The 57,671-nt window shown below is 53.2% G+C and carries 52 protein-coding genes and 1 pseudogene (1 of these 53 running past the window's edge); 28 read left to right on the forward strand and 25 right to left on the reverse strand.

Translation table 11 applies throughout. The annotated features are described in order from the left end of the window. Positions 1-158 precede the first annotated feature (158 nt). From AFL22_RS02155 to AFL22_RS02205, 11 genes are all read right to left on the reverse strand, one after another. Entirely contained in the window at positions 159-953 is a 795-nt protein-coding gene (locus AFL22_RS02155) for an SIR2 family protein (protein ID WP_010247078.1), read from the reverse strand. Beyond that, a complete protein-coding gene (locus AFL22_RS02160) occupies positions 950-1,510 on the reverse strand; it encodes a non-canonical purine NTP pyrophosphatase (RefSeq protein WP_010247077.1) in 561 nt (186 codons plus the stop codon). Before AFL22_RS02160 ends, AFL22_RS02155 begins: the two co-directional genes overlap by 4 nt. Positions 1,511-1,666: 156 nt before the next feature. Then, entirely contained in the window at positions 1,667-2,566 is a 900-nt protein-coding gene (locus AFL22_RS02165) for an ABC transporter substrate-binding protein (protein WP_052270699.1), read from the reverse strand. Continuing rightward, positions 2,563-3,357, reverse strand: coding sequence for an amino acid ABC transporter ATP-binding protein (locus tag AFL22_RS02170; RefSeq protein ID WP_052270700.1), 795 nt, complete (start codon positions 3,355-3,357; stop codon positions 2,563-2,565). The genes AFL22_RS02165 and AFL22_RS02170 overlap by 4 nt, the downstream gene beginning before the upstream one ends. Then, a complete protein-coding gene (locus tag AFL22_RS02175; RefSeq protein ID WP_052270701.1) occupies positions 3,341-4,267 on the reverse strand; it encodes an amino acid ABC transporter permease in 927 nt (308 codons plus the stop codon). Before AFL22_RS02175 ends, AFL22_RS02170 begins: the two co-directional genes overlap by 17 nt. Before the next feature lie 9 nt (positions 4,268-4,276). After that, the gene (locus AFL22_RS02180; protein WP_010247073.1) at positions 4,277-4,795 is read right to left on the reverse strand and encodes a GNAT family N-acetyltransferase; all 519 of its coding nucleotides are present in this window, start codon (positions 4,793-4,795) and stop codon (positions 4,277-4,279) included. A 10-nt stretch (positions 4,796-4,805) separates the two neighbouring features. Continuing rightward, on the reverse strand, positions 4,806-5,747 hold the full coding sequence (locus AFL22_RS02185) for an ABC transporter substrate-binding protein (RefSeq protein WP_052270702.1): 942 nt from the start codon (positions 5,745-5,747) through the stop codon (positions 4,806-4,808). A gap of 11 nt (positions 5,748-5,758) precedes the next feature. Further along, positions 5,759-7,072, reverse strand: a complete 1,314-nt coding sequence (locus AFL22_RS02190; RefSeq protein WP_033760494.1) for an LLM class flavin-dependent oxidoreductase — start codon at positions 7,070-7,072, stop codon at positions 5,759-5,761. Between the two features lie 80 nt (positions 7,073-7,152). Next, positions 7,153-8,304, reverse strand: a complete 1,152-nt coding sequence (locus tag AFL22_RS02195; protein WP_052270703.1) for an amidohydrolase — start codon at positions 8,302-8,304, stop codon at positions 7,153-7,155. Positions 8,305-8,327: 23 nt separating this feature from the next. Further along, positions 8,328-9,326 carry an MsnO8 family LLM class oxidoreductase gene (locus AFL22_RS02200; RefSeq protein WP_033768955.1) on the reverse strand — a complete coding sequence of 333 codons (999 nt, stop codon included), beginning with the start codon at positions 9,324-9,326 and terminating at the stop codon, positions 8,328-8,330. Between the two features lie 553 nt (positions 9,327-9,879). Beyond that, positions 9,880-10,614, reverse strand: a complete 735-nt coding sequence (locus AFL22_RS02205; RefSeq protein WP_010247068.1) for a GntR family transcriptional regulator — start codon at positions 10,612-10,614, stop codon at positions 9,880-9,882. Positions 10,615-11,191: 577 nt separating this feature from the next. Here AFL22_RS02205 and AFL22_RS02210 point away from each other — a divergent pair. From AFL22_RS02210 to AFL22_RS02285, 16 genes are all read left to right on the forward strand, one after another. Next, the gene (locus tag AFL22_RS02210) at positions 11,192-11,641 is read left to right on the forward strand and encodes a PTS sugar transporter subunit IIA (protein WP_010247067.1); all 450 of its coding nucleotides are present in this window, start codon (positions 11,192-11,194) and stop codon (positions 11,639-11,641) included. Between the two features lie 48 nt (positions 11,642-11,689). Continuing rightward, a complete protein-coding gene (locus tag AFL22_RS02215) occupies positions 11,690-11,962 on the forward strand; it encodes a PTS sugar transporter subunit IIB (protein ID WP_010247066.1) in 273 nt (90 codons plus the stop codon). Between the two features lie 39 nt (positions 11,963-12,001). Further along, complete coding sequence (locus tag AFL22_RS02220) at positions 12,002-13,375, forward strand: PTS ascorbate transporter subunit IIC (RefSeq protein WP_022624351.1); 1,374 nt, start codon at positions 12,002-12,004, stop codon at positions 13,373-13,375. 552 nt (positions 13,376-13,927) lie between these two features. Continuing rightward, on the forward strand, positions 13,928-15,481 hold the full coding sequence (locus AFL22_RS02225; protein WP_010670382.1) for an aspartate aminotransferase family protein: 1,554 nt from the start codon (positions 13,928-13,930) through the stop codon (positions 15,479-15,481). A gap of 10 nt (positions 15,482-15,491) precedes the next feature. After that, positions 15,492-16,784 carry a lysine N(6)-hydroxylase/L-ornithine N(5)-oxygenase family protein gene (locus tag AFL22_RS02230; protein ID WP_010247061.1) on the forward strand — a complete coding sequence of 431 codons (1,293 nt, stop codon included), beginning with the start codon at positions 15,492-15,494 and terminating at the stop codon, positions 16,782-16,784. A gap of 1 nt (position 16,785) precedes the next feature. Next, a complete protein-coding gene (locus AFL22_RS02235) occupies positions 16,786-19,140 on the forward strand; it encodes a GNAT family N-acetyltransferase (RefSeq protein ID WP_052270704.1) in 2,355 nt (784 codons plus the stop codon). Between the two features lie 77 nt (positions 19,141-19,217). Beyond that, entirely contained in the window at positions 19,218-20,444 is a 1,227-nt protein-coding gene (locus tag AFL22_RS02240) for an MFS transporter (protein WP_052270705.1), read from the forward strand. A gap of 318 nt (positions 20,445-20,762) precedes the next feature. Next, entirely contained in the window at positions 20,763-21,188 is a 426-nt protein-coding gene (nudI, locus tag AFL22_RS02245; protein WP_022624355.1) for a nucleoside triphosphatase NudI, read from the forward strand. 347 nt (positions 21,189-21,535) lie between these two features. Further along, positions 21,536-23,170 (forward strand): TIGR04028 family ABC transporter substrate-binding protein, encoded by a 1,635-nt coding sequence (locus tag AFL22_RS02250; RefSeq protein WP_052270706.1) that lies wholly within the window; start codon positions 21,536-21,538, stop codon positions 23,168-23,170. A 12-nt stretch (positions 23,171-23,182) separates the two neighbouring features. Then, entirely contained in the window at positions 23,183-24,124 is a 942-nt protein-coding gene (locus AFL22_RS02255; RefSeq protein WP_052270707.1) for an ABC transporter permease, read from the forward strand. Continuing rightward, on the forward strand, positions 24,121-24,972 hold the full coding sequence (locus AFL22_RS02260) for an ABC transporter permease (RefSeq protein WP_052270708.1): 852 nt from the start codon (positions 24,121-24,123) through the stop codon (positions 24,970-24,972). The genes AFL22_RS02255 and AFL22_RS02260 overlap by 4 nt, the downstream gene beginning before the upstream one ends. Beyond that, on the forward strand, positions 24,969-26,588 hold the full coding sequence (locus tag AFL22_RS02265; RefSeq protein WP_052270709.1) for an ABC transporter ATP-binding protein: 1,620 nt from the start codon (positions 24,969-24,971) through the stop codon (positions 26,586-26,588). The genes AFL22_RS02260 and AFL22_RS02265 overlap by 4 nt, the downstream gene beginning before the upstream one ends. After that, positions 26,585-27,592 (forward strand): putative FMN-dependent luciferase-like monooxygenase, encoded by a 1,008-nt coding sequence (locus AFL22_RS02270; RefSeq protein ID WP_052270710.1) that lies wholly within the window; start codon positions 26,585-26,587, stop codon positions 27,590-27,592. Before AFL22_RS02265 ends, AFL22_RS02270 begins: the two co-directional genes overlap by 4 nt. Then, the gene (locus AFL22_RS02275; RefSeq protein WP_052270711.1) at positions 27,589-28,689 is read left to right on the forward strand and encodes an alkylhydroperoxidase domain protein; all 1,101 of its coding nucleotides are present in this window, start codon (positions 27,589-27,591) and stop codon (positions 28,687-28,689) included. Before AFL22_RS02270 ends, AFL22_RS02275 begins: the two co-directional genes overlap by 4 nt. A gap of 2 nt (positions 28,690-28,691) precedes the next feature. After that, positions 28,692-29,831: an amidohydrolase gene (locus AFL22_RS02280; RefSeq protein WP_022624362.1), complete on the forward strand. Its 1,140-nt coding sequence runs from the start codon at positions 28,692-28,694 to the stop codon at positions 29,829-29,831. Positions 29,832-29,851: 20 nt separating this feature from the next. Beyond that, positions 29,852-30,697 (forward strand): VOC family protein, encoded by an 846-nt coding sequence (locus tag AFL22_RS02285; protein WP_052270712.1) that lies wholly within the window; start codon positions 29,852-29,854, stop codon positions 30,695-30,697. 114 nt (positions 30,698-30,811) lie between these two features. Here AFL22_RS02285 and AFL22_RS02290 read toward each other — a convergent pair whose 3' ends face one another. Together AFL22_RS02290 and fhuE are read right to left on the reverse strand one after the other, a co-directional pair. After that, complete coding sequence (locus tag AFL22_RS02290; protein WP_052270713.1) at positions 30,812-31,222, reverse strand: helix-turn-helix domain-containing protein; 411 nt, start codon at positions 31,220-31,222, stop codon at positions 30,812-30,814. Positions 31,223-31,392: 170 nt separating this feature from the next. Continuing rightward, on the reverse strand, positions 31,393-33,615 hold the full coding sequence (gene fhuE, locus AFL22_RS02295; RefSeq protein ID WP_052270714.1) for a ferric-rhodotorulic acid/ferric-coprogen receptor FhuE: 2,223 nt from the start codon (positions 33,613-33,615) through the stop codon (positions 31,393-31,395). 459 nt (positions 33,616-34,074) lie between these two features. Here fhuE and pagP point away from each other — a divergent pair, with 459 nt between their 5' ends. Further along, entirely contained in the window at positions 34,075-34,629 is a 555-nt protein-coding gene (gene pagP / locus AFL22_RS02300; protein WP_072123798.1) for a lipid IV(A) palmitoyltransferase PagP, read from the forward strand. An 18-nt stretch (positions 34,630-34,647) separates the two neighbouring features. Here the strand turns inward: pagP and AFL22_RS02305 are convergent, their stop codons facing one another. Next, entirely contained in the window at positions 34,648-35,754 is a 1,107-nt protein-coding gene (locus AFL22_RS02305) for a site-specific integrase (protein WP_052270716.1), read from the reverse strand. A gap of 307 nt (positions 35,755-36,061) precedes the next feature. On the opposite strand from AFL22_RS02305, the gene AFL22_RS02310 reads away from it, so the two are divergent. Both AFL22_RS02310 and AFL22_RS02315 read left to right on the forward strand, forming a co-directional pair. Next, a complete protein-coding gene (locus tag AFL22_RS02310) occupies positions 36,062-38,236 on the forward strand; it encodes a TonB-dependent siderophore receptor (protein WP_156311572.1) in 2,175 nt (724 codons plus the stop codon). Between the two features lie 294 nt (positions 38,237-38,530). After that, positions 38,531-38,752: a hypothetical protein gene (locus AFL22_RS02315; protein ID WP_010247042.1), complete on the forward strand. Its 222-nt coding sequence runs from the start codon at positions 38,531-38,533 to the stop codon at positions 38,750-38,752. A gap of 189 nt (positions 38,753-38,941) precedes the next feature. Here the strand turns inward: AFL22_RS02315 and AFL22_RS02320 are convergent, their stop codons facing one another. The 4 genes from AFL22_RS02320 to AFL22_RS02335 all read right to left on the reverse strand — a co-directional run bounded on the left by AFL22_RS02320 (position 38,942) and on the right by AFL22_RS02335 (position 41,220). Next, on the reverse strand, positions 38,942-39,124 hold the full coding sequence (locus tag AFL22_RS02320) for a hypothetical protein (protein WP_033768919.1): 183 nt from the start codon (positions 39,122-39,124) through the stop codon (positions 38,942-38,944). Continuing rightward, the gene (locus tag AFL22_RS02325) at positions 39,121-39,759 is read right to left on the reverse strand and encodes a TetR/AcrR family transcriptional regulator (RefSeq protein ID WP_052270718.1); all 639 of its coding nucleotides are present in this window, start codon (positions 39,757-39,759) and stop codon (positions 39,121-39,123) included. The genes AFL22_RS02320 and AFL22_RS02325 overlap by 4 nt, the downstream gene beginning before the upstream one ends. Positions 39,760-39,930: 171 nt before the next feature. Next, positions 39,931-40,242 (reverse strand): antibiotic biosynthesis monooxygenase, encoded by a 312-nt coding sequence (locus AFL22_RS02330; protein WP_052270719.1) that lies wholly within the window; start codon positions 40,240-40,242, stop codon positions 39,931-39,933. A 111-nt stretch (positions 40,243-40,353) separates the two neighbouring features. Continuing rightward, complete coding sequence (locus tag AFL22_RS02335; RefSeq protein ID WP_052270720.1) at positions 40,354-41,220, reverse strand: alpha/beta hydrolase; 867 nt, start codon at positions 41,218-41,220, stop codon at positions 40,354-40,356. 175 nt (positions 41,221-41,395) lie between these two features. On the opposite strand from AFL22_RS02335, the gene AFL22_RS02340 reads away from it, so the two are divergent. Further along, on the forward strand, positions 41,396-41,797 hold the full coding sequence (locus tag AFL22_RS02340; RefSeq protein ID WP_033773415.1) for a VOC family protein: 402 nt from the start codon (positions 41,396-41,398) through the stop codon (positions 41,795-41,797). Positions 41,798-42,002: 205 nt separating this feature from the next. Here AFL22_RS02340 and fetB read toward each other — a convergent pair whose 3' ends face one another. The 5 genes from fetB to AFL22_RS24625 all read right to left on the reverse strand — a co-directional run bounded on the left by fetB (position 42,003) and on the right by AFL22_RS24625 (position 47,687). Further along, complete coding sequence (gene fetB, locus AFL22_RS02345; RefSeq protein WP_033787077.1) at positions 42,003-42,782, reverse strand: iron export ABC transporter permease subunit FetB; 780 nt, start codon at positions 42,780-42,782, stop codon at positions 42,003-42,005. Continuing rightward, on the reverse strand, positions 42,769-43,437 hold the full coding sequence (gene fetA / locus AFL22_RS02350) for an iron ABC transporter ATP-binding protein FetA (protein ID WP_033768911.1): 669 nt from the start codon (positions 43,435-43,437) through the stop codon (positions 42,769-42,771). The genes fetB and fetA overlap by 14 nt, the downstream gene beginning before the upstream one ends. Before the next feature lie 303 nt (positions 43,438-43,740). Continuing rightward, positions 43,741-44,229 (reverse strand): hypothetical protein, encoded by a 489-nt coding sequence (locus AFL22_RS02355; protein WP_033787078.1) that lies wholly within the window; start codon positions 44,227-44,229, stop codon positions 43,741-43,743. Between the two features lie 429 nt (positions 44,230-44,658). Further along, a complete protein-coding gene (locus AFL22_RS02360; RefSeq protein ID WP_052270721.1) occupies positions 44,659-46,017 on the reverse strand; it encodes an esterase-like activity of phytase family protein in 1,359 nt (452 codons plus the stop codon). A gap of 491 nt (positions 46,018-46,508) precedes the next feature. Further along, positions 46,509-47,687 carry a PAS domain-containing protein gene (locus tag AFL22_RS24625; RefSeq protein ID WP_010247031.1) on the reverse strand — a complete coding sequence of 393 codons (1,179 nt, stop codon included), beginning with the start codon at positions 47,685-47,687 and terminating at the stop codon, positions 46,509-46,511. 817 nt (positions 47,688-48,504) lie between these two features. Here AFL22_RS24625 and AFL22_RS02370 point away from each other — a divergent pair. Continuing rightward, positions 48,505-49,677: an EAL domain-containing protein gene (locus tag AFL22_RS02370; RefSeq protein ID WP_052270722.1), complete on the forward strand. Its 1,173-nt coding sequence runs from the start codon at positions 48,505-48,507 to the stop codon at positions 49,675-49,677. A 242-nt stretch (positions 49,678-49,919) separates the two neighbouring features. On the opposite strand, the gene norR is transcribed toward AFL22_RS02370, so the two are convergent. Next, a complete protein-coding gene (gene norR, locus AFL22_RS02375) occupies positions 49,920-51,440 on the reverse strand; it encodes a nitric oxide reductase transcriptional regulator NorR (RefSeq protein WP_052270723.1) in 1,521 nt (506 codons plus the stop codon). 151 nt (positions 51,441-51,591) lie between these two features. On the opposite strand from norR, the gene AFL22_RS02380 reads away from it, so the two are divergent. From AFL22_RS02380 to AFL22_RS02405, 6 genes and pseudogenes are all read left to right on the forward strand, one after another. Further along, the gene (locus AFL22_RS02380; RefSeq protein ID WP_052270724.1) at positions 51,592-51,852 is read left to right on the forward strand and encodes a hypothetical protein; all 261 of its coding nucleotides are present in this window, start codon (positions 51,592-51,594) and stop codon (positions 51,850-51,852) included. Between the two features lie 4 nt (positions 51,853-51,856). Continuing rightward, positions 51,857-52,090: a DUF2526 family protein gene (locus AFL22_RS23040; RefSeq protein WP_072123799.1), complete on the forward strand. Its 234-nt coding sequence runs from the start codon at positions 51,857-51,859 to the stop codon at positions 52,088-52,090. Positions 52,091-52,103: 13 nt separating this feature from the next. Then, positions 52,104-52,466: pseudogene (locus tag AFL22_RS02390) on the forward strand (DUF1971 domain-containing protein). A gap of 199 nt (positions 52,467-52,665) precedes the next feature. Then, positions 52,666-54,135: an anaerobic nitric oxide reductase flavorubredoxin gene (gene norV, locus AFL22_RS02395; protein ID WP_052270726.1), complete on the forward strand. Its 1,470-nt coding sequence runs from the start codon at positions 52,666-52,668 to the stop codon at positions 54,133-54,135. A 4-nt stretch (positions 54,136-54,139) separates the two neighbouring features. Next, a complete protein-coding gene (gene norW / locus AFL22_RS02400; RefSeq protein WP_052270727.1) occupies positions 54,140-55,285 on the forward strand; it encodes an NADH:flavorubredoxin reductase NorW in 1,146 nt (381 codons plus the stop codon). A 127-nt stretch (positions 55,286-55,412) separates the two neighbouring features. Continuing rightward, on the forward strand, positions 55,413-55,697 hold the full coding sequence (locus AFL22_RS02405) for a hypothetical protein (RefSeq protein WP_052270728.1): 285 nt from the start codon (positions 55,413-55,415) through the stop codon (positions 55,695-55,697). A 625-nt stretch (positions 55,698-56,322) separates the two neighbouring features. Here AFL22_RS02405 and AFL22_RS02410 read toward each other — a convergent pair. After that, positions 56,323-57,279: a DMT family transporter gene (locus tag AFL22_RS02410; protein WP_052270729.1), complete on the reverse strand. Its 957-nt coding sequence runs from the start codon at positions 57,277-57,279 to the stop codon at positions 56,323-56,325. Positions 57,280-57,394: 115 nt separating this feature from the next. Between AFL22_RS02410 and AFL22_RS02415 the strand changes: the two genes are divergently transcribed. Then, positions 57,395-57,671 carry the start of a helix-turn-helix transcriptional regulator gene (locus tag AFL22_RS02415; RefSeq protein ID WP_052270730.1) on the forward strand. Its footprint extends 512 nt past the window's final position, so the window shows 277 of its 789 coding nt (coding positions 1-277); it begins with the start codon at positions 57,395-57,397; the stop codon falls past the right edge of the window.

Genomic DNA, 57,671 nt, shown 5'->3' on the forward strand with positions numbered 1-57,671 from the left:
CACTACAACAGGGGAAGACCCGTATACATACAGTATATCATGCCGATCCTGCTTTGCCAGCAGAGAATAGAGTTTATCGGTTGTGCACGGGCTAACCTTAACCTGGCACAGGCTTTTTTCATTTTTCCTGACGCATTCTCCGCCGCGAGGGCCGGCGGCTACACCAGCAGCTCTTCAAGAAACATCGCCAATGCCTTACGGGGATCGTCCTCTTCCGAGACGATCACCTCGATCCCCCACTGCCCCAGCACCTCTTTAGCCACCGGGTTGTTCCGGTTAGTGAACAGGTACGATTTTGGCCGGGCGGTTGCCAGCCCGGTGCGGCCCCACATCTTGGTCAGACGGTAAAACAGCAGGCGAATATTGAAATCACTGATGCTGTAGCCGACAAACAGCACTGAGTTGCCCATCACATCGTGAGTCAGTTTGATGTCGAGCGGCGAATCAAAATAGAGGCGTTCAAAATAGCTGCTCTCATCGAGCACGATTGAGGTGTCATCATCAAAATCACCGTGCAGCTTGATGATGTGACGCTTATCTTCGGTGAGAGAGACCAGGTCCGCGGCGTTGGCCACTTTATAATAGGGTACGCCGTGCGCTTCATGCGCCGCTTCCAGCCAGCGATCGTAATTGGTGGTGTAGATACGCGAGAAGTTACCCTGCGTAATCATGGTATGAATTTCAGAAGAGCGGACATCAATATCGGGGCGATGCCATTCGCGATCCATCCAGCTGCGCAGCGGGCCAAGCGAACCTTTTTTCTGTTTGTAATACTCCGCCAGCGACAGGTGCGTGCCATAGGTATTGAAGATTTTTGGATCGTAACCCAGCTCATTAGCAAGATGCGCAATCAGTTCATGCCACTCGGGCAGGCCAAAATTGCGCGAAATACCGGCACCGGCAAACAGAATCAGTTTGCCGGAATCATAGGCGCGTTTGAGTTCAGGTTTCATGCCATGCCCCGCGAGGTTTTTAAAAAGGTGGCGAAGCGATCCAGCGCGATGCGCCGCATCGAGATCTCATTCTTGAGTTCGCCCATTTCAGCAAACGTCTGCTCATAGCCTTCGGGAATAAAGACGCAGTCCCACTGAAAGCCACGCGTTCCGGCAGGTTTCGCGGCGATGGTGCCGCGTAGTTCACCCGAAAACTGGTACATTTTGCGGCCATCGCAGTAGCCCAGCACCGTTTTGGCCGTCACGGCCTGGCTGTCGAGCCCCTGCACCAGCGCGGTAAAGCGCTCAGCGTCCAGGCGGTTCCAGAAGATTCGGGTCAGGCCGGCGGGCAGACCATTGAGGCCATCCAGATAGAGGCCGGTATGCTCCACAAACAGCGGTCGCCCAATCAGCGAAAAGGCTTTGGTCAGTTTGTCGCGCACCAGGTCGAGTTCGTTTTCAGTCTGAATTTCTTCGATGCGACGGGCGATGGGCAGAACTTCGACCCCGACAGGTTCGAGTATTTTGCGCACCTCCGCCAGCTTTTGCTCATTGGCAGAAAGGAATCTGATCTTCATGGGGCTTCCAGGTCAATTAATCCGCCACGCAGTGAGGATTTTACGGAAACAGGCGGGCAGGATAAATCACTAACGCTGGAGAGTGTAGTTCAATTCTGTGCTCATCAGGTTGAAGTGCGCAGAACCGGCCGCAGCAGGCGAGCCGGTTCTGCAGACTCAGTAAACAATGCCGGGTGGATTCACCGTGGATTGAGTGATGGCCTCATCCTGTTCGCCCCAGCGTGCCAGCACCTGCTGATACTGCCCGCCTGCGATGGTGCCATCCAGCGCAGCCTGCAACGCGGGTGCCAGGCCATTGCCCTTTTTGGTGGTCACGGCGACCCAGGCGCGAAACGGTCCGCTGCCAACCAGCTTTGTCTGTCCGCGTGACGCCACTTTCCAGGCCGCCATCGAGTGAGGGCCAAACATCGCATCTGCCCGTCCCGACAGCAACGTCAGCGTCGCGGAGGCATCATCAGTCAGGTAAATCGGCGTTACCGCAGGCAAACCTTTAGCCCGGTTCTGCTCATCCCAGCTCAGTAAAATACGCTCCTGATTGGTGCCCGAGGCGACGATAATTCGCTTACCGGCAATATCCGCCGGACTGTTAATCTTGCTGATATGACTGCTGCTTTTCACCGCAAAAGCGTGGTTATCGGCGCGATACGTCGCAAAATCGAACTTCTTCTTGCGCTCTTCGGTCACGGCAATATTGAACATCGCGACATCATAGCGTCCGGCGCTGATGCCCAGCGGCCAGTCCTCCCAGGAAGCCGGAACCAGCCTGAGCTTCAGCCCCAGGCTATCAGCAAGGAGTCGGGCGATATCGGGATCACTGCCGATCCGCGTGACGTTATCAGACGCCAGCAGCGACAGCGGCGGCGAGTTGGTCGCTGAGGTAGCGACCGTCAGGGTGCCCGGTTCGATAAAACGGTAATTGGCCGGAATTTGAGCAATAGCCTGCGGATTGGCCGGGGCATGAATCGGCGTCTCGTTTTGCAGGACATCGAGCTTCTCAGCCGCAGAACAGGCCAGCGCCGGAAGCAGCGTCAGAATCGTTAACGTTAATGCCCTCATAACACGCGCGCCAGAAAGCGTCGGGTGCGCTCATGACGCGGATTATTGAGCACCTGGGAGGTGCTGCCCTGCTCCACAATCCGGCCATCCACCATAAAGACCACGTTGTCCGCCACTTCACGGGCAAAGCCAATCTCATGCGTCACAATCACCAGCGTAGTGCCGGAACGCGCCAGCTTTTTAATTACATCCAGCACTTCGCCCACCAGTTCAGGATCCAGCGCCGAGGTCGGCTCATCGAACAACATGACCCGTGGATTGAGCATCAGCGCACGCGCAATCGCGATGCGCTGTTGCTGCCCGCCCGACAGGTGACGCGGCCACGCATCGGCTTTATGCCGCAGGCCCACAATATCCAGCAGTTCACCTGCACGCTGTATCGCTTCCGGTTTCGTTAACTGACGATGGGCAATCGGCGCTTCAATCAGGTTATCCAGCACGCTGAGGTGTGGGAACAGATTGAAGTTCTGGAATACGTAGCCGACGTTGATGCGCTGGCGCAGAATCGCCTTCTCTTTCAGTTCATACAGCTTATTGCCGCGCTGCTGATAGCCGATGTAGTCGCCATCAATCTGAATAAATCCTTCGTCGACCCGTTCCAGATGATTGATGGTGCGCAGCAGCGTGGATTTACCGGAGCCGGACGGCCCGAGGATCACCGTGACGGACCCCGGTGCCAGTGACAGCGATACATCATCCAGCGCTTTATGTTTACCAAATCGTTTACTGACGCCGGTGATGCTGATGGCACCGGTAGTGTGTGAGGTGCGGTAATCAATGGCTTCGGACATGGCTGATCTCCTCGGTCGGATGAAGTGGCGTGACGCGGTTGCGCCATTGTCGCCAGCGCGACGGTTGCGGTTCACGGGTGACGCTGCGGGCCATCCAGCGTTCGGCGTTGTACTGAATCACGGACAACACGGTGGTGATAATCAGATACCAGGCAGCACCGACCATCAGCAGTGGGATCACTTCCTGATTGCGGTTGTAGATCATCTGGATGGTGTAGAACAGCTCCGGCATCGCCAGCACATAAACCACGGATGTGCCTTTCGCCAGACTGATGATCTCGTTGAACGCGGTGGGGATAATGGCGCGCAGCGCCTGCGGCAGAATGATGCGGAAAGTGCGGCGTGTGGCAGAGAGACCCAGCGCGGACGCGGCCTCTACCTGACCGTGATCGACGCCGAGGATCCCGCCGCGAATAATTTCCGCGCTGTAGGCCGCCTGCACCAGCGTCAGACCGATAACGGCTGCCTGAAACTGCCCCAGCACGTTAATCGTCTGATACGCCCCCCAGGAGAGGCCGGTAAACGGAATGCCGACAGACAGGGTGTCGTAGAGATAGGAGAAGTTATAAAGAATGATCAGCACCACAATCAGTGGCAGTGACCTGAACAGCCAGATATAACCCCATGCCAGCGTGCTCAGCAGCCAGGATGAGGAGAGACGTGCCAGCGCCAGCAGACCACCCAGAAACAGACTGAATATCGTACCCATCAGCGTCAGCAGCAGCGTCTGACCCAGACCGTGCAGGATCACCGGGTCAAAGAACCAGCGGGCAAACACGCTCCATTCCCAGCGCGGATTAAAGGCCACTGACTGCACCACGCCTGCCAGAATAAACAGCGCAACGATAGCCCCTGCCGTGCGTGCCGGGTAGCGTGCCGGCACCACCTGCAGATGTTGATGTTTGCTCATGGTCACCTCTTAACTTGCCGCGGCGACGTTATAAACGCCGATCACTTTGATAAAACGCAGTCGTCCGTCGTGCGGCGGCTGGCCATAACGCTCCAGATCCCCGCTGAGATCGAACTGTGGCTGATAACCGTGACCGGTATAGAGCCGCACCGCCTCCGGCTGACGGAAGCCGGTGGTGAGAAACAGCCGCTGATAGCCCGCCTGTAAAGCGCGACGCTCCAGCTCCTGTAACACCACCAGCGCCAGCCCCTGACGACGCAGATCGCTGCGGGTCCAGATGCGCTTCAGCTCGGCGGTCTGCGGGTCATAGGGTTTATAAGCGCCCATCGCGATGATCTCGCCGTCACGCTCCAGCACGATAAACAGCCCCTGCGGCGGCAGATACCATTCGGTCAGCTCCTGTTCCAGCTCGTTACGACGGGAAAAGTAGTCGCCATAGCGTGCGGAATATTCGCCAAACAGGCCGCCCAGGATCGGTTGCAACTCCGGCGCGTCGGGTGAAACTTCGCGAAAAGTGGATTCACTCATGGTCAGCTCCTTAGTCGCCCAGCCCGGCGGGATTGATTTCAGAACGATCGATCTTCTCAACACCTTCACCCCAGCGGTTCAGCACCTTCTGATAGTCACCGTTGCCGATCACACCGTTCAGCGCGGTGCTGATCGGTTCCGCCAGACCGCTGCCTTTCTTCACGGTAACGGCAATGTGCGCCGCTTTGGGCCAGCCGCCATCGACGCTGCCGACCAGACGGGTTTTACCGGTCAGTGCCGCTTTCCAGGCACCAATCACATTGGGACCAAAGTAGGCATCAGCCCGGCCAGCCTGCAGCGCCAGCGTCTGAGCGGCATCATCTTTGGTATAAACCGGCGTAAAAGCTTTCAGTCCCTTTGCCTGATTCTCTTTATCCCACGCCAGCAGAATCGCCTCCTGATTGGTGCCGGATCCCACAATGATCCTCAGCCCGGCAATATCTTCTGCTTTGGTCAGTGACTTTATCGGGCTGCTGGTTTTGACATAAAAACCCAGTGAATCTTTGCGGTAGGTGGCGAAGTCGAACTTCTCTTTACGATCTTTGGTCACGGTAATGTTGGAGATCGCCGCGTCATACTTGCCCGAGGCCACACCCAGCGGCCAGTCTTCCCAGGACGCTGGTACCACGTTGAGTTTTAATCCCAGGCTGTCAGCCACCAGCCGGGCAATATCCACTTCGCTGCCAAGCAGGGTTTTATTGTCATCGGAAAACACCGTCAACGGCGGGGAATTCAGCGCGGCGACCGCCACGGTAAAGGAACCCGGCACCACAAAACGATGACCCGCAGGCAGTTGCGCGATCGCCTCCGGATTCTTCACGGTATTGATCGGCGCTTTGTTAGCTTCAAGGCTGACGCGCTGGCCGTTAAAGGAGACGCTGGTATCTTCAGCCAGCGCATGGCTACTGGCCGCCAGAATAAGCAGGGCGATAAGACGCGATGTTTTGTTCATGGCTTGTGCTCTTATTGTGAGGTGAACTGATTAACAGGTTGTTTCAGGGCGAAGCTGTCACGAAGCGTGCTGCCCGGATAGTCGCGGCGCGTCAGGCCGCGAGCCTGCAAAATCGGCACCACGCGGTCAACAAAACGTTCAAAGGTATCGGGCGTGCCGCCGTTAATGATGAAGCCGTCAGTGGCGTGGGTTTCAAACCAGAGCTGCAGGCCATCCGCCACCTCTTCCGGCGTGCCGTGAAACAGCGGGCGTGGCGTTGCCGCTTCCAGTGCGGCCTGGCGCAGGGTATGCCCATGCTGCTGTGCTTTGCGTTTGATCTCGTCGGTGGTGCTGCGGAAGCTGTTCTGACCGATGTCACCGATATCCGGGAACGGCTGATCCAGCGGGTACTGAGAGAAGTCGTGATGGTCGAAGAAACGCCCGAGGTAGTTAAGTGCATCGGTAATCGACACCAGCGCCGCCGTGGTCTGATACTGGCGTTCCACGTCCTCGGCATCATCGCCAACAATTACACTGACACCCTGGAAGATGTGCAAATCGTCTGGCTGACGGCCATTCGCCACCAGTTGCTGTTTCACATCCTGGTAAAATGCCTGCGCCTCTTCACGCGTCGGCTGATGGGTGAAGATGGCGTCAGCATGACGCGCCGCCAGTTTTTTACCGTCATCGGACGCGCCAGCCTGGAAGATAATCGGACGACCCTGCGGCGTGCGGGCGATGTTCAGCGGCCCCTGCACCTGGAAGAAATCACCGTGATGATCGAGCGTGTGCAGCTTCGCCGGATCGAAAAATTGCCCGCTGGCCTTATCACGTACAAAAGCATCCTGCTCCCACGAATCCCACAATCCTTTCACCACCTGCAGATACTCATCGGCAATGCGGTAACGCAATGCGTGCTCCGGGTGTTGCTGGCGTGAGAAGTTTTTGGCCGATCCTTCCAGCGGTGACGTCACCACGTTCCAGCCCGCACGCCCGCCGCTGAGATGATCAAGGCTGGCAAACTGACGCGCCACGGTGAACGGCTCGCTGTAAGAGGTCGATACCGTGCCGACCAGCCCCAGATGTTCAGTGACGCCCGCCAGCGCCGAGAGCAGCGTCAGCGGCTCAAAGCGATTCAGAAAGTGCGGGATCGACTTTTCGTTAATAAACAACCCGTCGGCGACAAACAGAAAATCGAGTTTGCCCTGCTCCGCCTTGCGGGCAATTTTTTTGGCGTAATCCAGATTAATACTGGCATCGGCCTGCGCCGCCGGATGGCGCCAGGCAGACATGTTTCCCGATGCGCCATGCAGAATGGTGCCCAGCCGAAGTTGTCTTGTGGTCATGATGCTCTCTCTTTTTTAGTCGTAGCGATGCCCGACGACGGTGGTCAGAACCGTCGTGCTTTAGCGGGTTGCAGATGAATTCAGTTCAGAATGGCTTCCCGACATCGCGCGTTAAGATGTTGCAGCGCCTGGCGGGCCAGTCGGGCGAAGTAGTCGGCGGCGGGCGCAATCAGCGCCTCATCCGGGGTAAAGCTGGCATGGTGCAGACCAAAGTCACTGGCGCTGCCGATGCTGACAAACGCCCCCGGCACCTGTTGCAGATAAAAGGCAAAATCCTCCCCCAGCAGATGGAGATCGGCGGTCTGCACCCGATAGCCCGCCTGCTGCGCCACTTCGCTGCTGAAGGTCGCCCAGTGCGCATCGTTGATCAGCACTGGCGGGCCAGGATGCCAGCTCAGGGTTGCCTGCGCGCCATTGGCGTCGGCGAAGTGCTCAACCAGCGTGCGCACCCGCTGTTCCAGTTCGGCGCGCACCTGTAAATCGTGGGTTCGGGCCGTGCCGCCAAACTCAACGCCGCCGGGTAATACATTCCAGCTTTTGCCGCCGTCGATGCGGGTAATGCTCAGTACCAGACTGTCCAGGGCACTGAAGCTGCGGCTGGTGAGTCCCTGTAACGCCTGGATAATCTGGCTGGCCGTCACAATGCTGTCGACACCCTGCTCCGGATACGCGGCATGTGCGCCTTTGCCGGTGACGCGAATAATAAATTTGTCAGCATTCGCGTAGAACGCCCCGCTGCGGGTGGCAAAGGTGCCGACGGGCAGCGAAGGCTCGTTGTGCATCCCGAAGATAGCCTGCACCTCATCCAGTACGCCTGCCTCAATGAACTGACGCGCGCCGCGCGCTATCTCTTCAGCGGGCTGGAACAGGATGCGCACCCGGCCAGCTAACCGATCGGCTTGTGAATTGAGCTTTAAGGCCGCACCCAGCATCACCGCGCTGTGCAGGTCATGACCGCAGGCGTGCATCACGCCAGGATGGCGGGAGTGAAAACGCACCCCGCTCGCCTCATGGATCGGCAGCGCATCGATGTCGGCGCGCAGCGCGATCACCGTCTCTCCGCTGCCAATTTCTGCCACCACGCCGGTTTCCAGTGGATAGTCCAGCAGCCGGATACCCGCCGCCTGCAGCCAGCCCCGCAGTCGCGCGGTGGTGGCGAACTCCTGACCTGACAGCTCCGGCCAGGTGTGCAGTTCGCGTCGCCATTCAATCAGTTGTGACTCAGGGTTCATGATGACTCTCCACTGACGGGGATTCAGGCTGCGACCAGATGATGCGTGGCCAGCAGTTCAAGTGACTGCAGACGTGCAACCGGCTCAGTAATCGGCGTGTCGATAACAAACTCATCAATGTCAAAATTATGATGCAGCGCGTCCAGCTGGGCATGAACCTGCGCCGCCGTGCCTTTCAGAAGTGACGGCGTGCGCGGCTCAATCTGATAATCGCGGTATCCACCCTGACGCACATAGCGCTCCGCCTGTTCCAGACTGGCGACGTTGACGCTCGGGCCATCTTTCACCGCTACATGGTAGTGACGAAGATTGGCTACCAGCAGGTCAGCCCCGGCGGGTGAGTCGGCTACCACCACCTGCACGGCCACCAGGGCGCGCTGACCCTGGCTCAGGCGGGAGTAAGTACTCAGTGCGTGCTCCAGCAACTGGCGGTCGCCATTGAGGTGAGCGGCAAAGACAAACTGCCAGCCCAGACTGGCGGCCAGCAGTGCGCTCTCTTCACTGGCACCCAGCAGAAAACGGTTCGCCGGACGTGGCGGCAGTGGCGTGGCGGCTAAACCCTCATCGTCAGGATCAGCCTGACCGGGCTTCAGCCAGCTATCCAGCAGCTGAAGCTGTTCGGCAAAGCTCCCTTTTTTAGCGGCATCAACACCCTGTTGCAGCGCATGGGTGGAGAGTGGAAGTCCGCCCGGCGCTTTGCCCACGCCGAGGTCAATGCGGCCCGGCGCCAGCGAAGCGAGCAGATTAAAGTTCTCTGCCACTTTATAAGGGCTGTAGTGCTGCAACATCACGCCGCCCGATCCGACGCGAATATGTCGTGTCTGGGCAATGATCCAGGCAATCAATACCTCAGGTGAAGGACTGGCCAGCTGCGCGGTGTTGTGATGTTCCGCCAGCCAGAAGCGGTGATAACCCCACTCCTCTGCCCGCTGCGCCATCTGCAGCGTGCGCTGCAGCGCCGCGGTGGGTGATTCACCCTGCAGCACGGGCGCTTTATCTAACAGACTTAATCGATATGCCATTCACCTGGTCCTTGTTTATTCCGGTTGCAGACCAGTGTGCTGCGCAGTCGATCATTGGTAAAACATCATATTGTTTTATGCATTATTGATTTCGTCATAATGGAGAACAGTGAGAAGTGAAAGAGGGAAAACGGGCTCTGAAACAGGTAATCAGGCAGATATTTTGCGTATAACGCTATTTGTTGCCTGATATTCAGGTGAGTAAAATCGGCGAACTGGCAAAGGTTTGCAGAAAATCGTCTTACGTATGGAGAGATGACAGCTGTTGTTAGCCGCGACTGCAGAAATTCAGACAGCCTGAATTCATGGCATTGAAATACATTCTTCACAGGATGTTGAAGCACGGGTCGCCAGATAGATAAATAAGCAAATGAAGAATGCAATTGAGTCAGAGATAACTCATTGCAACTGCCAGATGATTTACAGGACCTTATACATTATCCGGAATTAAGATCCTCTACTGTAATGAGAGGTGTAAACCGGGCATGAATCTGTCTGATAGGGTCATATCTGGGCACAGCAAAGCATTGAGCCCAGAAACAAGATTATTTTTCTAAGGCCGTTGCGAATTTTGTTTCAACGGGAAAAATCGGGTGTTGATAAGCGCCACATTGACTTCACATGGAACGCCGTCGTCGAGATAAACAGTTTCATTAAGCTGAATGACAGCATCCCCTTCCGCTAAATTAAGCAGTGTAAGCGACTGTGTATCCGTAAGATTGACGGCCGTTAAATGCTGGTCCCTTAGCTGCACTTTCTTACCGGTAACTTCTTCAATGTAGGCATATTTTGACAGTTCCAGCTTGCTGAACTCCATGCTGCTAAACATATTAACCGGCAGGTGAATATGTTCCAGAGCCACCGGGATGTCATCGAAACACATCAGGCGTAAAATTTTATAGATCTGATCGCTGTTTTTAATACGCAGCGCCTGAGCGATATCAGCAGAAGGAACCTTGATTATGCTGACCGATATGATTTTCCTTACACCTTTATGACCATTTCTTTGCGCCTGATAATCAAAGGGTGAAAGCACATGATATCGGTTCGCCTGGCTACTCATCTCCGTGGAACCGACAAAAATTCCCGAACCTTTAACCCGGTAAATTCTCTGCTGCTCCACCAGAATGCGTGTGGCTTCACGCACCGTTGCGCGAGTAATGCCGATGCTTTTAGCAATTGATATTTCGGTATCCAGTTTCTCTCCGGGTCGAAGGCCATCATCCTTAATTTTATTGAGGATGTAATCAACAACCTCTTTTTGTTTTTCAGTAATGCCATCAACCATTGGCTTTCTTCCCGTTTGAGTGAAGGACAGACTCCCTCTAATCCGTGTCAGTACAGTTCTGCCTGACATTGCCGGATGAGTACCACTTCCGCTAGCTGAATATGTGATCAACTTATCAAATTGGCACTGATGTTAAGCCTGATAAGCAATATTTTAACTTTACAGGTTGTGTCCGTACACGTCGAAGGACATCATCAGGATGACTAGACACCTTTAACATGTACAGATGTGATGACCGTTGTGAAATATAACCCCATCTGAACAATGAGAAAATATTTTTTTAATAACTCCATGAAAATCATGACTTTTAAGGATGTCACCTCCTTTTACTACATTCGATTTTTGTGTCGCTCTGCTGACAAAAAGTTTATCTAAAAAAGTGATAACGGGGTTTTTGAGGGAAACTGACTGTACATACTCAGGAATTTATGAAAAATCGGAATGCATAACAGGCCCTGTTCCGGTTGAGAAAATTTTATATGAGATGGGTTAATGCGCAACCGGGAGCAGGCAAACGCCACACGGTTTATGCGTTTAGTTAAATTTTATTGCGCATTTAAACAGGAGGAGTAAGACGATGTCACACCTGGCTAAGTGGTTAAATAACGAGAAAATCCAGTACGTCGAAAGCGTGACTGACTGGCAGGAAGCGTTAGTTATTGCGGGACGTCCTCTGCTCAGTGAGGGCGCAATATCGCAGGATTATATTGATGCGATTATTCAGCAAAAAGAGGAGATCGGCCCCTTTTTTGTCATCGCGCCCCAGATTGCCATGCCCCACGCACGCCCGGAACAGGGCGCACACAAACTGGGGTTGTCGATTGTGCTGCTGGGTACAGCAGTGAAATTTGACTCCGAAGAAAACGATCCGGTGAAGGCTATTTTCATGTTTGCCGCACCGGACAGTAATAGCCATATCGAAATGATCTCCCAGCTGGCGGAAGTGCTGTCCGATGAAGAGATCATGGCGCAGATATTCAATGCGAGCAGCAAAGAAGCGCTCATGACGATTTTATCAGGCGTTTAGTCTGCCCGTTGAAACGCGACTTTTAATCATTAGTTAATGAGGTTTGATATGAAAATTATGGCGGTGTGTGGTTCAGGTTTAGGCAGCAGCTTCATGATGGAAATGAACATCAAGAAAGTGCTTAAAACGATCGGTGTTGAAGCTGAAGTGGAACATTCGGATCTCGGCTCTGTCACCCCCGATGTGGCAGATGTTTTTGTTATGGCCAAAGACATTGCTTATAGCGCAAACCTTCCTGAACAGAAGGTCATCATCATTAATAACATCATTGACCTGAAAGAAGTGGAGCAGAAAATACGTGAGTATTTTGAGAAAAAGTGACGCTAATAATTAGATAAACACCTTACCCTCGAGGTTAATATGTTTACTCAAAATCTTTTGCAGTTCGTCGTCGACGTGCTGAAAGTGCCCTCTATATTAGTCGGACTGGTGGCATTTTTCGGACTGATTGCGCAGAAGAAGCCGTTTCCTGATGTTATCAAGGGCACGGTAAAAACTATTCTGGGCTTCCTGGTGCTGGCAGGCGGTGCGACCGTTCTGGTCGGTTCACTGACGCCACTGGGCGACATTTTCAAACATGCGTTTGATGTTCAGGGCATCATTCCTAATAACGAAGCAATGGTCTCTATCGCTCTGGCAAAATATGGTGCGCCTACCACGATGATCATGGCCTTCGGCATGGTCGCCAACATCGTTGTCGCTCGCTTCACCCGACTGAAATATATCTACCTCTCAGGGCATGTGACGTTCTATATGGCCTGTATGATCGCGATTATTTTATCGGTTGCTGGTTTTGAAGGTATTCAGCTTATTTACACCGGGTCACTGCTGTTGGGCATTCTGATGGCCACCTTCCCGGCGATCGCCCAGCCCTATATGCGTAAGATCATTGGTGGCGACCATGTCGCGCTGGCGCATACCGGGACAATTGGCTATGTCTTATCAGGCTGGATCGGCTCTTTGGTAGGCAAAGGATCTAAATCCACCGAAGAGATGAACATGCCAAAAAACCTCAGTTTTTTGCGTGACAGTACCATCTCGATCTCTCTGACGATGATGATTATCTACTTAATCCTGTCGGTGTCTGCCGGTAAAGACTATGTAGAGGCTAATTTCAGCAATGGTCAGAACTACCTTGTTTACTCCTTTATCCAGGCCATTACCTTCGCGGCGGGTGTCTTTATCATTCTGCAGGGTGTGCGCTTAATCCTGGCTGAAATTGTCCCTGCCTTTACCGGCTTTTCAGAAAAACTGGTTCCGGAAGCCAGACCGGCGCTGGATTGCCCGATTGTTTTCCCCTACGCCCCGAATGCGGTGCTGGTTGGCTTTATCTCCAGCTTTGTCGGTGGCCTGGTGGGGCTGTTTGTTCTCGGTCAGCTGCATTGGGTATTGATTCTGCCGGGTGTGGTTCCTCACTTCTTCTGTGGCGCTACGGCTGGCGTGTTTGGTAATGCGACCGGCGGCAAGCGTGGGGCGATTTGCGGTGCCTTTGCTCATGGCCTGTTAATTACCTTCCTGCCTGTCGCCCTGCTGCCGGTACTCGGACAGATAGGGCTGACCAACACCACCTTCTCGGATACCGACTTCGGCGTCACCGGCATCCTGCTGGGTAATATGGCTCACTTTATGGATAAGGGAACCATCACCATGATTATCACCGGCATTTTTGGCTTGTTAGTGATTTATAACTTTACGGCTAAAAAGAAGACACCTGTAGAAACAAATGCAGGATAATCAGAACGCTTAATGGCAACCAGAAAGGGCAATGAGCGCTTTCTGGTTGTTTGTGTGTAACCTGCTTTACAGCTCCGCTTATGCCCCGCCTGAATACCAATCAGAATGAGCCTCATTTAGCGCCAACTAAAATTATTATTACCACTCGTTTTCGCCCACCCCTGACCAATAGCCACTAATCGCAATCCCAATTACCTGACATCTGATGGCGCTAAACCGCGTAAAAAAAGGATTATTCCGATCCAGAAAAGTGATCAACATCACATTTTCAACATTAGACATACTAATAAATAAAATTTAACAACAAAACATTTGAATGATAATGATTAACATTTACACTCTCATCCGCATATAACAAAGCGTTTAACGCTGCCAAATCCACAAATAATATGCGGTATTTACTCTTTTTAAGGTGAAAACACTAATCCATTTAATGGTCAGGGTTTTTATCTGGTTAGTTAGTTTTATGTTTACTGGAGTTGTTGAGCGGACATCCAACGCTGCTGACCTTACGTCGGCAGGGTCACTGGTATTAACGCACAGGAACTGAACATGCTTTTACGCTCATCCACTCAGGCGGCACAGGATCTCGCGCCAGCATCCAATGCCAGCGGTGCCGAAACGGCTATTTTTAACGATCAGCAACTGGCGGCCTGGTCGCAGCAGACTCAGGAGGTGCTGGCGCTGATGACCCGTACCGTTACCGGCGTTGAGAAGCCTTTCAGCGGTATCCTGCCCCATGAACTGGCGGCGGAATTCAGTGAGGTCGATCTCGATCGTCCGCTGGGTAACAACGATGACGCCCTGACAGAGCTGAGTCAGCTCTATCTGCGTGACGCCGTCTGGTTTCACCACCCTAAATATCTGGCGCACCTGAACTGCCCGGTCGTGCTGCCCTCTCTGATGGCTGAGCAGATTATGGCGGCGGTGAATAGCTCGGTCGACACCTGGGATCAGAGCGCAGGCGGTACGCTGATTGAGCAGAAGGTGATCGACTGGACGCTTGGCCGCATCGGCCTGCCTGCCGGATCTGATGGGATTTTCACCAGCGGCGGCACCCAATCCAACCTGATGGCAATGCTTCTGGCGCGTGATAGCTGGTGCGCGGCACATCATCCGGGGCATCTGATTAAGCATCGCGGCCTGCCTGAGACCGCGTCGAAATGGCGAGTGTTTACCTCCAAACTCAGCCACTTCAGCATCCAGAAATCGATGGCGATTTTAGGGCTGGGCTATGACGCAGTTATCGCCGTTGATCACGACGCCCACTACCGTATGGACGCAGCGTGCCTGGCTAAGGAGATCGAGAAATGTCGCAGTGAAGGGCTGATCCCGATTGCTGTGGTTGCCACCAGCGGCACCACGGACTTTGGCAGCATCGATCCGCTGCCGGAGATTGCCCGTCTCTGTGACAATTATGGTTTGTGGATGCACGTTGACGCCGCTTACGGCTGTGGGCTGCTGGTCTCAGAGAATCATCGCTCACGCCTGAATGGCATTGAACGGGCTGATTCGGTCACCGTCGATTATCACAAATCTTTCTTCCAGACCGTCAGCTGCGGTGCGTTCTTTGTGCGGGACAGCCACAATCTGAAGCATGTCACGCACCATGCAGATTACCTGAATCCGCTCAGCGCCCAGCAGGAAGGCACGCCGAATCTGGTCAACAAAAGCATTCAGACCACCCGCCGATTTGATGCGCTAAAAATGTGGCTGACCCTTCGCGTGATGGGTCCGGCGGCGCTGGGTGACGCTTTCGATACGCTGATAGAGCTGACACAGGCGGCTCATGAGCGGTTAACTGCGCATCCTGCTATCGAAGTGCTGCACGCGCCTGAGCTGACCACCCAGATTTTCCGCTACGTGCCCGGCAAAAACGCCAGCGACGCACAGATCGACGAAATCAACGCCGCTATCCGTAAAGCGCTCTTCCGCTCCGGCAACGCAGTGATTGCCGGAACCAAAGTCGATGGGCGTCAGTACCTGAAATTCACCCTGTTAAATCCCACCACGACCATCGCCGACATCGAAGATGTGCTGAGCCTGATCGCGCACTATGGCCGCGAGCAGGTACGTGCGTCTGCGCTGAACGCGGCGAAACAGTGAGAGCTCTGAAATGAATAATTCCGTTTACGATTTTATTGGTATCGGTATCGGCCCTTTCAACCTGAGTCTGGCCTGTCTGAGTGAGCCGGTTGAGGGACTGAACGGTCTTTTCCTGGATGAGAACCCGGGCTTTGACTGGCACACCGGCATGATGCTGGAAAATGCCCATCTGCAGACGCCGTTTATGGCCGATCTGGTGACACTCGCCGATCCGACCAGCCCTTACAGCCTGCTTAACTACATGAAGGAAAAGGGGAAATTATACTCTTTTTATATCCGTGAAGACTTCTTCCTGATGCGCAAAGAGTATAATCAGTACTGCCAGTGGGCCAGTTCACGGCTCTCTAATCTGCGCTGGAACAGCCACGTTGAGTATGTCAGCTACGATGAGGCGGCTGGCGTCTATCAACTCCAGGTGACCGACACCCGGAATGGTCAGAAACAGAACTATCTGGCACGACATCTGATCCTCGGCACCGGGCCTAAAGCCTGGATGCCGGAGTGCAGCCAGCCGCACCGCCAGCGCCTGACGCACTCAAGCCACTATCTGGTCAACAAAGCGGAACTGCAGCAGAAGCGTTCCATCACCGTGCTGGGCAGCGGCCAGAGCGCGGCAGAAATCTACTACGACCTGCTGACCGATATCGACCGCTTTGGCTATCAGCTCAACTGGATCACCCGCGCGCCGCGCTTCTATCCGCTGGAGTACACCAAGCTCACGCTGGAGATGACCTCGCCGGAGTGGGTAGACTATTTCCACGCGCTGCCCGCCAGCACCCGGGACGAACTGAATGCGCGCCACAAGAATCTCTACAAAGGCATCAACAGCAGCCTGATTAACGACATTTATGACCTGATGTATGTAAAACAGCTCGATGGCGATCTGAACGTTAACCTGTTTACTCACTCGGCGCTGACCGCTATGCGCTGGCTGCCACAGGGAGAGTTCGAGCTGACGCTGCATCAGGAGGAGCAGGATTGCACCTTCACCCGTCGCACCGAAGGACTGGTGATGGCGACCGGCTATCACTACCAGCCACCGATGTTTTTAGAGGGCATCAACGCCCGCCTGCGCTGGGATGACAAAGGCCGCTACGACGTGCAGCGCAACTACAGCATCGATTATCACAATCAGATCTTCGTGCAGAACGCCGAACTGCACACACACGGTTTTGTTACGCCGGATCTCGGCATGGCCTGCTACCGCAACTCGGTGCTGCTGCGCGAACTGACAGGACGCGAGGTCTACCCGATCGAGCGTCAGATTGCCTTCCAGACCTTCCCGGCTAAATCGGAGCACTGAGATGAGTTCACAAACACTGTTCAGCGCCGCCCGCCCCGCAGGCCAGTTCACCCTGAGGCCCATGCTCGCCAGCGATGCGCCGCTGATTCATCGCTGGGTCACCCGCGATTACGCCCGCTTCTGGGGTATGCAGCAGCAGAGCCTGAATCAGGTCGCTGAGTTCTATGAGACGCTGACTGCAGCCGATCCCCATGCTGCGCTGATTGGTTGCTGCAACGACCAGCCGGTCTGCCTGATTGAGTGCTATCGCGCCAGCGACGATGAGGTCGGCAAATTTTATCCTGCCGCACCCGATGATTACGGCATGCATATCCTGATTGCCCCCGCCAGCCAGCCGATCAGAGCCTTCAGCTGGCAGGTCTTCACGCTGGTGATGGACTACATGTTCAGCCGCCCCGAGGTGCGCCGCGTGGTGGTAGAGCCAGATGTGCGCAATGAGAAGATTCACGTGCTGAATAAGCGTGCCGGGTTCCGCTATCAGCACACCATCGACATGGGTCATAAAACCGCCTGGCTGGCCTTTTGCCAGCGGGAAGATTATCAACACGCGTTACTGCAGGAGTCGCAGACTATGAACACCCCCTCTTCGCTGATGAACGGTACACATCTGACGGGCGACCACTGGGCGCAGGCAAACCGCATGCTAATCCGTAAAGCGATTGCCGAGTTCGCGCATGAGAAAATCATTACGCCACAGGAGTCGGGCAACGGCAGCTATCAGCTTGCGGTGCCAGGCGGTGAAGCGAGCTACCATTTCCGGGCGTCGCGGCTGGCGCTGGATCACTGGGAAATCGACGCCGGCTCACTGCGCAAGCAGGAGAACGGTCGTGATCTGCCGCTGGATGCGCTGAAATTTATCGTGGAGTTTAACGGGGAGATCGGTATTACACAGGCACTGCTGGCGACCTACATGGAAGAGATCAGCAGCACGCTGTGCAGCAGCGTTTATAAGCTGCAGAAGAATAATCCTGACAGCCAGGCGCTGGTCTCAGCCGATTTCCAGACGGTGGAAGCGGCGATGACCGAAGGCCATCCCTGCTTTGTTGCCAACAACGGGCGTATTGGCTTCGATGCCCATGATTATCTGGCGTATGCGCCCGAGGCCGCCGCGCCCGTTCACCTCATCTGGGTCGCGGTTCATCGCCGCAACGCCCATTTCTCCAGCCTCAGCGAGCTGAGCTATGAGCAGTTGATGCGTGATGAACTGGGCGACACCACCCTGGAGCAGTTTACTGCGCAGCTGGTGAATAAAGGGCTGGCGGTTGAGGAGTATATCCTGATGCCGGTGCATCCGTGGCAGTGGCAGAACAAACTGCTGACCGTATTTGCGGCGGACATCGCCAGTCACGATATTGTTTATCTCGGCACCGGAGACGATGCTTACCAGGCGCAGCAGTCGATCCGCACCTTCTTTAACCGCAGCCAGCCCACGAAGCGCTACGTGAAAACCGCCCTGTCGGTGCTGAACATGGGCTTTATGCGCGGACTGTCCCCCTACTATATGGCGACAACGCCCGCGATAAACGGCTGGCTGGAACAACTGGTTGCTGGCGATGCGTGGCTGAATCGCTGTGATTTCCGCATCCTGCGCGAAGTCGCGGCGGTCGGCTATCACAACCGCTACTATGAGCAGGCGATCAAAGGCGACTCCGCCTATAAAAAGATGTTTGCAGCGCTGTGGCGGGATAATCCTGCGGCCAGCCTGCAGTCCGGCCAGCGTCTGATGACCATGGCCTCTTTCCTGCACGTCGATCACCATCAGCAGGCACTGCTGCCAGCGCTGATAGCGGATTCTGGTTTGCCCGCGAAGCAGTGGATAGAACGCTACCTGACCTGCTATCTCAGCCCGCTGCTGCACTGCTTCTATCAGCATGACCTGGTGTTTATGCCGCACGGTGAAAACCTCATCATGCTGCTGGAGAACAACGTGCCGGTCAGTGCATACATGAAGGATATCGGCGAAGAGATCGCCGTGATGAATCCGGATGCGGTGCTGCCGGAAGGCGTGCAGCGTCTGGCGGTCGATGTGCCGGAGAACCTGAAGCTGCTCTCGATCTTCACCGATGTGTTTGACTGCATCTTCCGCTTTATCAGCGCGATTCTGCATCAGTCAGGAACGCTGCCGGAGGAAGAGTTCTGGCAGGCGGTGGCGCAGTGCGTGAAGGATTACCAGCAGGCGCACCCGGAGCATGCCACTAAGTTCGCGCGCTATGATATGTTCGCGCCGGAGTTTACCCGCTCCTGTCTGAACCGCCTGCAGCTGGCGAATAACCAGCAGATGATAAACCTCGCCGATCCCGCTGAGAACCTCAAGTTCGCCGGAACGCTGAACAACCCGATTGCCCGCTGGCGATAAGCGTTACACCGTCACGCTGAAATTATGCGGTCACCCTGGTGGCCGCTTTTTTAATGGCTTTATCGCAGGTATTTGTAATGGTTTCTTTCGAACCGGTCGCGCAACTGACCCGACGACATCTGATTTTTCCGCTGTCGCTGGTGTTGTTTGAGTTCGCTACCTATATCGCTCACGACATGATCCAGCCCGGCATGCTGCTGGTGACTCAGGAATTTAAGGTCGGGCCGGAGTGGGTCTCTACTTCGCTCACCGCCTATCTGGCCGGTGGCATTATGCTGCAATGGCTGCTTGGCCCCCTCTCTGACCGTATCGGGCGGCGTCCGGTGCTGCTCAGCGGCGTGGCCTTTTTTATGCTCTCGTGTGTGGCGACGCACTGGGTGCAAAGCATTGAGCAGTTCGTCCTGCTGCGTTTTCTGCAGGGCGTCAGCCTCTGTTTTATTGGCGCGGTAGGCTACGCGGCGGTGCAGGAGGCGTTTACGGAATCGCTCAGCATCAAAATGATGGCGCTGATGGCCAACGTCGCCCTGCTGGCCCCGCTGGCCGGTCCGCTGGCGGGCGCGGCTTTTCTTACCGTGGGTGAATGGCGCACCCTGTTCTGGCTGATTGGCGCTATTGCGGCGCTGGCGCTGGCAGGTCTGTGGTATGCGATGCCCGAAACCGCAGGTGACCGGCAGAAACCGCTGTCGCTGCGATCGATTATCAGCGGTTACGCGGCATTGCTGAAGGATCGTCAGGTGATGCGCGGCTCGCTGGCCATCGGGCTGGTCACCGTGCCCTGCATCGCATGGGTCGCATTGTCGCCGGTGATATTAATCCACGATGCGGGACTCAGCCGCATCGGCTATGCGTTGTTACAGCTGCCGGTCTTCGCCGCCATGATTGCGGGCAACCTGACGCTGGGACGCTTATCCAGCCGTCTGCCCATTGAACAGCCGTTACGGCTCGGTGCCTGGCCGGTGGTCTGCGGGCTGGCAATCGCAGTAACCGCTACCGTGCTAAATCCGCAAAGCTATCTGTGGCTGACTGCCGGAATTAGCCTCTACGGCTTCGGTGCCGGGCTGGTCAGTGCCGGACTTTATCGCATGACGCTTTTTTCCAGCAGCGCCGGAAAAGGCAGCGTGGCAGCGATGCTCGGCATGGTGAGTATTCTGATCATCGCGCTGGGCATTGAACCAGCCAAAACCGCGTATTTTAGTTACGGCACCGGCGGCTTCAGTGTGGTGAACCTGATCTGCGGTCTGCTGTGGCTGGTTCTGGTCAGCGCTTTTCTACGAGCAGACCAGCGGAAATTGTGCACGGAATAATCGAATATATTTAGCAGTGCGATATAGTACTTGCCCGCACTGCTAACCATAAAGAATCCGATTACGGCATCATTAAAGCGTGATCGCCGCACCATACCCTTACAATATCCATGGTTATAATCTTTCTGATTTGAGGATTCTTAAGAGTGCTTCCTGGTTTTTATAACAGGAATGCCACTTTTGTGACATCGGTGTCAGAAGCATTGTCTCGCTAAGCTGTTGAGCGGTAAGTATGACCAGAAAAATGACAAAACAACTATCGGCCTTCTGAACCGCCCATTTCAGATCTGGAATTTTTAACATCAATAAGGAGAAGTAATGCGACAGAGAGTCATTGTGTGCCCGGTCATTCAAAATGAGGGTAAATATTTGCTATGTAAAATGGCATCTGACAGGGGTGTTTTTCCTGGACAGTGGGCTTTGCCAGGCGGCGGAATGGAGCCAGGTGAAACAATCGAAGAAGCATTAAAGCGGGAAATCAGGGAAGAATTAGGCGAGGCGCTCAAGATAACAAATATCACACCCTGGACGTTTCGGGATGATGTCAGAATCAAAACCTATTCTGATGGAATGACTGAAGAAATTTATATGATCTATCTTATCTTTGATTGTCTGAGCGCAAACCGAACAATAACCTTCAATGAAGAGTTTCAGGAGATTATCTGGGTAGAACCTGAGGCTTTAAAAAACATTGATCTGAATGAAGCCACCCGGATTACGTTTAGCCAAAAAGGACTTATCTGAATATGCATTGCAGGATCTCCTTAAAAGTCTATCGATAACTTAAGTACGATTTTAGCTAAACGGGGCAGTGCTTATGCAACGGAAAACTTCAGCGTTTTCTGGCATGTCCAGTGTTTCAACACTGCCTCATCTTACACTCTATTCATGGGCTCCCTGCTCTGGCAATGGATGCCGATTTACACTTTGAACGTTTATCTTAGGTCATCCCATTCAGACTAATATCAACCACCCAATCCCGCATTTATTTTTTTCAGATAAGCTTTGACCAAATCGTTACTTTATCTGTGTGTTGCGTCATTCGATGATGATTCCGCCTGCTGAGGCAATTGATAACAAAGGAATTCACCATGAAGACGTTATTTCCCCTTAAACCACGCGCACAAACGCTGGTTTTTACTTTACTTGCCGGGACTCTGACCTTTAACGCGGTGGCTGCACCGGTCAAAGGCGGTACGCTGATTTATCTTGAACAGCAGGCACATACCAACCTCTATCCGCCTGCCGGCGGCTTTTACCCAAATGGCGGCATTCTCAATCAGATCACCGATAAATTAACCTGGCAGAATCCCGAAACGCTGCAGGTTGAACCCTGGATTGCAGAAAGCTGGACTACCAACGCCGACAAAACCGAATACACCTTTAAATTACGGCCAGGCGTGACTTTTTCCGATGGCACACCATTAGATGCGAACGCGGTGGCGAAAAACTTTGATACCTACGGGCTGGGAAATAAAGCGCTGCGCCTGCCGGTATCGGAAGTGATTAATAACTATGAACGCAGCGAGGTGATCGACCCGCTGACGGTGAAATTCTATTTTAAAAAGCCCTCACCCGGATTTTTGCAGGGCACCGCCACCATTGGCTCTGGCCTGGTCTCGCTGAGTACCCTGGCGCGCAGTTTCGATCAGCTGGGCGATGCCCGTCACATCATCGGCTCCGGCCCGTTTGTGGTCAGTGATGAGAAGCTCGGTCGGGAGGTGGATCTGGTAGCGCGTAAAGATTATCAGTGGGGACCGAAAAACATTCAGCAGCAAGGTCCGGCCAATCTGGATGCGATAAAAGTGATCGTGACGCCAGAAGACAGCGTGCGCATCGGTGCACTGCTGGCGGGCCAGGCAGGCCTGATCCGTCAGGTGCAGGCCTACGACGAGAAGCAGGCTAAAGATCAGAACTTCCCGGTTTATGCCGCGCCGACCCGTGGCGTAAACGACAGCCTCAGCTTCCGTCCGGATAATCCGCTGGTCAGCGATATCCGGGTGCGTCAGGCGCTGCTGCACGCCACCAATGCCAAACAGGTGGTTGAGACGCTCTTCTCGCCGAACTATCCGCAGGCAACCTCGGTCGTGGCGACCACCGCCGCCGGCTACGTCAATCTGGCGGACAAACTCACTTTTGATCTGGCAAAAGCGAAGGCATTGCTGGACCAGGCGGGCTGGCAACCGGGTGCCGATGGCATCCGTGAAAAAGCTGGCCAGCGACTGGCGCTAACCGTCTATGAATCACTGCCGCAGCCGCAAAACAAAGAGGTGCTGCAACTGGTGGCACAGCAGTGGCGCCAGGCGGGCGTCGCCCTCAGCGTTAAAGCGGGCGATGCCGGCAGCAAAACGCTGGATAACCTCGACCCCCTTAAGACCCCGCTGAACGTCACTGAAGTCGGCCGCGCCGATCCCGACGTGATCAAAAGCAGTTTCTACCCGGCTAACCGCGATAACCTGCTGCAGAAAGGCGGCTCCAGCGACAAAGTGAAAAACTTCCGTGATGACAAGCTGAACCAGCTGCTGGTCGCCATCTCCGCTGAAGTTGACCCGGCAAAACGATTACAGCTGACCGGTGACGTTCAGCGGTATCTGCTGGACCAGGCCTATGTGATTCCGATTTTCGAAGAGCCGCAGGTCTATGCCGGTGCGCCCTGGCTGAAAGGGGTCAGTTTTGAAGCGGTGGGCCGTCCGGCACTCTATGGCGCCTGGCTGGAAAAACAGTAACCGGAGGTGAGGATGCGTCATTATCTGCTGCAACGCGCTGGCCTGGGTGTATTGGTCCTGTGGGCCGCGTTTACCCTGTCGTTTGTGCTGCTACAGGTGCTGCCAGGCGATGCGGTCCTGATCAAGTTTCAGAATCCGGATCTCGGCCTGAGTCCGCAGCAGATTGCTGAGATGCGTCAGGCCTATGGTGCGGACAGCCCGCTGTGGCAGCAATATCTGCACACGCTGGCAGCAATGCTGCACGGCGACTTCGGCTATTCGGTGCAGGCGGGCGTGCCGGTCAGTGAACTGCTGACCAGCAATCTGCCTGGCACGCTGCGACTGGCCCTGTGCGGCTTTTTGCTGGCGACACTGCTGGCATTCGTGCTGGCGACACTGTCGCGGCTGCCTGCGCTGCGCGGCCTGCGTAATCTGCTGCAGTCACTGCCCGCGCTGTTTATCTCAGTGCCGACCTTCTGGCTCGGCATAGCCCTGATTCAGCTCTTCTCATTCCAGCTGCGCTGGATCCCGGTAATCAATCCCTCACCGTGGCAGGGACTGATTCTGCCCATTATTACGGTCGCCGTTCCGATCTCAGCGCCGCTGGCTCAGATTCTGTTGCGCAGCATCGATGAGGTTTCAACCCGGCCTTTTGTGGCGGTGGCGCGCGCCAAAGGAGCCAGCGAGCACTCTGTGCTGTGGCGGCACATCCTGCGCAACGCCATGCTGCCGGTGCTCACCGTGGCGGGCCTGCTGCTGGGAGAACTGATTGCCGGTGCGCTGATCACCGAAACGGTGTTTGGCCTGGGTGGTCTGGGACAGCTGACGCAGCAGGCGGTGAACAATCAGGATGTGGCGGTGTTGCAGGCGGTGGTGATGATCTCCGCGCTGGGTTTTGTGGTGATCAACCTGCTGGTGGATCTGCTGATGCCGCTCTTTGACCCGCGCTTACAGCTGTTACGAGGTGCAACATGAGTCTGGTTGATTACGCTGCTGCGCGGCAACCCGTGGCGGCAAAGATGCGCACTTTACAGTTCTCGCCGGGCCTGTGGCTCGCCGTTTCAGTCATGCTGCTGGCCGTACTGGCAGCCCTGTTCCCGGCCCTCTTTACCCAGGCCAGCCCGATTGAAGGAATTGCGGGTGCACAGCGACTCGCTCCGCAGGCCGGACACTGGCTCGGCACCGATCAGCTCGGCCGCGATCTCTTTGCCCGCATCGTTTACGGCGCGTCACATTCACTCTCCGCCGCCGTCATGGCGGTGGCGATCGGACTGCTGGCAGGTACCGCGCTGGGTCTGGTGGCAGGAGCTATCGGCGGCAAAACTGAATCAATTGTGATGCGCGCAGTGGATGTCCTGCTGGCGATTCCGGCGTTGCTGCTCTCTCTGAGCGTGCTGATTTTACTCGGCTTCGGCACCCTGAATGCCGCATTAGCGGTGGGCATTGCCTCCATCGCCAGCTTCGCCCGACTGGCATGCGCCGAAGTGGTGCGCATTCGTCATAGTGAGTATGTCGAAGCGGCTTACGGCAGCGGCGGCCGCTTTTTCAGCGTGCTGTGGCGTCACATTCTGCCCAATGCGCTGACGCCGGTGATCGCCTATGCCGCCCTGCAATTTGGTCAGGCGATTCTGGCGCTGTCGACTCTGAGCTTCCTCGGCTACGGCACCCCACCGCCGGTGCCGGAATGGGGTCTGTTAATCGCTGAAGGGCGTAATTATCTGGCTACCGCCTGGTGGCTGACCACTTTTCCTGGTGTGGTGGTGGTCGCTGTGGTGCTCGCAGCCAACCGCATCAGCCAGCAACTTTCAGGAGGACGCCGATGAGCGCTCAGCCGTTACTCGCGGTCAACAATCTGACGCTAAGCTATCGCAGCGGCAACCGTTGGCAGCCGGTGGTACATAATGTCAGCTTCGAGCTGCAGCCCGGTGAGATGGTGGCGCTGGTCGGGGAGTCCGGCTCCGGTAAAACCACCACCGCACAGGCGATAATGGGTCTGATGGCGGAAAATGGCCGTCGCGAAGGGGGAGAGATCCTGCTCAACGGCGTGGATATCAGTCAGTGGTCGCAAAAGCGTTTCGATACGCTGCGCGGGGCGCGCATCAGTCTGGTACCGCAGGATCCCGGTAATTCCCTGAATCCGGTGAAAACGGTCGGCGAACAGGTGGAAGAGATCCTGCGACTGCACCTGAAATTACCGTCAGCGCAGCGCCAGCAGCGGGTGGTTGACCTGCTGAATCGCGTCGGCCTTAGCCATCCGGAACAGCGGGTTAAGCAGTATCCGCATCAGCTGTCGGGCGGCATGAAGCAGCGGGTATTGATCGCCATTGCTCTCGCCCTGCAGCCGGAGATCATTATTGCGGATGAGCCAACCAGCGCGCTGGATGTCACGGTGCAAAAGCGCATTCTCGATCTGCTGGACAACCTGCGGCAGGAATCCCGCACCGCCGTGCTGTTTGTCACCCACGACCTGGCGCTGGCGGCGCAACGCGCAGATCGTATTATCGTGTTTCGTCACGGCGAGATTCAGGAATCGGGCCGCACTGAACAGGTTATCAGCGCGCCTGCTCATCCTTATACCCGTCAGTTACTGAATGATGCGGCACCGCAGCGACCCGCCAGAGTTAAATCTGCAACCGCCCGTTTTTCTGCCCCCGCCATCCGGGCAACCGGCGTGATGAAAAGCTTTTCGCTGGGCAAACAGCAGCGTTTGCAGGCGCTGAACCAGGTCAGCTTTCAGGTGGCGCGCGGCACTACGCATGCACTGGTAGGCGAATCCGGCTCAGGCAAAACCACGCTGGCGCGCATCGTTATGGGTTTTGAAACCGCAGACAGCGGCGAGGTGACGCTGGATGGCATCGTGGTCAACGGATTACGCGGCGAGGCGCTGCGTCAGCTGCGGCGGAAGATCCAGTTTGTCTATCAGAACCCATTTGCCTCGCTCGATCCGCGTCAGACGCTATATGCAATTATTGAAGAGCCACTGCGTAATTTTGAGCGACTGAGCCGTAGTCAGCGGCGTGAGCGCGTAGAAGGGATGACCACGCGGGTGGCGCTGCCGCTCTCTCTTCTTTCACGTCATCCTCACGAACTTTCCGGCGGACAGCGGCAGCGTGTGGCGCTTGCGCGGGCACTGATCTGCAAGCCGGAGATTCTGGTACTGGATGAGGCGACCTCGGCGCTGGATGTCACGGTGCAGGCGCAAATCCTCGACCTGTTGCAGCAGCTCCAGGCCGAACTGGGTCTGACCTATCTGTTTATCACGCACGACCTGGCGACGGTGCGGCAGATTGCCGACAGCGTCACGGTGTTAAAAGCGGGCGAAGTCGCAGAGCAAGGTGACGTTGTCACTATTTTCAGTGCGCCACAGCATCCTTATACCCGGGAATTAATGGCTGCCATTCCTCCGCTTATTCCCTTAACCCACAAGGAGTCAGCATGATCCGACGTCTCGGATTTTTTACCCGACTGCTGGATAAGGTGCCGGCGAAACAGCGCTATCAGCTGGCCACCGAACAGATTCAGCATGCCGAACGCTGCGGATTTGATAATGCGTGGATTGCTCAGCACCATTTTCATCAGGATGAGGGTGGTCTGCCGTCGCCGCTGCTCTTCCTGGCGCATGTCGCCGCGCAGACCCGCACCATCCGGCTCGGCACCGCCATCATCACCCTGCCAATGGAAAATGCGCTGCGGGTGGCTGAAGATGCCGCAGTACTGGATCTGCTGGCAGATGGGCGGCTGGAGATCGGGCTGGGCTCCGGTGGCACGCCGGATTCGTTTTTGCCGTTTGGTCTGACCTTTGCCGAGCGCGGTGCCGCTTTTGCCGACCATCTGCATACGCTGCTCAGTGCCTGGCGCGGGGATTCACTGGGGCATCCTGATAATCATCTCTATCCCGCCGCGCCGCAGCTTGCCGGACGGGTGTGGATCGCCACCTTCTCGGTTGAGGGCGCGATCCGTGCCGCTCAGGGCGGCCATGGCCTGATGCTGTCCCGCACCCAGCCGCGTCCGGCGGGCCAGCCTGAGCTGCCGCTGGATGCATTGCAGAATCCGCTGATCGATGCCTATCTTGCGGCACTTCCTGCGGGAACCACTCCGCGCATCCTCGCCTCCCGTACCGCATTCGTGGCCGATTCTGACCGCTATGCCCGTCAGGTAGCTGAACCGGGAATTCGTCAGCAGGCTGCGCAGTATCGTGGCGAATTACGCGGTGAACGCTTTGATGACCTGCTGGCGCAGTTTGATGCCCATGTTGGCGGCATCGATCAGGTGCAGCACTCGCTGGCGCAGGACAGCACACTGGCGCGCGTCACCGACATCTCATTTCAGGTGCATTCGGTTGAGCCTTCGCATGCCGACACGCTGCGCTCGATTGAACTGATTGCCCAACATCTTGCGCCCGCGCTTCGTGCCGCTGGCGAACCTCACAGGAGAATTTCATGAATCAACCTGACGATTTGATCGCCACACTGGCAGATATCGATCCCGATTCCGAACTGGCCCATGCGCGCCAGACACGTCACGCCGCCACACAACATGCTCAGGGTAGCTACACCCTGTTGTTTAGCCAGGGTGATGAAGATTTTCCGCTGGCGGAGCGCCGTCTGCTGGCCGCTCAGGTTGCCGGCTGGCATGCACAACCCGGCCTGCAGGCGCACTACCAGCCACAGGAGAGTCTGGCCGGGAGTGTTCGGATCAACGCGGCACAGGCTTTTGCCCATCGCCTGACCTTTGAGCCGGTTACTGCTGCTCCCGCGCATCTGGAGGCTTTGAAACAGGCGGGTTGGAGCCTGCGCGGCATTGTCACACTGGCACAGCTGGTGGCATTTGTCAGTTTTCAGAGCCGGTTGCTGGCGGGTCTGCGCAGCTTACAGGGCGATGAGGCGTCGGGTGAGGTTGCCCCGGTAGTCGCCGGTCACTGGCACGAGGCCTTACATACCGCCAGCGGTAAAACTGCCCTGACCGCGTTTACGCAACAGGAACTCGGCTGGGAGCCCTGGCTGCCGGCAAAACCGCTGACGGAATTCAGCGAGGAAGAGCAGGCGACACTGGCAAAATTCGGTCACACCGACTCCGACTATTTTCGCCTGCTGGCGCGCAATCTGCCGTTGCTGGAACAGCGCACCCTGACCGATAAAGGCATTTTTTATACCGCAGGAGGGCTGCCACGCGCCGAGCGCGAACTGGCTGCCACCGTGGTGAGTAAGGTCAACGGCTGCATTTACTGCGCCTCAGTCCATGCGCGTAAAGCCAGCCAGCTCTCAAAGCAGGATGAAGCGGTACAGAAGCTGCTGAATGTTGCACCCGGCGCGGTGTTATCTCACGGACACGCCGCGCGCTGGCAGGCGATCATTGCATTCTCAGCAGCACTGTCGCTGACCCCTGCCCAGCCGACACAGTCGCAGCTCTCTGCACTGCGTGAACAGGGTCTGGATACGCTCGCCCTGCTCGATCTGATTCAATCAACCGCCTTTTTTGCCTGGGCTAATCGCCTGATGCTGACGCTGGGCGAACCTTTTCTGCCGGAACAACAGGGATAATCATGACTTTGCCTTTAACCGACCAACTGGTGCAGTGGCGTCGCGAACTGCATCAGCATCCGGAACTTTCGAATCATGAATTTGCCACCACGGAACGTATTACCCGCTGGCTGGAGCAGGCCGGAATCCGGCTGTTGCCGCTGGGGCTGAAAACCGGCGTCGTGGCAGAAATCGGTCATGGCGAACCCCTGATCGCCCTGCGCGCGGATATCGATGCGTTACCGATTGAAGAAACCACCGAACGCCCGTGGCGATCACAGCAGCCGGGCGTGATGCACGCCTGTGGTCACGACGTTCACAGCGCCGTGATGCTCGGCGTGGCGTTGCAGCTGAAACAGCAGGAAGACACGCTGCAGGGCCGGGTACGGATTCTGTTTCAGCCCGCTGAAGAGACCTTTAATGGCGCACGTCAGCTGATTGATGCCGGTGCGCTGGAAGGCGTTCAGGCGATATTCGGCCTGCACAACGCGCCCGACCTGCCGCTGGGCACGCTGCGTAGTCGGGCGGGTGCGTTTTATGCCAACGTAGACCGCTTTGTTATCCGCATTGAGGGCAAAGGCGCCCATGCCGCACGACCGCAGGAGGGCATCGATTCGATTGTGATTGCCAGCCATATCGTAACAGCTCTGCAGACCCTGCCGAGCCGGGTGTTCAGCTCGCTGGAAACGGTGGTGCTGAGCGTGACGCGCTTTACCGCCGGTAATACCTGGAACGTGCTGCCACAAAGCGTTGAGCTGGAGGGCACCGTGCGCACCCACAACGGCGAAATTCGGGCGCAGATCCCGCACCGTATGCGATCCCTGATTCAGGGTATTGCCGCCGGGTTTGGTGCGACCGCCGAACTGGAGTGGACTGAAGGACCGCCGGCCCTGATTAACACGCCAGGCTGGGTGGATGTTGCGCTGGACGTTGCCCAACAGAGTGGCTATCTCGCGGAGCACGCTGAGTCGCCGCAGATGGGCGGAGAAGATTTTGCCTTCTATCTGCAGCAGGTTCCGGGGGCATTTGTCAGCATCGGCAGTGCCAGCGAATTTGGTCTGCATCACGCCGCCTTCGATCCTGATGAAGCGTTGATTGGCCCGGCGGTGGACTACTTCACGCAGCTGGTGCCGCGCGCGTTGCAGATTGTGGCGGCGCAATGACGAAAAAAAGGAGTGCTGCTATGTCAGTTCAGGTTCCACAACCGATTCTTGATCATGCTGTGATTAACGTGGCCGACCAGCTCGACAGCGCCAGCGCGCGCTTCCGAAGGCTCGGCTTTCAGCTCACTGAACGGGGTCATCACTCGCTGGGATCGAGTAATCACCTGGCTATTTTTGGTGAGAACTACCTGGAACTGCTGGGCTATGAGACGGGCAAAGGGAGCCAGCGCGCCGATCTCTGGCAATCGCCGCTGGGATTGAGCGGTCTGGTGTGGAAAAGCAGCGATGCAGAGAGTGAGTTTCAGCATCTGCAACGGCAGGATCTGGATGGCGATCCGCCAGCGGCTTTTCATCGTCCGGTTACCCTGCCCGACGGTTCGGTGAGTGAAGCGCACTTTAGGACCGTACGGATTCGCCCTTCGCTGGTACCCAATGGCCGCAGCTTTTTTTGCCAGCATCTGACGCCCGAAGCGGTATGGCAGCCGGCATGGCAGCGTCACCCCAATGGCGTGCGTAATATCAGTGAGTTTGTGATTGTCGCGCAGGATCCGGCGCTTTCAGCGCTGGTCTATAGCCGCCTGTTTGGGGCCGCTAAAGTGCTCGCCTGTCCCGAAGGCGCCTTTGTCCTGCGCGCGGGTGCTGCCACGGTTCGTTTTGCTTCGGCAGACTATGCGCAGCAGCGATTTGGCCCGCTGCCGGAAGACTATGATGGCAGCGCCCGGATGGTCGCGCTGGGTTTTGAGACGGAGGATCTCGGCCTGGTTAAACGCGCGCTGGTGACGGGTGAAATTGCCTTTCATGAGCAGCCCGAGGCGATTGTGGTGGAGTCTTCAGAAGGTTTTAACCTGGCACTGCGGTTTACCTGAGTACAGATTCAGGAGGGGATGAAAAACGCCTCAAGTGAGGCGTTTCTTCAGAGCACGGACCGATAAAATATAAAGACTTATCGAATCTTAATAGTCCATCGCAGCACGCTTAAATCAGAAAAACAGAGATGGCGACAGGCCAAACCGGGCGCATAATGCCCGGATATGCGACACAGTCAACTGACGTTCGCCGCTGAGGATTCGGCTAATCAGCGATTTTTTACCGATCTCATTTTCGAAGTCGCTCAGGCTAAGATTGTGTTGCTCAATAAGCACGCGCAGAATGCCGGGGCCTGTGCTGATTTCATTTTGACGTGCATTAAACTCGGCCAGCTCCGGATCTTTATCTTCATAGTGAGCAATGCGCGCGCAAAGCAGGTCAACCAGCGGATTATCCGGCTCATGTTCAATCAGATATTCGACCAGTTCCAGTGCTTCTTCATAATCCTCGCGCTGGCTGCTGCCAGCCAGCAGCGGTACCGCTTCAGCGAGCTCATTTGACAGCCTGATAGCTTCAGTATTCATTCGGTAACCTCCCGATATTTCGCGGACAACTGTTGATCGCTCTGCACATGCTGTGAAGCCTTTCAGCCGATCGTTTCAGCAGACAAAGGCCATAAAATTAAACTCTCCGATCTTAATATAAAAAAACGCCTCAACTGAGGCGTTTTTCACAGGCTTTACAACGACACAAATCAGAAAGTGTAGCTGGCGGTCACTGAGAAATTACGCGGTTCGCCGTAGACTACGGAGCTGGCCACGTTAGTGTCATACTCTTTGTCGAACAGGTTATTGAGGTTGCCCTGCAGCGACAGATTTTTGTTCACCTGATAACGGGCGAAGAGATCAACCAGCGCATAGCTGCCCTGACGGGCACGCCAGGTGCCATTGCCTTCCGGGCCACCGACATCATTCCAGATATGTGTCTGCCAGTTCACACCGCCACCCAGCGTCAGCTGCTGCAACGTCGGCAGGCGATAGCTGCTGAACAGGTTAAAGCTGGTCTGCGGCAGTTGCGGGTTAAAGGTGCTGCCATCGCGGTTTTCCGCAATGTAGCGCGTGCCGCCCAGGGTCATCTGCCAGTTGTCGGTTAATGCGCCGTTGACTTCAAACTCCACGCCACGACTCACCACGCCTTTACGGCCAATGTACGCGACATCACCTGACCCCTGAACCGTCTGAGTGGTTGCTTCACCGACATTATTCAGCTCGGTGCGGAACACCGAAATCGAGGTGGTGAAGCGACTATCCATCCAGTCAGATTTCAGGCCTGCCTCGTAGTTTTTGCCGATAACGGGCGACAGGAAAGCGCCGCTGGCATCGCGATAGTCCTGTGGCTGGAACACCGAGGTATAGCTGGCGTAAGCCGACCAGTTTTCAGCGAAGTCATAAATCAATCCGCCGTAAGGGGTGGTGTTATTTTCTTCCATTTCACCACTAGGCGTTTCACGGTTCCAGTTGGTGTAACGGGCACCGATAATCAGGTGCAGCGGATCGGCGAGCGACAGACGGGTCGCCATATAAGTCGATTTCTGGCGAACCAGTTGGGTATCGCTGGCAGGCAGACGCGGCGTCCAGGCCGATTCCGGATACTGACCGTTAAACTCGTTGTAGTTGCCCAGCGACTCTGATGAGATATTCTCAAAGGTACTGAAGTACTTGTTATCCTGGCGGGTGTAATTGACGCCGACCATCAGCTCATGCTGACGACCCAGCAATTCATAAGGACCGCTGGCGAAGGCATCAACGGCATCCACTTTGCGTTTACCGGTGTTGTAACCGGTCCCGCCTACCACCGGATAGTTGGCATAGGAAGAGACGCCCGCCCCGGTGTTACGATCGAAATAGCCATCAAGATAGATCTGCTTACTGTCGAGGCGCATCTCGTTGTGCGCGCCGTTCAGCGTGATGTTCCAGCCGTTATCGAAGTCCTGTTTCAAATTCACAAAGACTTTACGGTTCTCTTTATCGTTGTAGGCCCAGTCAGGTGCGGTGTTGTAGCCGCGTCGGGTATGTATCTGCGTGCCGTCTGTGTACCAGCGCGGCGCGCCACCCCACATGGTGGAGTCCGTATTGACCTGGCTGAATTCATAGCCGACCGAAAGCGTGGCAGAGTCGGTCAGGTCAGCGTCAACCACGCCATAGATGAACTGTTTTTTGGCGCCATAGCGCTCTATGAAGCTGTTGTTATCCTGCCAGCCCGCGATCAGCCGGCCACGAACATTGCCGGAGTCACTGAGCGGAGCAGAGAGATCGGCCACGTAACGCTGCTTATTCCAGCTGCCGTAACTGGCGGAGACGGTGCCGCCGAACTCTTTGCTGTCGGCGTGTTTGCGCACCATATTGATGGCAGCTGATGGATTGCCCGGTCCGGTTAACAGACCGGTCGCTCCGCGCACTACTTCAACGCGCTCATACATTGCCATATCCGTCTGCGCATCGCCCAGGTTCCAGCGAGCGGCAAAGGCAGTAGGGATACCATCGACCATGTAGTTGTCGATCATAAAGCCGCGCGCATAGTAGTTGGTGCGATCCATATCACCACTGATACCGCGAATACCGGTGGTATTTGCGAGCACATCATTCAGCGACTGGAGTTGCTGATCGGCCATACGCTGTTTACTGACAATGCTGACTGACTGCGGGACATCACGCACGGTGCCCAGCATTTTAGTGCCCGCACGGGTAACCGGTACGCTGTAATCGGTGGCGGGCGAAGCGGCTACGGCATCATCGGCTGACGCGCTGACCGTCATCGTCTGGTTATCGCTGGCAGCGGGTGCGCCGGTCTCTGCGGCATGAGCAGCGTTATGCGCCAGCGACGAGGCGACGATGACAGCCAGCAAGGAGAAGCGGAATGGACGTTGCAGAGCAGAAGTGTCCGTCGCCCTGGGGTGTTGAAGATCGAAAGCGTTCATTAATTCCTCAATTATCTTTATGTTTTTATGCTGCCACTGTCACGACCATGCTTCCTGCGGACATCGCTGCCCTGCTTATGGTTTGAGGAACCAGAAACCTTTCCCTGAGCGCCTGCGCGCGGGTGTGATGAACTTCTAAAACAAATGAGAAATATACGCATTGCGATTATCATTGCAAGATTTTGTTAGCAAACAATACGAATTTTTTCAGGGAATTGTCTGCGTGTGAAAGACGGCTGGAAGATGATAAAGACAGGGAGGCGTTTATAGGGTCAGCACGCCTGCTGACTTGTCAGAGCAACAGGGCTGCTGCATCATTATTTGTTAAAGATAAAATCCTGTAATGGCCGTTCATTGAACTGTAGTTGTCACTCCTGATGCCACAATATCTGCCTTAAATCTTTTATCACCTTATTTAACACCAGATATTGCAGGAATTCGTACGTGCGCAAAATTTCAATGCTTAAAGCGCTGATAACGACCACCGTTTTTAGTGTTTTTTCAGCCCACTCCGCCACACTTGTGGAGACCGTGAGTGCGGGCTGGGATAATTTCAGTGATAAAGTCGCCACAACCTGGCAGCTGCCTGAAGGTTACGACTTTTATCTGCCCGCGATTACCTGGCACAACCGTGCCACTTACGATCGTGAACACATCAATAAATATAATGAAAGACCCTGGGGCGCGGGCGGAGGTATCTCCCGCTACGATGAAAAAGGGAACTGGAACGGCATCTACTTAATGGCGTTTAAGGACTCCTTTAATAAATGGGAACCCTTTGGTGGCTATGGCTGGGTGGCAACCTGGCGTCCGCTGGCCGACCAGAATTTTCACTGGGGCGCGGGTTACACGGCGGGCTTTACCGCACGGCACAACTGGGATTATATTCCGGTGCCAGCGCTATTGCCGCTGGCCTCTGTCGGCTATGGCGATCTCGATTTCCAGATGACCTATATTCCCGGCACCCATAACAACGGCAACGTCTATTTTGCCTGGCTGCGCTACCACTTCTGACAGTTGCCGATATAAGCGTTAGCGTGACATTGCCATGAGCGAGAGATCGTCCAGCGTGAGGGTTTCGCCATCATAGCGATGACGCAGGAGATGGTAGCTTTCGCATTCAATAATCTGCTCAACCGCGTCCGAAAAGATAGTCATGGCGCTGCGCATCTGGCTCAGATAGTCATGAGTGTCATAGACCCGATCGATACCTTCCAGCGCATGGTTCATGATTTTTCGGGCGACGTCATTAGGCGTGTCGAGCGCTGAGAGTTTTGAACGCGCAGTCCTGCGCAGATCGCGCGGGGTAAACGCCTCCAGTCCCAGCCCACGGGGAGCGCGGATCATCCGGCGAAGTGCCTGATTCATCGCGCCTTTTGACAGCGGCTGTTGCGGATCGCGTGGCGCGGGCACCAGCCAGGGTGAGGCTGGATCGGCGGCGCGCAACAACGCTTCGATGCACTGACGCATCAGCGGTGAAATGGGCAGCACATGCTCCCGCTGCGATTTATTGCGCGTACCCTGCATCCACAATCCTAATTGCAGATCGAACTCCGCTTTCTGCGCCTGCACAATTTCATCCGGCCGCCGGGCGCTGACCAGGCATAAACGCAGCGCCCAGCGCGCCTGTTCCGAAAGCGCCCAGTTATCCAGCCCGTGCCAGAACACCCAGATTTCTGCATCGGTAAGTTGCCGACTGCGCGGCGGCGTAGCGCGACCCGCGACATCACGCTTTTTCATTGAAGCGATGGGTGAATGATCGAGATAGCCCTGCATCTCGGCCCAGGCAAGAAATTGTTTGGTCAGCGCGAACACCCGCCGCGCCTCCTCTTTTTTACCGTCGGCGATCAGAATGTTATAGAGCCGGTTAAGGCGTAAGCGGTTCAGCGTTTTGAGTGGCTGCGAACCGATGTTCGGCAGGACATGTTTCAGCAATGAGGAGATGGCGATCTCAGGACGACGCCGACTGATCAGCAGCGAGAGTTTTACCCAGACCTTCATCACCTGCTCCACCGTGCCTTCATCGCCAAAATTATCCAGCTCGCTAAGTGAAGCCTTTTTAACCTGCTCCAGCCAGATCAATACATGGCGGCCTACGTGGACTGAACGCGCAGGGATCTGTGTCAGATCTGGGGTCACATTTATACCTGTTAGTCACTGCAGGGCGGGCCATTCTATCCATTGTTTATCTATGACTCCAGACCTAATAAGTCTGGAGTCACAAAGACGCGTTCTGATGAAATCTGAGGAAGTTTTCGGGTGATGGCCAACAAGTAAAACTAACGTCGCTTCTCCCTTCTGGTCACGGTTATGGCGAATAAATAGCCCATTGTTATGGAATGTAAAGGTGGCTTAACGCGATATACAATGATAACTATTATCATTATCATACGCATTTGCTTACATGTCTTAATACTTCAGGGAGATTTTCTAAGTGAATGTAACCATGCGTGTCCATAAGCGCCCTGTTGCGCTACTGCTGGCCGGTTTATTGAGTACCTCTGCTAACGGCGCTAATCAGGAAGAGACAGAAAAGCTGGCTGATGATGAGACGATGCTGGTCACTGCTGAACAGGAGCTGAAACAGCAGCCTGGCGTTTCGGTGATCACCTCGCAGGACATTGAGAAAAACCCGCCGGTCAACGACCTTTCCGACATTATCCGTAAAATGCCAGGCGTTAACCTTACCGGCAACAGCGCCAACGGCGTACGCGGTAACAATCGTCAGATCGATATTCGCGGCATGGGGCCGGAAAATACGCTGATTCTGATCGATGGTGTGCCGACCACCTCGCGCAATTCGGTGCGTTATAGCTGGCGCGGCGAGCGCGATTCCCGCGGTGACTCAAACTGGGTACCACCAGAAATGGTTGAACGGATTGAAGTGATTCGTGGACCGGCGGCAGCGCGTTACGGTTCCGGCGCGGCCGGTGGCGTGGTTAATATCATTACCAAACGCCCGACCAATGACTGGAGCGGATCGCTGTCGCTCTACACTAACCAGCCGGAAGATGATAAAGAAGGCGCAACCCGCCGCGCTAACTTTAACCTGAGTGGTCCGCTGGCGGGCGATGCTCTGACCATGCGGCTCTATGGCAACATCAACAAAACCGACAGCGATGCTTTCGACATTAACCAGTCGCACAATGGCTCCGGCGCCGCCGGTCGCGAAGGCGTTCGCAATAAAGACATCAACAGCGTGCTGTCGTGGAAGATTACGCCATTACAGGTGCTGGATTTCAGCTACGGATACAGCCGTCAGGGCAACATTTATACCGGGGATACCCAGTACAGCAACGGTGCCGGTAATGCCTTGATCGAATCTCTTGATGGTTCGGAAACCAACCGTCTGTATCGTCAGACCTGGGGCCTTGCGCATAATGGCATCTGGGACTGGGGACAATCTAAGCTCACCTTTAACTATGAAAAAACCAATAACACCCGCCTGAATGAAGGCACGGCGGGTGCGGGTGAAGGCCGGATCAACAGCAACACGTTCTCAACCAGTCGCTTTGAAAGTTACCGGGCAGGAGGCGAAGTCAGCTTCCCGCTGGAACTGCTGCGTGAACAGACCGTTACGCTGGGAGCCGAGTGGAACCGTGATGAGCTGAACGATCCAAATTCTATGAACGGCACCAGTGCGCCTGGCGTATCCATCGACGGTGTCAGTGGTGATGCTGGCAGCCGCAACAGTAAAAACAGCGCAACGCTGAGCTCACTCTATTTTGAAGATAATATTGCTGCGACCGATAGCACTGAAGTGATCCCCGGTATGCGCTTTGATTATCACGACACCTTTGGTGCGAACTGGAGTCCGTCGCTCAATATTTCTCAGGCTCTGGGAGAAAGTTTTACCCTGAAAGCGGGTATCGCCCGTGCGTTTAAAGCCCCTAACCTTTATCAGTCCAGCGAAGGCTATTTACTGGCGACGCGGGGAAATGGCTGTCCGATCAACGTTACCCGTGGCAGTTGCTATCTGCTGGGCAATGAAAATCTCGATCCTGAAGTCAGCGTAAATAAAGAGCTGGGTATCGAGTTCAGCCAGGATGGCTATGTTGCGGGTATCACCTGGTTCCGCAATGACTATAAAAACAAAATCGTCTCCGGGACGGAGGTGCTGGGTTACGCCTCTAATGGTAACAATATCCTGCAATGGAGTAACGGCGGCAAAGCGGTAGTGGAAGGTCTGGAAGGCAATTTCACTATCCCGCTGGTCAGTGACGAGCTGGAGTGGCGGACTAACGCAACTTATATGATCGAGTCGAAGGATAAAAAGACCGGTAATCCGCTGTCGATTATTCCTGAATACACCATCAATACGATGCTGGACTGGCAGGTGACGCAGGATTTCTCCACTAATCTGAACTGGACAATGTATGGTCGTCAGAAACCACGCCAGTATGCGGAATCCCGCACAGAAAGCAATTCAATGTCGAATCGCGAAGTCGGCGCTTATTCAGTATTTGGGGTCAATTTTAATTATGACATCACCAAAAATCTGCGTGCCAATGCGGGTATTAATAACCTGCTGGATAAGCAGCTATATCGCGAAGCTGATGGCGCATCAACCTATAACGAGCCGGGACGCGCTTATTATGCCGGGCTGACAATGTCCTTCTGATCTGCAGCAGCGCTTCCCGGTGGAGGCGCTGTTTTTTCGTCGTCGTCGAAAAACCTCCTGTTTACACTCCCCCCGATTTATCTTCTCAGTGCTAATCTCTGGCTGCCACTTAACGAGCCGGAAAGTATCTGGCTCACGGGTATGGCATTAAATACTTACATTCCCTCTGGAAAGCGTAACGACAGGTAACTAATGTCGTGATTCCTGTATCCCGGCCAGCGAAACACCCCAGAGTGCGGCTATGCTCTGTCGGGTTTAACCTGCAACTATAACTAACTATCAGGATATTAAGTGATGAAAAAATTATCAGTTATCGTTATTGCTACCGGACTGTTTTTGTCGGTGAATTTACAGGCTAATGCCCAGGGCTGTCTTAAGGGAGCCGCAGTAGGCGGCGTCGCAGGTCATGTTGCTCATCATGGTGTGGCCGGTGCCGCAGCGGGCTGCGCAGTCGGTCATCATATGGCGAAGAAAAAACAGAAAGAGGCTGAGCAAAATCAGCAATCTCAAAAATAAGCTGAGGCTGTAGCACCGATGTAAATCAGCTGATCACCGGGCATTGATGATGTCTGGTGATCGCTGAGTGATGAGTGATGAGTGATGAGCATCCTGAGTCTGTTGACTCACAAAAGTACGGCGAATTAAGCGCAGCCAGTTATGCTAATTATGTTTATTTGAACCCGATGTCTTTAAAGGTGCAGTGATTTAGGTGAGTGACCAGAAATTTGAATAAGGCACGCCTATTTTTAATTCAGACAGTGGAAAACGCCTTTTAAAAAAACGTCCTTTATCGACCCAGCCGCACAATGCCATGCCATCTGAATATTCAATTACCACCATTATTCTTCTTCTTTTTCTTCGCCGAACAATGGTGCCCACTTCAATCATGCGGATGCCTTAACCGCACTATTGCCGGTTACGTCATGGGTGTCTGAAAGTATCGTTCTGACAATGAAGTCATTACTTTTTCTCAGATCTCCAATCTCTGGCTGGAGTTTTCCATATATCCGCATACCTTCCATCATCATGAAAATGCTTTGAGCCATTACTCGCGCATCTTCATCCTGTCGAAATACCCGCTGATCCTGGCCTCTTTTTAAGATATTCTCTAACTCGTTAATTAAACGGTTAAATTTAAAGGAAACTTTGCCTTTAACCTCTTCGTCTCCGGGTAAAAGCTCACTGGCTGCCGCAATAGTAAAGCACCCTTTCTCTCCGGCAGGAGCAGATGATAACTGAGCCACAAATTCGAGCGTTTCTCGCAAGGCAGCTTCTGGCGACATTTCTGCATTTCGTTTCACTGTCCTTGAAATGCCTTCATCCATGTATCTCTGCAAAGCAGCCAGGTAGATAGCGCGCTTATCGGGATAAAGTTTATAGATGCTGGCACTTGCCAGACCCGATGCTTTCATTAGGTCAGCCATAGATGTTGCCTGATATCCCTTCTGCCAGAAGCATTCAAGTGCGGTGTTGAGGAAGGTCTCTGGATCGAATTCTCTGGGTCTGCCTGCTGATGCTTTCATAAGGTTCTCCTGTGCTGACGATTGATTGTAGATCGGTCAATCTACAATTAAAAGGCTTTATCTAAACCTTGTGTTAAAAGTCATGCTTTTCGCCTGGTAAAATTTAATGCTGAGTCAGCGGACTAACACAGGTGAGAGATTGGCCGCCTTCTGGCGGCGGCAGGCAAATACTTATAATGGGATTACAGTCTGGACCTGATGTTGAAAAACGTAGGGATCTGATAACAACTCATATTGTTCATCATCCGGATAGGTAACGGCAATCTTATACTGGTCGCCTGCAAAGGCTTTGATGGCTTCTAAATCTTCCCAGTACGTCGCAAGGAAGAAATGTTCCCATTCGCCCTGCGTTTCTCTGCGTACATAGGCTCCCAGATTCCCTGGCGTCGCTTCTGAATGTTCAACACCAGTCTTCTGCAAGTGAGTTGCAAAACCTTCGGCGTGCCTGACCGGTACGCATCCGTGCCATGTTCTGACAATCATGTTGCTATCCTCATGTTGTTGAAGAGTTTTAACCATAACATGACAATGCAGGAACAACGATTCGTTCTCTGTGGTGGAGAATGGGATGTTATGTTACTGCGCACCGGCCAGTTAAGGATTCTCATGCAACAAAAAATGCCGGAGCTCAGTGGTAACTTCTTCTGGTGCTTCTTCAGCCATATGGTGACCGCTGGCTATCGCTTTACCCCGAACATGCGGTGCCCAGGATTTCCAGATGCCCAATAGGTCGCCGTAAATATCTTCCAGATCATCATATTTTGACCATAAACAGAGCGTCGGGCATTCAATCAATCGCCCATTCTGACGATCATAAAGCTCATGCTCTTTGTCTATAGTAAGACCGGCACGATAATCCTCGATCATCCCATGTACAGTCTCCGGATCGTGTATAGCTCGTCTGAATTCAATGTATTCATCATTCCCCATTGTTTCGGGCTGGCCTCCATACCACTTGTCCGGATCGGCTAAAATTGCCATTTCGGGTTTTTCAGGCTGAGCGAAGAAGAACCAGTGATACCACTGTCGGGCAAACTTCTCGTTACATCGGTTGAGCGCTTCAAGTATGGGTATACAATCCAGTACAGCAAGTCGTGTAATTCGCTCAGGGTAATCAAGTGCGGCCCTATATGCTGTATAACTACCTCTGTCATGTCCCACCAGCGCGAATTGATCAAAACCTAACTGGCTCATCAACTCAATACCATCTTTCGCTTTAGCTCGCTTAGAAGAACCAGCATGATTGGGCTCATCTGCAGGTTTAGATGAGCGGCCAAATCCCCTTAAATCGGGACAAACCACGGTAAAAGATTCGGCAAGTTGCGGGGCCACCTTTGACCAGGTTACGTGGGTGCGGGGGTGTCCATGCAACAGCAAAACCGGAGGACCATTACCTCCATAGCGAACATTTAGCACTGCTTCAGAAAGTCTGATTTGTGTATGAGTAAATCCCTCAAACATTTTTTTATACCCGCGCCATGAATTTATAAAAATTATAGGCTGATGTCAGCTGATGTATCTTTATTGCAACGGCTGAATACTGTGATGACTGAATCAATTCACTTAAACCAGGGATACTCGTTTGTGTTAAAACAATGTTTCAAGGCAACCAGGCCTGAAAAATGACGGAGCAGAAATGAGAACGCAGAAGCGATGTATGGGATATGTGGCCATCGTGGTTGATGACTATGATCGGGCAATTGAGTATTACACCGAAAAGCTGGGTTTTACCCTTGTTGAGGATACACCGCAGCCAGGTAAACGCTGGGTTGTAGTTACACCTGACCCTGAAAGCGACTGCAATCTTCTTCTGGCTCGCGCTTCAAATAACAGACAGGAAGGTTTTATTGGCAATCAGTGCGGCGGAAGAGTATTCCTTTTTCTGCAGACGGATGACTTCTGGCGAGACTACAAAGCCATGAAATTGAAAGGCGTTACATTCTCCCAGGAGCCTCGTGAAGAGGAGTACGGAACCGTGGTGGTTTTTGAAGATCTGTACGGCAACCGCTGGGACCTTTATCAGAACAGGCAGAATTAAACACCAAAGCCAGTTGTGTATCAGGCATTCAGATGAACAATCAAAGCACGAACCCTGCAGGGATATTTCAGATCAGCGGGGAGTTTTTTGCAGCATCCCCTGAGCACTCAGCTGTCAGTTAAGCGCTCGCAAGCAACCGAGCGCGTCTGATAACAGACTTACTTTCCTCACCAGCTATAACCTTCAGATCCGCCAATCAGTTTCACTAATCCAGCGATCTATCCGATATTTTTAGCTGCGCCCTGGCATTATAAAAACGACGATAGGATAAATAGACAGCAATGATCGTTGACAGACTGGCGGTCCCTATCAGCATAAACGTGACCATAATCTGATACTTAATCGCCTTGAGCGGATCTATTCCGGCGAAAATCAGTCCGGACATCATCCCTGGCAGGCTGACCAGTCCGACAGTTTTGGCAGCGTCCACCGTCGGCATCATAGCTGTACGAATGCTGTCGGCAATGATGCGGCCTGATGCCAGCTTCACCGATGCGCCAAGGCTCAGCATCTCCATAATTTTCTGCTGGTTGTCGCTGAAGCGCTGGTTCAGGTTGCTGTAACAGAGCCCTACTGCGACCATGGCATTACCGGCGATCATGCCCGTGATGGGGATGACCTGCATCGGAATAAACGCTATCGCCCCGCTCAGCACCAGAATCGTTAGCGTGATAACGGTGCCACTAAAAATAGCGATAAACGATATCGTAAAGGCGTTATCAATATTTCGTCCGCGTTTACGGGCGTTGATCGCGGCATTAACGCAGATAAACAGCACCATCAATACCGTGAGCCAGCTGTTATTAACATCGAAGATCGACTTTAATACAAAGCCGACAATGACCAGCTGAATTATCGCCCGGGATACACTCCAGAGAATATCTTTGCTCATGCCGAGCTTTTCTTTCTGGCTGATAAGCAGCGCTATGGCCACCAGCGTCAGTGACAGCAATAGAGAGGTGTCACTGATATTATGCTGATTCACGCTTATTCTCCTTTTCTGGCGGCTCAAGCCGAAGCACCTGCTCAGCCTGCTGGATATCGTTAACGTCATGGCTAATCCGCACCACGGCTACCTTTTCTTCAGCTGAGATCCGGTTAATCAGTGAAAGTACTGATAGTCTGTTCTCTTCATCAAGTGCGCTGGTGACTTCATCCAGTAACAGTACCTCAGGCATAAACTGCAGATTGCGCAGTAGTCCGACACGCTGCTTTTCTCCGCCTGATAGTTGTTCAACAGGTTTATTCAGCATATCCGGAGAGAGATTTACGCTTTCCAGCGCAGCAACAAGTTTGTCCCGCTGAGGTTTCTGACGTCGAATCTGCCATGGCAGCGCCAGGTTGTCATATACCGTCTGACCAAACAGTTGCGGCGTCTGAAAACAGTACGAGACCTGCTGGCGATAGGCCTCTGCTCTCAGCGTGGTGATATCACTGTTCCTGAAGAAAAGTTGCCCGGAGGTGGGGGTAATCAGCGAAGCAAGGATTTTGAGGAAGGTACTTTTTCCGCTTCCGGATGGGCCGGTCAGCAAGACGCAATCACCCTGATATAACTGCAGGGAGACCGGTTTCAGTAGCTGCCTATCCCCGACTGAAAAAGCGACATCCTGCACATCCAGCAGGAGTGAAACTCTGTCCATATTTGCGCCTCAGGACCTGACAAATTGAGTGTTGGCAGTATCAAAAAAAGCAGGAGTTACCCTTCATAGGCAAATTACCGGTACTGCATGTTGCAGCGCGCTCACACTGCTGGCGTGGGCGCTGCAAGGCAAATGTACATCAGGCTAGGAAATATAAGGCATTTAATTGCGGCTATGCATTTTCTGAGTAAAAAAATAAATGTGTGAAGGTGTGCGCCAGCCAAAACTTAATACGATCCTGCGCGAGGAACGTGGCAGGTACCGGGTTTGGATCAGAGTGGCAGACCCGCTGCCACCCGACAATTATTTGTTTTCCCAGCTGGTTGAAACCGGGTTGGTTACGGTGTTTTTTTCCTGAGTATAGGTGCCGTTCTGCTGCGCAATGGCTTCACCCGTGTCCACAATGGCATTCTGAATAAAGACGTTCTGCCCGTCCCCCCTGACAAAGGTTAACTGATGAAAAGCGGTTTTATTGCCCCAGTCAGCAGAAGGCAGAGAGATAAAACGCACGGTGAAAGTTTCATCATCAAACTTGCCCTGCATAACGTAAACGCCGTAGTGGTTTTCGCCCTGAGAAATGATTTTATAGGTACCGTTGTCGTAATAATAAATCTCCGCATCCGGAAACGGCTTTTTGTCATACATTTTTCGGTAGTGCAGCACCTGTTTGATGGTGGGCTGGCCGAAGCTGACGGTGAGGTTTTTACCCTCTGCCGATGTCGTCAGACCTTCAGCGTGAACACTGCTCATCAGCATTAACAGACTTGTAGCGGCCATTGCGGTTGCTTTCACTCTCTTTCTCCTCAGCGGATTATGGGGACAACAAGCGTATAAGACCCCAGAACTTACACGGTGGTGAGTATCTGTTGAAGAGGCAGATAACACATTATTACACAATGTTATAATCACGCCCTGTAACCTGGCGACTTGAGCCGTAGTTGACCGGGTTGCCCGATATCGAAAGCGCTCGGATGCAGAAGGAAGCGGTTATCGCATTGAAAATAAAAAATAAACGCCAGGCTGACGTTTAAAGTTCGCCAGTGACGCTTAATGCCGCAACGCGGTGGAAAGCTGTTTAACTGCTTAAACGAATATCGGTCTGCTGCCGGCCGCTATAACAAAACGGCGCAGACCGATCTTTCGCTGGCAAATCCGGGCTGAATCCTGCTCTTTTACAGAAAATCAGGAAATTAAGGAGACAGCCCAGGGTAAGGGGAACGTTTATTTCAGCGGTTCCGGCATCGTTACGATCCACAACTCGCTGTCCGACTCCGGTTTCTTCAGCGGCTTCACGCCGATCGTCGTTGCAACCGGCTTACCCTCTATAGTAAGTTCCCCCTTTTCATTCAGCCGATAATCCTTGCGCTTCTTACCTTCCACCGGATTTTGCATGACCGTTTTCACGCCGAAGTCATTGTCATTGGCGACCGCCAGCGTTTTACTGTCGATCAGCGCCAGTCCTTCGGCCTTCTCCTGCTGCCAGCCGAGTTGACGTAAATCGACCACCAGCGTTTTAGCTGCGAGCTTAATGCCTCGCTGCGCCAGCGCTTTCTCGTTGTCAGCCTCCGGATACTCACCAGGCTTATCGAATGCGGCAAGATCGGTAGCCGCACTGAGATCCACCTTATAGATAAGGTTGCGCATCGCGTCGTTTTTATCGCTGCCTTGTTCAATCAAGAGAATATGCTGATTATCGAGCGCCACGATATCGCCAATTTTGGCGTCGTTGTTTTTACTATAAGCCTGGCTGTCGATAGGGTATCCATACATCGCTGTTTTCCCGGTTGCCGGATCGAAGCTCACCAGGCGGGTAAAGCGCGCCTGCTTTTTACTTTTACCGTTGATATCCAGCGTACTCTGCACCGCGGCGATGATGCGCCCGTCCGGCATACGGGTAAGCCCTTCAAAACCACGATTAGGCTGACGCCACTTAAGAATATTAGGCAGTCCGCCCGCAATGGATTTTTCCCCTGCCATGGCCTGCGGCCCGTGAATCGCCAGAATCTTACCGCGTTGATCAACGTTAATCAGAAACGGGCCATATTCGTCGCACAACCAGTACCCGCCCTTCCCGTCCGGCGTAATGCCTTCCGTATCCAGACCACGGTTATCGCCCTTCAGCACTTTCAGTGTGTCGCTTAACGCGACTTCATTGGTTGAGCCGATGACACCATCCTGTAGCGGCAATCCGTTGATATTGCCCTTGTCGTCATGCAGCGGTCGGGCGTCCGTGGCTTCTGCTTTGCCGTTCTGCACCCGAATATTCATCAGCAGCGGAGCGAAATCTGGCGTGACGAAAATTTTTGACTCATGTTTGTCCACATCGGGTGAGTCAGCATTCGGCCCACGATCGGTGACGGTCGCGAAGGTGAGCGCATCCCCCTGCTTACCGGTAAACAGCAAACCGGAGCCGATTCCCACCGGCAAACCATCCGGAAACGCACTGGCGAACGCGCCGTTATAGCTAACGCGCGTACCTTCCGGAAAACTGACGATATAGTGCTCAGCCTGAGGTTGCGCCGCAAGACCAGAAAACGAGAGCGCACAACTGATAACTAAAGAAATCGTTTTTATTTTCATAATATTAAATCCATGAGGAAAAGCTGACAGCGTAAAGAACATAAATGACAGGAAAATGATATTTGCGGTAAAAACGGACAGCTAACAGGTTGATTTTGCCACCGTTAAGGCGCCGGCTGGGGAGGTGTTGAACGTAGAGTGAACGTTGATTTGTGCGCAACGCTGTCTGCTCAGTGCCAGGAGCTGACATTGGCAGAAAAATGATTGTTATTCATCACCCTATTGCTATCATCATGCACTTCCGGATGTGAACCACAGATGAGAAAGCTTGCGGGCTACTTACTATCCAGATATTTGCTCTGAGGTGCTGAGTAACTCCCAGAGCAAGTTCGCATAATGAAATGTGAACCCACTCCGGGAGAATTTTCATAGAGTGAAACTGCGAACTGAACTGATGTTCTGGTTACAGTAAATGAGAGACAGGCTGTGGTATCTCTTCACCAGAACATCCCTGTATTTACCTGTGGTAAGTGTTCATCAATGTGTGATGTTTATTGTTCAGGCGATTTTTCTATGCCGCTAGCAGAATTACTTATTCGCATCTGAAGACGAGAAATGTGTCCGGTGATATCTGCCGTCCTTTCTGCTAATCCCCGGATAGCACTGGCGATAACAGAAAACCCACGGCCATGTACACCTGCTCTCGCGGCTTCGATACTGGCGTTCAGTGAAATGAGTTTGATCTGCGCAGCAATAATCCCGTTTTCAGAGACGAGTTCGGCAATTTCTTTTGCGGTTTCGGCGGTCTGAATGTTTCGCCTGACTTCGCTTTCCTCATGTCGCCCACGGTCTTTACGGCCCTGAATATCAATAAGCGCGCCGACGGCACGCAAAGGGGTACCATCAGGTGCACGTTTAGTCTGCCCGCGGGCCTGAAACCACCGGTATTCACCACTTCGCAGTTTAAGACGATATTCAATATCAAAACCGGTTTTACCACTGAAGTCCATCAGGTGGCTGACGAAAGCATCGAGCGCATTCTGTTTGTCATCCGGGTGAAGGCGTGATGCCCAGCTGTCCATCACATCAGGGAACTCTTCAATGGTTTCAAAACCCAGCAGCTTCCTGAACTGCGGTGACCACCAGAATACGTTGTCGGGATTCAGGGGATTTCCGCCAATAATATCCAGATCCCAGAGGCCGTCATTAAGCATTTCGCGCGACAGGTCAAAACGGGTGGAGACAATATCAAACTTGCGGGACTGTGACGTTTCTTCTTCTGTATTCTCTATAACGGCAACCAGGCGCGGCGGCGTAAATTCACGACTGTATGATGCACGGATGCAAAACCACTGAAAGGTATTTGCGCCAGTTTTTATCAGGCAGCGTAACAGCTTTTCATCACCGCTATGTTTGAGTGTATGACTTATCAAACCTTTGAACGCCTCCCGGAAATCCGCATGGATCATCTGGATCAGCGAAGAGAGCCCGACCTCCTTCTGCAGAGGCAATCCCATAAGCTGACGTGCTTCAGGTGAAACAAATGCAGGCGCGTCACTTTTAAGATCGGTCGTCTCAACATACCAGTAGCCTTTCTGGCTGAGGTTCATAATACATTTCAGCAGCGTGGCATCACTATGATCCACATCCATCGTTTCATCGATAAATTTCTCAGCGATATCCATCGTTGTCGGCTCTTTGGCGGACTGTTTCCGGAATAAATTCAGCATTATTTCTCCTGGTGAGCATATACAGGCATAAAAATATGCCTGAAAGGGTTATCGGCAGAACTTTCTGGATATTCAGTTAAAGGTCGCTGGTTTGAATTAATACTGTAACAAGATGCTATAGATAGCTCGCCAGCGACAACTACCGGAGCTGAGGTGATGGATGAGCCTCACCGCCAGCGGGCTAAATTTATTTTTTTGAAATCATGTGGCGCGAAATTATCTTTGGTCTATGATATCTGGAAAATTTCAGGCCTTATAATCCCGACGCTCTGACTCCCAACGAAATTTACGTTGAAATGTTACTCTTAGTTTTGATACGCGGTTGTGGATTGATACTAGCTGGCTATCGCGGATATTAAATGAGTGGTTTAGCTGTGGCATGTCACTTCTGCTGACAGGCGAAAACCCGCACATTACTTATTGATATCCAGGGGTATACTTCAGCAATTCATAAGAGAAACTGGCTGCTGATCATATTGGATGTATTAACAGGGTTTAATATTTAACTTAAGCGATATTTTTATGAGATTGGTTTCACTTTGTTTCTGGCTTACCATACCAGATACCATCAGCCTCATGCAGACCCGTGGGTTAAATAAGTATGGCATTTTATGTTCATGAACTTTCCCCGCTCACTGACATTATAGCTATGTGTATCGCACTTAATAACCATAGACAATTTAAGGCCTCCGCAAAATGACGTTTGCAAAAGATTAATTTTTCCGCCGCAAACAAAACAGGGTTTTAAAAAAGGTTTTCTATTCCATTCCCGCTCAGGTCATCAATGCCTTACAGAAATACGTTTCAGGATATTTAAATGAATGAAAAATTGAAAGATGCTGATGCTCGTGCAGCTTATCAGCAGCTAATTAAGTCGGGCGAGTTTAAACCTTTTTTTCAGCCGATAGTCTCACTTGAGGATCAGCGCGTAGTGGGTTTTGAATTGCTGGCACGGCGTATTTTGCCCGAAGGGCTTATCGTATCTCCGGCTGAGTTCATTCCGGCTATGGAACATCATCGGTTACTCAATGAGCTGATGACAAGTCTGGCCGCTCAGGGATTCATGACAGCGAGCACCTGGCCAGAACACCAGTTTCTGTCTATAAACGTTTCTCCTTCGCAACTGAACGGTAAGCGCCTTCCCGAAATTTTAAGAAAACTGGCTGAACGTTATCAGTTCAGCCTTTCGCGGCTCAGGATTGAAATCACCGAGACAGCATTGATCGATGATATAGAGACGGCTCATGCAGAACTCGAAGCATTGTCTGAAATGGGTTGTATGATTGCTATGGATGACTTTGGCACCGGCTGTTCAAGCCTTGCCTGGCTAATCCAGCTTCCCGCCAGCACGATTAAGATTGATGGCAGTTTTATTCGTTCAATGCTTCAGAAAAAGGATAGCCGGAAAATTATCTCCAGCGTAGTCGGTTTGGGCCGCAGCCTGGATATGGACGTCATTGCTGAGGGTGTTGAAACAGAGGAACAGGCTGAGATGTTGCGGGGTATCGGCTGCGCTTATGCACAAGGCTACTTATTCAGCAGGCCGATCCCGGCTGAAGAAACACATAATTTTCTCACCGCTGGCTCTGGCCGTAAATTTCATAGTCGTGTGGCACGAATGTCTCTTGAGCAGCGCGCGCATCAGATTTCATCGATGTATGCTGCGCCTGACACCTCTATCTGTTTTCTCAGCCCTGAACTGATGATTGTTGACGCAAGTGATACCTTTGCAGCGCGGGTTGGCTGGCCAATGCAGGACATTACCCATCGCCATATTTTTGAAGTGATACCGTCTCAAGCCGAGAAGTTGCTTTGGTTGCAGGATTTCAGGACAAAAGGTCTTCCTTACCCTCCGTTTGAGGTAAAGCTGCCCGGCGGTAGCACCGATTTGGTTATGATTACGCGGGTGGAGGATGAGGCAAAAGATTTACTGGGGTTTTGTGTGTTTGGCTTTAACATTGACCGTCAGAACAGCCTTGTTCAGCCTTAGTGCCAGTTCACAACATCATCTGATATTTCCCGGCCGCCAGCTTAATTTTAACGAGGCAGGCTTCGGTTTCAGGTTGTTAGTTGAAGATGAGGCAAATGTCCGCTTAGTACCAGTGCGGAAGTTGCGAACAACATTCTGTGTGAAGCAATGGTAAGCAGGTCACATTTTCTTTGACCCATTTAAACGTTTTACCCTACAGAATGGAGGAATTTCCTGGCCTGTTTTCGATTAAGGCTACCTTTTTACTTCAGGCCCAGTTTGACTGCCAGCCGATGAAGATTACCCGGATCTAATTCCAGCTTTCTAGCCGCCTTAGCCCACACCCGATCGCAGCTTTCATAGACCTGTTTGATGTAATCGTACTGAAATTTACGCGTCGCCTCGCTGAGGTTCATCACTGGCGTTGCTAGCAACGTTTTGATCGGTTCTGCATGAACAGCCTCGCTATTCTCCAGTTGGAAATGTTGCGGAAGCAGAATAACTTCGCCGTTGCGTGATTCGGCCTGCGCGATAATCACGGCGCGGTATATGGCATGTTCCAGCTCGCGCACATTTCCTGGCCAGCTCGCGGCTTGCAGCATAGCGCGGCAGCCAGAACTTAGCGCAACGCTTAACAGACCAAATTTAACCCGACACTTTTCACAGAAATAGCCCGCCAACAGCACGATATCGTCCCGACGCTCATTCAGCGACGGGACGAACAGCGGGAAGACGCTTAGGCGATGATAAAGATCAGCCCTGAATTTGCCATCGGTCACCGCCTTACGCATATCGAGGTTGGTTGCGGCGATAATGCGCACATCAACGGTAAGTGGCTTATCTTCGCCCACCCGCTGCAGATCGCCATACTGCAGCACACGTAAAAGCTTGGCCTGCAGCGAAAGCGGAAGCTCTCCGATTTCGTCAAGAAATAGCGTACCTTTGTCCGCCAACTCGAATTTGCCGGGCCGATCGTGAATGGCACCCGTAAACGCTCCTTTGACATGTCCAAACAGCTCGCTCTCCGCCACGCTTTCCGGCAGGGCTGCACAGTTCAAATATACCAGTGGCCGCGCTGCGCGCTGAGATTGTTGGTGAATAGCCTGAGCAATCAGCTCTTTACCGGTGCCGGTTTCGCCCATGATCAGCACGCTGAGATCAGAAGGAGCAACCACTCCAATCTGCTGTTTGAGGTGCGCTAACGCCGCCGAATCACCGATGATTTCCACCTCTTCGTTCTCTTCGGGTCGGTGTGGTGACGGTGTAAAGGATGAGGCGGGTTTTTCTAAACGCTCCATCAGCAAGGCATTGTTCAGTGCGCCCGCCATCAGGCTCGCCAGCACTCGTAACTCTTCATCGCTGTATTCATCAAACTGAGTGGCATTAATGCCATCCAGCGTCAGGGCACCGATCAACGTTTGTCCGATAAAAAGCGGCATGCCGACACAGGCATGAACGTGTAAATCGCCTTGATCGGGAATCAATCCATCATAGGGATCGGGTAAATCGCTGTCGGCGGGAAAGCGCACCACATCGCCAGCGCGCGCGATGGCCTCAAGCCGTGGATGAACATCAAGATTGAATCGCCGTCCCATCACATCCGGTGCCAGACCTGCAGTGGCCAGCGGACGAAACTGTTGATTCTCGTAGCGTAACAGCGCGGTCGCATCACAGTTTAGCGCGCCGTGGATGCTGTTAATCATCCGCATAAACCGATCGCGTCCGTGTACACCATTTTGAATATCGACAGCCAGCGCCGCCAGTGTTTCAACAGAAAGCGTCATATTGTCACCTGCACATGAATTGTCTCAAAGACAACTAAACGCATTGTATTTAGCACAATCCCGTTTTGCCTGTTTGATGCAAATCAACGTGTTAAGTAATGGCATGGAATATGCCTTATCAGATTAGATAATGTAGCTTAGGAGTATGACCATGTCAGAGCAACAAAGCAGCCAGGCGTTTAACACACAACAAATTGCAATAGCCGCTGACGCCCTGCGTTGGGCGACATTTGGCAGCGGCGGCCGCGGGCTGGCGTTCACTTACCGACAAACGTCGCCAGAACGCCTGCATTTTGAAACCGAATATGCCGGACGTAAAGCCTGGGTTGATTTAGATATCCCTTACACCCCACTGTCACTTATCGTTGCCGGTGCGCTGCTGTTGCAACAGCTGAACACTTATGTCGGATAACACTATGAAACATTTAGATGAAGTCCTCAAAACAGTTGATGAAGCCATTCGCAACAATGTCATCCACGATATGAATGTGCTGCTGTGCGAACTCAGCGACGACCATCAGCTCACTCGCGAAGAGCGCTTTACCCAACAGCAGCGTCTGCGCGTTGCGGTATTTAAACACAGCACCGAGAAAGATGAGCTCGCCGAACAACGCCGCGTCTGGCTTACCCAGGGCGGCATCATCTGCTAACAGGAGGCCCAACATGGCTCATATCATCCCTAAACATTTTGTACATACCCGCTCAACATCTTTCTGGGATAAAAAGAGTGTGCCGCAAGCGCTTTTGACACATCACAACACGAAAAAAGGCGTATATGGCAGGCTTTCAGTTATGTGCGGTGCGGTGAAATAGTATGGTTTCGCCGGTGAACACAAGACAGAACACGAAATGGAAACCACCCTTATCGCCGGGCAGTTTGGCATCAGCCCGCCGCTATCCTGGCACCGCATTGAGTTGTTAAGTGATGACACTTATTTCAATCTTGAATTTTTTGCTGACCCAGACATTGCATTAGAAGACGACGGATTTGAACGCGAGCTTCATATTCCGGAATCATCGAAATGAGCCATATCACTGACCCGCTGCGGCGGTTTTTTTATATCACATGTATTGTCATTTTAACAATTCGATGTCATTAACACAAAATATGCCAGTGTAATTTTAACAATGAAGTTAATGTAAATACCCAAATATCAGCAACTTAAAAACTGGCACATTTGATGCAAAGCTGATGTGAAACCAACTTACGCTAACAGGGCATCAAATGAACATTCTTGTAAAAAACAATATTTTTTGGGTCGGCAAACGTGACTGGGAAGTTGAGCACTTTCACGGCAAAGAGTACAAGATGCAGCGGGGCACTAGCTATAACAGCTACCTTATTCGCGAAGCAAAGAACGTCCTGATCGATACAGTTGATCTGAAATTTCGCACTGATTTTGTTAAAAATCTGGCAGAAGAAATTGATCTGAAAAAAATCGATGCCATCGTAATTAACCATGCCGAAGAAGACCATTCTGGCGCACTCGCCGAACTGCTGGCGCTGATCCCAGGCACGCCGATTTACTGCACTGCTAATGGTGTTGATTCCATTAATGGTCATCACCACCATCCTGAATGGAATTTTAACGTGGTTAAAACCGGTGATTCGCTTGATCTCGGCAACGGCAAAAAACTGATTTTTGTTGAAACCCCAATGTTGCACTGGCCGGACAGCATGATGACTTACATGACCGGGGACGCCGTGCTGTTCAGTAATGACGCCTTCGGCCAGCATTATTGCGATGAACATCTGTTTAACGATGAAGTTGACCAACACGAACTGTTTGACCAATGTCAGCGCTATTTTTCCAACATTCTGACGCCTTTTGCACGTCTGGTTACCCCAAAAATCAATGAGATACTCGGATTTAATTTGCCGGTTAGTATGATTGCGACCTCGCACGGCGTGGTGTGGCGCGATAATCCAACGCAGATTATAGAGCTGTACCTGCAATGGGCTGCGGATTACCAGGAAGATCGCATCACTCTGTTCTACGACACCATGTCTAACAATACCCGCATGATGGCGGATGCTATCGCCGAGGGCATCCGCGAAACCGATCCTCGCGTTGCCGTGAAGGTTTACAACGTCTCCACCCACGACAAAAACGAAATCATTACCTCCTGCTTCCGTTCCAAGGGCATTCTGGTCGGTTCCTCCACCATGAACAATGTGATGATGCCGAAGGTGGCGGGCATGCTGGAAGAGATTACCGGCCTGAAATTCCGCAATAAACGTGCCTCCGCGTTCGGTTCTTATGGCTGGACCGGCGGAGCGGTGGATCGCGTAGCCACCCGCCTGCAGGATGCCGGTTTTGATATGACGATTGCGCTCAAAACTAAGTGGCGTCCCGACCTCTCCGCGCTGGAAGAGTGCCGCGAGCATGGCCGCAAAATCGCCCGTGAATGGGCGCTCATGCCGCTGCCGGTAGCCGTCGTCGCAGCGAATAATGCCGCTGCGGTTATTGCAGCCGCCGTGCCCATAAACCAGGATGGCGTCGGCGTAGTAGAAGCGGGTGAGAACATCGGACAGAAAATGATTTGTACGGTTTGTCAGTGGGTTTACGACCCGGCCGAGGGCGAACCAAATCAGGATGTCGCACCAGGAACCGCATGGGAAGCCGTACCAGACGATTTCTTATGTCCTGGATGCGCGCTGGGTAAATCCGTGTTCGAACCTTACGAGGGCTGAGTCTATGTCAGCAGACATTGTGGTGATTGGCTCAGGTTTCGCCGCCCGCCAGCTGGTCAAAAACATCCGGCATCTGGACAAAAATGTGCCGATTCGCATCATTGCTGCCGACAGCTGTGATGAATATAACAAGCCCGAACTCAGTCATGTTTTCAGTATGGGTTATCGCGCTGAGGCACTCACTCGACAAGCAGCAGCAGACTGGGCGGAAAGCCAGAACATCATGCTGCATCCTTTTACCGTAGTTTCGTGCATTGATACGGCTGCACACATTATCACCACCAGCGCGGGCGATTACATCTATGGCAAGCTGGTACTTGCCACCGGTGCCGAGGCTATCGTACCGGAGATAGAAGGCAGTGATCTGATCTTCACGCTGAACAGTCAGCAGGAATACCGACGCTATGACAAAGCGCTTATTGATGCGCATCAAATACTGATAGTCGGCGGTGGCCTAATCGGCACAGAACTCGCAATGGATTTTAACCGTGCTGGTAAAGCAGTAACGGTAATGGATCGAAGTAACAGCCTTCTTTCAACGCTGTTACCACCGGAAATCAGTGCTCGGCTGCAAAACCGTTTAATGAACAACGGGGTAGAATTTATGTTCGGGCAGGAACTCATTCAAGTCTCCCGGCATAATGATTTACTGGAGGCAAGTTTCAGTAACGGACAGAGAAAGACCTTTGACGCCGTGGTGTGTGCCATTGGCTTACGCCCTAATCTTACGCTGGCGAAGAGTGGTGGGATTAAGACACGTCGTGGGATTGTAGTTGATGACACTCTTGCCACGTCGGTTGCCGATGTCTATGCACTGGGTGATTGTGCAGAAATACAGGGGAAACCGATGCCCTATCTGCAACCAGCAGCCCTTGCGGCAATGACGCTGGCTAAAAATCTTACCGGCCACAACGCCAAACTGATGCTACCAGCCATGTTGATCAAGATTAAAACGCCGGATATGCCGCTTCAGCTGGCGGGCGATCCAGCGAATGCTGCTTATCATTGGGAAATGGCGCTATCCCCGGCAGGCATAATTGCTCAAGGCCGTGACGAAGACGGTGCACTACGGGCATTTGTTGTCAGTGAAGATCATATGAAGCTTGCATTCAGTATGTTGAAGGACATTAAGCTACCGGGCACATCTTAATCAAAGCATTTTATTAACAGATGATGAGACGTATTTATTTTCGCTTAATAAATCGCCGATTTTGCTTACACCAAACAGGCCGGTTTTCTCCGGCCTTTGCTTTCAACTCAATATCAAAGGATGTGACATGATGAATATGCCTGAAGCCCCGACAGTAACTAATATTACCCTTCATAACCCCTCGTCCTGCACTTGTGGCAGAATTATTTGGTTATCAATGCACTGTGATTTCTTCGCAATGAATATTGGAACAAGCGGCAATGATGGGCGAATCAGTGCAAATATCGGGACGTTTTCGCAGAGTAAAATTTTCCCGCCCGAAATGCTCAAGGACGCCGTTGCAACAATATTTTGGGAGATGTGGAATGTCTGGGAACCCGAAGAAGGCATAAAGGTTGTGGCTGAAGGATAGAAAAAAATAGAAATGATACTGATGCGTCCACATGCGCTCTTTACAGAACCATCGCTATGATTTTAAGAGCAACATTATTATCCATAAAGAAAAAAGACAGCGCCACAACATGAATGTTAATTCCCTGGCCGTATTTTCTATAAGCTCCGGTTAATGCCAGAAGCGGAAGTTAACAAGGAGGGGTATTTCGCAGACTCCCATAGAGAAATTAAAAATATGATAACGCGTAAACCCAAGCGGGATGTCAATCTTCAATCAGCATCCCCTTCTGGAGAACCCACAGACAATACTTTCCAGTGGTTAACAACCATGATTGCCTTATTTTTTCAGGTTATTCGTGTACGCAGCGGCAGCAGCGTCATGTGTCTGGCCTGCCGGGGGATTCCACTGAAAGCCTGTCTTTGCCTCGATACCCGGCCGCAGACGCTGCTAGTCGGTGTAATCTTCCCGCGGATGAAAAAACAATGGCGCTTACTGATCAATATAACGCAGCCATGTAGCCCACTTTTCCAGACAGGCCTCTCTGATTTCCTGCGACGTATTATCTGCCATCCACGCCATAAAATTGTCTTTACAGCCCCGTTAAACGACTGCGATTCCGGGTGGGCAAAAACGATTAGAACTTTCAGGGATTTCTCCCTGTTGAACGACGACGACGCGCAGCAGACCGGTCCAGCTTAGTGATAAACCACGGCCAGCCGCTGACAATAATGATTCCACTCAGGATAAGCAGCGTGCCCCAGATGAAGCCCGGCTGAGGCTGCTCGTCGAGAAACAGCATTCCCGCCAGGACACCGAAAACCGGCGTCATGAACGACAATACGCCGAGCTGTGAGGCCAGATAGGTTTTCATCAGGCTGAACCAGGTCAGATAGCTGGCAAACCCGACAATAAAAATCTGGAAAAGCAGGCTCAGGCTTCCGGTGACTCCAGGCCTGAAATGAAGCTGTCCGCTGAACAGTGCGTACAGAAAGAGTAAAATGCAGGCACCTGTGAGCTGATAAAACAGTGTATGCGTTGCCGGTGCCTGGCTCAGCGCAGTACAGCGCACCACGACAGTGGTGGCTCCCCATGCCAGCCCAGCAAGCAGGCCCATCACATCTCCGGTCAGCATTCTCACTGTGTCGCCGGTGCTGCTGCTCCCGGAAAGGAACGCCACCGCAATGCCGATGAACGCAACAACGATGCCTCCCCATTGTGCAGGCATGAGCCGCTCATCAGGATGAAAAAGCTGCAGACCGACAGCGGCAAAGGCAGGCGCAGTGTAGAGAAAAACCGCCATATGGGAGGCAGAGGTATAGCGGAGCCCCTCAGCAACAAACAGGAACTCCAGTGCAAACAGCAGCCCGACCACACATCCAGCCATCAGATAAGGGCGGGACTGACGCAGCGACTCTTTTTTGCAGGTCATTACGACCAGCACAAGCAGAGCGGCAATGCCAGAGCGGAGAGCTACCTGTAACACGGGCGAAATTTCTTCTGCCACGCCTTTGATAGCGACCTGCTGTACTCCCCATATGATGCAGAGCACCGTCATTATTGCGCTTGCGCGCAGATCCGCATTTTTTCGCCTGAACGTCATCTCTGCCTCCTGAAAAAATTCAGTATGGCAGTGACGTGGATAGAGCATATAGTGTGAAAAGGACATCCTGTAGTGTAAAACAGCAGGTAAATGCAGGAATCAATCGGGTTCAGTCATGCTAAACAAAAAGCTTATTTCTCCCCCCTTCACACGTGAACTACCCGGCCCGGCATGGTTCAGGGTAGCTGACATGCCCGCCGGGGCTACCTATCCCGTGCACTCGCACCCCTGGGGTGAGTTTGTCTTTTCCTTCAGCGGAGTTATGGAAGTCAGGCTGGAAGGCGATCACCTCACTGCCCCGGCTAACTATGGTATCTGGCTGCCGCCGGGCGTCGTACATGAAGGGCTGAACCGCTACTCTGCTACCCACTGTTCACTTTACCTGATGCCTG

It is taken from the genome of Pantoea sp. CFSAN033090 (assembly GCF_001264395.1).
GTDB classification, from domain to species: domain Bacteria; phylum Pseudomonadota; class Gammaproteobacteria; order Enterobacterales; family Enterobacteriaceae; genus Pantoea; species Pantoea agglomerans.

Bases quoted from the DNA above. Each gene is read 5' to 3' on its own strand.
- AFL22_RS02230 (WP_010247061.1), top strand. From the start codon at position 15,492: ATGAATAATTCCGTTTACGATTTTATTGGTATCGGTATCGGCCCTTTC.
- AFL22_RS02330 (WP_052270719.1), bottom strand. From the start codon at position 40,242: ATGATTGTCAGAACATGGCACGGATGCGTACCGGTCAGGCACGCCGAA.
- AFL22_RS02325 (WP_052270718.1), bottom strand. From the start codon at position 39,759: ATGAAAGCATCAGCAGGCAGACCCAGAGAATTCGATCCAGAGACCTTC.
- AFL22_RS02265 (WP_052270709.1), top strand. From the start codon at position 24,969: ATGAGCGCTCAGCCGTTACTCGCGGTCAACAATCTGACGCTAAGCTAT.
- AFL22_RS02240 (WP_052270705.1), top strand. From the start codon at position 19,218: ATGGTTTCTTTCGAACCGGTCGCGCAACTGACCCGACGACATCTGATT.
- AFL22_RS02255 (WP_052270707.1), top strand. From the start codon at position 23,183: ATGCGTCATTATCTGCTGCAACGCGCTGGCCTGGGTGTATTGGTCCTG.
- AFL22_RS02195 (WP_052270703.1), bottom strand. From the start codon at position 8,304: ATGAACCCTGAGTCACAACTGATTGAATGGCGACGCGAACTGCACACC.
- AFL22_RS02170 (WP_052270700.1), bottom strand. From the start codon at position 3,357: ATGTCCGAAGCCATTGATTACCGCACCTCACACACTACCGGTGCCATC.
- AFL22_RS02165 (WP_052270699.1), bottom strand. From the start codon at position 2,566: ATGAGGGCATTAACGTTAACGATTCTGACGCTGCTTCCGGCGCTGGCC.
- norW (WP_052270727.1), top strand. From the start codon at position 54,140: ATGTCAGCAGACATTGTGGTGATTGGCTCAGGTTTCGCCGCCCGCCAG.
- AFL22_RS02410 (WP_052270729.1), bottom strand. From the start codon at position 57,279: ATGACGTTCAGGCGAAAAAATGCGGATCTGCGCGCAAGCGCAATAATG.
- fetA (WP_033768911.1), bottom strand. From the start codon at position 43,437: ATGGACAGAGTTTCACTCCTGCTGGATGTGCAGGATGTCGCTTTTTCA.
- nudI (WP_022624355.1), top strand. From the start codon at position 20,763: ATGCGACAGAGAGTCATTGTGTGCCCGGTCATTCAAAATGAGGGTAAA.
- AFL22_RS02275 (WP_052270711.1), top strand. From the start codon at position 27,589: ATGAATCAACCTGACGATTTGATCGCCACACTGGCAGATATCGATCCC.
- AFL22_RS02180 (WP_010247073.1), bottom strand. From the start codon at position 4,795: ATGAGTGAATCCACTTTTCGCGAAGTTTCACCCGACGCGCCGGAGTTG.
- AFL22_RS02340 (WP_033773415.1), top strand. From the start codon at position 41,396: ATGAGAACGCAGAAGCGATGTATGGGATATGTGGCCATCGTGGTTGAT.
- AFL22_RS02370 (WP_052270722.1), top strand. From the start codon at position 48,505: ATGAATGAAAAATTGAAAGATGCTGATGCTCGTGCAGCTTATCAGCAG.
- AFL22_RS02250 (WP_052270706.1), top strand. From the start codon at position 21,536: ATGAAGACGTTATTTCCCCTTAAACCACGCGCACAAACGCTGGTTTTT.
- AFL22_RS02185 (WP_052270702.1), bottom strand. From the start codon at position 5,747: ATGAACAAAACATCGCGTCTTATCGCCCTGCTTATTCTGGCGGCCAGT.
- AFL22_RS02175 (WP_052270701.1), bottom strand. From the start codon at position 4,267: ATGAGCAAACATCAACATCTGCAGGTGGTGCCGGCACGCTACCCGGCA.
- AFL22_RS02225 (WP_010670382.1), top strand. From the start codon at position 13,928: ATGCTTTTACGCTCATCCACTCAGGCGGCACAGGATCTCGCGCCAGCA.
- AFL22_RS02280 (WP_022624362.1), top strand. From the start codon at position 28,692: ATGACTTTGCCTTTAACCGACCAACTGGTGCAGTGGCGTCGCGAACTG.
- AFL22_RS02210 (WP_010247067.1), top strand. From the start codon at position 11,192: ATGTCACACCTGGCTAAGTGGTTAAATAACGAGAAAATCCAGTACGTC.
- AFL22_RS02155 (WP_010247078.1), bottom strand. From the start codon at position 953: ATGAAACCTGAACTCAAACGCGCCTATGATTCCGGCAAACTGATTCTG.
- AFL22_RS02190 (WP_033760494.1), bottom strand. From the start codon at position 7,072: ATGACCACAAGACAACTTCGGCTGGGCACCATTCTGCATGGCGCATCG.
- AFL22_RS24625 (WP_010247031.1), bottom strand. From the start codon at position 47,687: ATGCTGAATTTATTCCGGAAACAGTCCGCCAAAGAGCCGACAACGATG.
- AFL22_RS02285 (WP_052270712.1), top strand. From the start codon at position 29,852: ATGTCAGTTCAGGTTCCACAACCGATTCTTGATCATGCTGTGATTAAC.
- AFL22_RS02380 (WP_052270724.1), top strand. From the start codon at position 51,592: ATGTCAGAGCAACAAAGCAGCCAGGCGTTTAACACACAACAAATTGCA.
- AFL22_RS02310 (WP_156311572.1), top strand. From the start codon at position 36,062: ATGCGTGTCCATAAGCGCCCTGTTGCGCTACTGCTGGCCGGTTTATTG.
- AFL22_RS02235 (WP_052270704.1), top strand. From the start codon at position 16,786: ATGAGTTCACAAACACTGTTCAGCGCCGCCCGCCCCGCAGGCCAGTTC.
- AFL22_RS02205 (WP_010247068.1), bottom strand. From the start codon at position 10,614: ATGGTTGATGGCATTACTGAAAAACAAAAAGAGGTTGTTGATTACATC.
- AFL22_RS02200 (WP_033768955.1), bottom strand. From the start codon at position 9,326: ATGGCATATCGATTAAGTCTGTTAGATAAAGCGCCCGTGCTGCAGGGT.
- AFL22_RS02320 (WP_033768919.1), bottom strand. From the start codon at position 39,124: ATGATTGAAGTGGGCACCATTGTTCGGCGAAGAAAAAGAAGAAGAATA.
- AFL22_RS02290 (WP_052270713.1), bottom strand. From the start codon at position 31,222: ATGAATACTGAAGCTATCAGGCTGTCAAATGAGCTCGCTGAAGCGGTA.
- AFL22_RS02360 (WP_052270721.1), bottom strand. From the start codon at position 46,017: ATGAAAATAAAAACGATTTCTTTAGTTATCAGTTGTGCGCTCTCGTTT.
- pagP (WP_072123798.1), top strand. From the start codon at position 34,075: ATGCTTAAAGCGCTGATAACGACCACCGTTTTTAGTGTTTTTTCAGCC.
- AFL22_RS02405 (WP_052270728.1), top strand. From the start codon at position 55,413: ATGATGAATATGCCTGAAGCCCCGACAGTAACTAATATTACCCTTCAT.
- AFL22_RS02335 (WP_052270720.1), bottom strand. From the start codon at position 41,220: ATGTTTGAGGGATTTACTCATACACAAATCAGACTTTCTGAAGCAGTG.
- norR (WP_052270723.1), bottom strand. From the start codon at position 51,440: ATGACGCTTTCTGTTGAAACACTGGCGGCGCTGGCTGTCGATATTCAA.
- AFL22_RS02315 (WP_010247042.1), top strand. From the start codon at position 38,531: ATGAAAAAATTATCAGTTATCGTTATTGCTACCGGACTGTTTTTGTCG.
- fhuE (WP_052270714.1), bottom strand. From the start codon at position 33,615: ATGAACGCTTTCGATCTTCAACACCCCAGGGCGACGGACACTTCTGCT.
- AFL22_RS02160 (WP_010247077.1), bottom strand. From the start codon at position 1,510: ATGAAGATCAGATTCCTTTCTGCCAATGAGCAAAAGCTGGCGGAGGTG.
- AFL22_RS02215 (WP_010247066.1), top strand. From the start codon at position 11,690: ATGAAAATTATGGCGGTGTGTGGTTCAGGTTTAGGCAGCAGCTTCATG.
- AFL22_RS02270 (WP_052270710.1), top strand. From the start codon at position 26,585: ATGATCCGACGTCTCGGATTTTTTACCCGACTGCTGGATAAGGTGCCG.
- AFL22_RS23040 (WP_072123799.1), top strand. From the start codon at position 51,857: ATGAAACATTTAGATGAAGTCCTCAAAACAGTTGATGAAGCCATTCGC.
- AFL22_RS02260 (WP_052270708.1), top strand. From the start codon at position 24,121: ATGAGTCTGGTTGATTACGCTGCTGCGCGGCAACCCGTGGCGGCAAAG.
- AFL22_RS02220 (WP_022624351.1), top strand. From the start codon at position 12,002: ATGTTTACTCAAAATCTTTTGCAGTTCGTCGTCGACGTGCTGAAAGTG.
- norV (WP_052270726.1), top strand. From the start codon at position 52,666: ATGAACATTCTTGTAAAAAACAATATTTTTTGGGTCGGCAAACGTGAC.